At 62.2% G+C, this 57,671-nt stretch carries 44 protein-coding genes (2 of these 44 cut by a window edge); 19 read left to right on the plus strand and 25 right to left on the minus strand.

Annotation, left to right across the window (positions count from 1 at the left end):
• The 4 genes from Q0063_RS00245 to Q0063_RS00260 form a co-directional block, all read right to left on the minus strand.
• A protein-coding gene (locus tag Q0063_RS00245; RefSeq protein ID WP_297869951.1) for an ABC transporter permease crosses the window boundary here: on the minus strand, positions 1-596 show its 5' portion. 337 nt of this gene lie to the left of the window's left edge; only the first 596 of its 933 coding nucleotides appear in the window; the start codon lies at positions 594-596; its stop codon lies off the left edge, out of view.
• 1 nt (position 597) lies between these two features.
• Positions 598-1,647, minus strand: a complete 1,050-nt coding sequence (locus Q0063_RS00250) for an ABC transporter permease (RefSeq protein WP_297869952.1) — start codon at positions 1,645-1,647, stop codon at positions 598-600.
• 13 nt (positions 1,648-1,660) lie between these two features.
• Positions 1,661-3,169, minus strand: coding sequence for an ABC transporter ATP-binding protein (locus Q0063_RS00255; protein ID WP_297869953.1), 1,509 nt, complete (start codon positions 3,167-3,169; stop codon positions 1,661-1,663).
• A gap of 484 nt (positions 3,170-3,653) precedes the next feature.
• The gene (locus tag Q0063_RS00260; protein ID WP_297869954.1) at positions 3,654-3,824 is read right to left on the minus strand and encodes a DUF4177 domain-containing protein; all 171 of its coding nucleotides are present in this window, start codon (positions 3,822-3,824) and stop codon (positions 3,654-3,656) included.
• 366 nt (positions 3,825-4,190) lie between these two features.
• On the opposite strand from Q0063_RS00260, the gene Q0063_RS00265 reads away from it, so the two are divergent.
• Positions 4,191-5,552 carry a hypothetical protein gene (locus Q0063_RS00265; RefSeq protein ID WP_297869955.1) on the plus strand — a complete coding sequence of 454 codons (1,362 nt, stop codon included), beginning with the start codon at positions 4,191-4,193 and terminating at the stop codon, positions 5,550-5,552.
• 220 nt (positions 5,553-5,772) lie between these two features.
• Here the strand turns inward: Q0063_RS00265 and Q0063_RS00270 are convergent, their stop codons facing one another.
• The 8 genes from Q0063_RS00270 to moaA form a co-directional block, all read right to left on the minus strand.
• A complete protein-coding gene (locus Q0063_RS00270; protein ID WP_297869956.1) occupies positions 5,773-6,267 on the minus strand; it encodes a molybdenum cofactor biosynthesis protein B in 495 nt (164 codons plus the stop codon).
• Between the two features lie 22 nt (positions 6,268-6,289).
• Positions 6,290-7,330 (minus strand): sulfate/molybdate ABC transporter ATP-binding protein, encoded by a 1,041-nt coding sequence (locus Q0063_RS00275; protein WP_297869957.1) that lies wholly within the window; start codon positions 7,328-7,330, stop codon positions 6,290-6,292.
• Positions 7,321-7,989 (minus strand): molybdate ABC transporter permease subunit, encoded by a 669-nt coding sequence (gene modB, locus Q0063_RS00280; protein WP_297869958.1) that lies wholly within the window; start codon positions 7,987-7,989, stop codon positions 7,321-7,323. The genes Q0063_RS00275 and modB overlap by 10 nt, the downstream gene beginning before the upstream one ends.
• 217 nt (positions 7,990-8,206) lie before the next feature.
• Complete coding sequence (gene modA / locus Q0063_RS00285; protein ID WP_297869959.1) at positions 8,207-9,025, minus strand: molybdate ABC transporter substrate-binding protein; 819 nt, start codon at positions 9,023-9,025, stop codon at positions 8,207-8,209.
• A gap of 55 nt (positions 9,026-9,080) precedes the next feature.
• Positions 9,081-10,100 carry a molybdopterin-binding protein gene (locus Q0063_RS00290; protein WP_297869960.1) on the minus strand — a complete coding sequence of 340 codons (1,020 nt, stop codon included), beginning with the start codon at positions 10,098-10,100 and terminating at the stop codon, positions 9,081-9,083.
• On the minus strand, positions 10,097-10,540 hold the full coding sequence (locus Q0063_RS00295; RefSeq protein ID WP_297869961.1) for an MOSC domain-containing protein: 444 nt from the start codon (positions 10,538-10,540) through the stop codon (positions 10,097-10,099). Before Q0063_RS00295 ends, Q0063_RS00290 begins: the two co-directional genes overlap by 4 nt.
• 2 nt (positions 10,541-10,542) lie before the next feature.
• Positions 10,543-11,013 (minus strand): cyclic pyranopterin monophosphate synthase MoaC, encoded by a 471-nt coding sequence (moaC, locus tag Q0063_RS00300; RefSeq protein WP_297869962.1) that lies wholly within the window; start codon positions 11,011-11,013, stop codon positions 10,543-10,545.
• 5 nt (positions 11,014-11,018) lie between these two features.
• Positions 11,019-11,951, minus strand: coding sequence for a GTP 3',8-cyclase MoaA (gene moaA / locus Q0063_RS00305; RefSeq protein ID WP_297869963.1), 933 nt, complete (start codon positions 11,949-11,951; stop codon positions 11,019-11,021).
• Between the two features lie 125 nt (positions 11,952-12,076).
• Between moaA and Q0063_RS00310 the strand changes: the two genes are divergently transcribed.
• Complete coding sequence (locus tag Q0063_RS00310) at positions 12,077-12,784, plus strand: Crp/Fnr family transcriptional regulator (protein WP_297869964.1); 708 nt, start codon at positions 12,077-12,079, stop codon at positions 12,782-12,784.
• A 258-nt stretch (positions 12,785-13,042) separates the two neighbouring features.
• Here Q0063_RS00310 and Q0063_RS00315 read toward each other — a convergent pair whose 3' ends face one another.
• Both Q0063_RS00315 and Q0063_RS00320 read right to left on the minus strand, forming a co-directional pair.
• On the minus strand, positions 13,043-14,353 hold the full coding sequence (locus Q0063_RS00315; RefSeq protein WP_297869965.1) for an alpha-amylase family glycosyl hydrolase: 1,311 nt from the start codon (positions 14,351-14,353) through the stop codon (positions 13,043-13,045).
• Positions 14,354-14,543: 190 nt separating this feature from the next.
• Complete coding sequence (locus Q0063_RS00320; RefSeq protein ID WP_297869966.1) at positions 14,544-15,365, minus strand: amidohydrolase family protein; 822 nt, start codon at positions 15,363-15,365, stop codon at positions 14,544-14,546.
• Between the two features lie 480 nt (positions 15,366-15,845).
• Between Q0063_RS00320 and Q0063_RS00325 the strand changes: the two genes are divergently transcribed.
• Positions 15,846-18,077 (plus strand): PAS domain-containing hybrid sensor histidine kinase/response regulator, encoded by a 2,232-nt coding sequence (locus tag Q0063_RS00325; protein WP_297869967.1) that lies wholly within the window; start codon positions 15,846-15,848, stop codon positions 18,075-18,077.
• Positions 18,078-18,277: 200 nt separating this feature from the next.
• Here the strand turns inward: Q0063_RS00325 and Q0063_RS00330 are convergent, their stop codons facing one another.
• Together Q0063_RS00330 and Q0063_RS00335 are read right to left on the minus strand one after the other, a co-directional pair.
• Entirely contained in the window at positions 18,278-19,453 is a 1,176-nt protein-coding gene (locus tag Q0063_RS00330) for a M20 family metallopeptidase (RefSeq protein ID WP_297869968.1), read from the minus strand.
• A gap of 27 nt (positions 19,454-19,480) precedes the next feature.
• On the minus strand, positions 19,481-20,851 hold the full coding sequence (locus tag Q0063_RS00335) for a Na+/H+ antiporter NhaC family protein (RefSeq protein ID WP_297869969.1): 1,371 nt from the start codon (positions 20,849-20,851) through the stop codon (positions 19,481-19,483).
• An 880-nt stretch (positions 20,852-21,731) separates the two neighbouring features.
• Between Q0063_RS00335 and Q0063_RS00340 the strand changes: the two genes are divergently transcribed.
• Both Q0063_RS00340 and Q0063_RS00345 read left to right on the plus strand, forming a co-directional pair.
• Positions 21,732-22,820, plus strand: coding sequence for a 1-aminocyclopropane-1-carboxylate deaminase/D-cysteine desulfhydrase (locus Q0063_RS00340; protein ID WP_297869970.1), 1,089 nt, complete (start codon positions 21,732-21,734; stop codon positions 22,818-22,820).
• A 4-nt stretch (positions 22,821-22,824) separates the two neighbouring features.
• Positions 22,825-24,417 carry an amidohydrolase family protein gene (locus tag Q0063_RS00345; RefSeq protein ID WP_297869971.1) on the plus strand — a complete coding sequence of 531 codons (1,593 nt, stop codon included), beginning with the start codon at positions 22,825-22,827 and terminating at the stop codon, positions 24,415-24,417.
• A gap of 278 nt (positions 24,418-24,695) precedes the next feature.
• On the opposite strand, the gene Q0063_RS00350 is transcribed toward Q0063_RS00345, so the two are convergent.
• Both Q0063_RS00350 and Q0063_RS00355 read right to left on the minus strand, forming a co-directional pair.
• Entirely contained in the window at positions 24,696-25,853 is a 1,158-nt protein-coding gene (locus Q0063_RS00350; RefSeq protein WP_297869972.1) for a mannitol-1-phosphate 5-dehydrogenase, read from the minus strand.
• 212 nt (positions 25,854-26,065) lie between these two features.
• Positions 26,066-27,400: a glucose-6-phosphate isomerase gene (locus tag Q0063_RS00355; protein ID WP_297869973.1), complete on the minus strand. Its 1,335-nt coding sequence runs from the start codon at positions 27,398-27,400 to the stop codon at positions 26,066-26,068.
• A gap of 978 nt (positions 27,401-28,378) precedes the next feature.
• Between Q0063_RS00355 and glmS the strand changes: the two genes are divergently transcribed.
• Complete coding sequence (gene glmS, locus Q0063_RS00360; RefSeq protein WP_297869974.1) at positions 28,379-30,217, plus strand: glutamine--fructose-6-phosphate transaminase (isomerizing); 1,839 nt, start codon at positions 28,379-28,381, stop codon at positions 30,215-30,217.
• 952 nt (positions 30,218-31,169) lie between these two features.
• Here glmS and Q0063_RS00365 read toward each other — a convergent pair.
• The 4 genes from Q0063_RS00365 to Q0063_RS00380 form a co-directional block, all read right to left on the minus strand.
• Positions 31,170-34,823, minus strand: a complete 3,654-nt coding sequence (locus tag Q0063_RS00365) for an S-layer homology domain-containing protein (protein ID WP_297869975.1) — start codon at positions 34,821-34,823, stop codon at positions 31,170-31,172.
• Between the two features lie 301 nt (positions 34,824-35,124).
• Positions 35,125-36,435 carry a hypothetical protein gene (locus Q0063_RS00370; protein ID WP_297869976.1) on the minus strand — a complete coding sequence of 437 codons (1,311 nt, stop codon included), beginning with the start codon at positions 36,433-36,435 and terminating at the stop codon, positions 35,125-35,127.
• A gap of 114 nt (positions 36,436-36,549) precedes the next feature.
• Complete coding sequence (locus Q0063_RS00375) at positions 36,550-36,894, minus strand: hypothetical protein (protein ID WP_297869977.1); 345 nt, start codon at positions 36,892-36,894, stop codon at positions 36,550-36,552.
• A gap of 263 nt (positions 36,895-37,157) precedes the next feature.
• The gene (locus Q0063_RS00380) at positions 37,158-37,751 is read right to left on the minus strand and encodes a TetR family transcriptional regulator (protein WP_297869978.1); all 594 of its coding nucleotides are present in this window, start codon (positions 37,749-37,751) and stop codon (positions 37,158-37,160) included.
• A 581-nt stretch (positions 37,752-38,332) separates the two neighbouring features.
• Between Q0063_RS00380 and Q0063_RS00385 the strand changes: the two genes are divergently transcribed.
• The 7 genes from Q0063_RS00385 (at position 38,333) to Q0063_RS00415 (ending at position 46,646) form a co-directional block, all read left to right on the plus strand.
• Entirely contained in the window at positions 38,333-38,500 is a 168-nt protein-coding gene (locus Q0063_RS00385) for a hypothetical protein (RefSeq protein WP_297869979.1), read from the plus strand.
• 326 nt (positions 38,501-38,826) lie between these two features.
• Entirely contained in the window at positions 38,827-39,843 is a 1,017-nt protein-coding gene (locus Q0063_RS00390) for a glycosyltransferase (RefSeq protein WP_297869980.1), read from the plus strand.
• 25 nt (positions 39,844-39,868) lie between these two features.
• Positions 39,869-41,389: an O-antigen ligase gene (locus Q0063_RS00395; RefSeq protein ID WP_297869981.1), complete on the plus strand. Its 1,521-nt coding sequence runs from the start codon at positions 39,869-39,871 to the stop codon at positions 41,387-41,389.
• A gap of 289 nt (positions 41,390-41,678) precedes the next feature.
• The gene (locus Q0063_RS00400; RefSeq protein WP_297869982.1) at positions 41,679-43,121 is read left to right on the plus strand and encodes a deoxyguanosinetriphosphate triphosphohydrolase; all 1,443 of its coding nucleotides are present in this window, start codon (positions 41,679-41,681) and stop codon (positions 43,119-43,121) included.
• A gap of 223 nt (positions 43,122-43,344) precedes the next feature.
• Complete coding sequence (locus Q0063_RS00405) at positions 43,345-44,658, plus strand: ABC transporter substrate-binding protein (protein ID WP_297869983.1); 1,314 nt, start codon at positions 43,345-43,347, stop codon at positions 44,656-44,658.
• A 171-nt stretch (positions 44,659-44,829) separates the two neighbouring features.
• Positions 44,830-45,783 (plus strand): carbohydrate ABC transporter permease, encoded by a 954-nt coding sequence (locus Q0063_RS00410; protein WP_297869984.1) that lies wholly within the window; start codon positions 44,830-44,832, stop codon positions 45,781-45,783.
• Positions 45,780-46,646, plus strand: coding sequence for a carbohydrate ABC transporter permease (locus tag Q0063_RS00415; protein ID WP_297869985.1), 867 nt, complete (start codon positions 45,780-45,782; stop codon positions 46,644-46,646). Before Q0063_RS00410 ends, Q0063_RS00415 begins: the two co-directional genes overlap by 4 nt.
• Before the next feature lie 177 nt (positions 46,647-46,823).
• On the opposite strand, the gene metA is transcribed toward Q0063_RS00415, so the two are convergent.
• Together metA and Q0063_RS00425 are read right to left on the minus strand one after the other, a co-directional pair.
• Positions 46,824-47,771, minus strand: a complete 948-nt coding sequence (metA, locus tag Q0063_RS00420; RefSeq protein ID WP_297869986.1) for a homoserine O-succinyltransferase — start codon at positions 47,769-47,771, stop codon at positions 46,824-46,826.
• A gap of 2 nt (positions 47,772-47,773) precedes the next feature.
• Positions 47,774-49,060: an O-acetylhomoserine aminocarboxypropyltransferase/cysteine synthase family protein gene (locus Q0063_RS00425; protein ID WP_297869987.1), complete on the minus strand. Its 1,287-nt coding sequence runs from the start codon at positions 49,058-49,060 to the stop codon at positions 47,774-47,776.
• 660 nt (positions 49,061-49,720) lie between these two features.
• Between Q0063_RS00425 and Q0063_RS00430 the strand changes: the two genes are divergently transcribed.
• The 5 genes from Q0063_RS00430 (at position 49,721) to Q0063_RS00450 (ending at position 56,065) form a co-directional block, all read left to right on the plus strand.
• Entirely contained in the window at positions 49,721-50,104 is a 384-nt protein-coding gene (locus tag Q0063_RS00430) for a BlaI/MecI/CopY family transcriptional regulator (RefSeq protein WP_297869988.1), read from the plus strand.
• On the plus strand, positions 50,101-52,809 hold the full coding sequence (locus tag Q0063_RS00435; RefSeq protein ID WP_297869989.1) for a M56 family metallopeptidase: 2,709 nt from the start codon (positions 50,101-50,103) through the stop codon (positions 52,807-52,809). Before Q0063_RS00430 ends, Q0063_RS00435 begins: the two co-directional genes overlap by 4 nt.
• A 190-nt stretch (positions 52,810-52,999) precedes the next feature.
• The gene (locus Q0063_RS00440; protein WP_367180301.1) at positions 53,000-53,920 is read left to right on the plus strand and encodes a hypothetical protein; all 921 of its coding nucleotides are present in this window, start codon (positions 53,000-53,002) and stop codon (positions 53,918-53,920) included.
• Between the two features lie 110 nt (positions 53,921-54,030).
• Positions 54,031-55,110, plus strand: coding sequence for a CobW family GTP-binding protein (locus tag Q0063_RS00445; RefSeq protein ID WP_297869990.1), 1,080 nt, complete (start codon positions 54,031-54,033; stop codon positions 55,108-55,110).
• 25 nt (positions 55,111-55,135) lie between these two features.
• Positions 55,136-56,065 carry a GTP-binding protein gene (locus Q0063_RS00450; RefSeq protein WP_297869991.1) on the plus strand — a complete coding sequence of 310 codons (930 nt, stop codon included), beginning with the start codon at positions 55,136-55,138 and terminating at the stop codon, positions 56,063-56,065.
• A gap of 70 nt (positions 56,066-56,135) precedes the next feature.
• On the opposite strand, the gene Q0063_RS00455 is transcribed toward Q0063_RS00450, so the two are convergent.
• Entirely contained in the window at positions 56,136-57,032 is an 897-nt protein-coding gene (locus tag Q0063_RS00455) for a helix-turn-helix domain-containing protein (RefSeq protein WP_297869992.1), read from the minus strand.
• A 193-nt stretch (positions 57,033-57,225) separates the two neighbouring features.
• Between Q0063_RS00455 and Q0063_RS00460 the strand changes: the two genes are divergently transcribed.
• Positions 57,226-57,671: the 5' portion of an LTA synthase family protein gene (locus Q0063_RS00460; RefSeq protein WP_297869993.1), read on the plus strand. The gene runs 1,432 nt beyond the window's last position; 446 of the gene's 1,878 nt are visible here — the first part of the coding sequence; it begins with the start codon at positions 57,226-57,228; its stop codon lies beyond the right edge, outside the window.

A 57,671-nucleotide genomic window follows, 5' to 3' on the forward strand; every position in this document is an offset into this window, starting at 1 on the left:
CTGGCGGCGTACTTCACGCCCACCACGCTGATGCCCAGGGTGGCGGCGGCCTTGGGGTACTCGCCCACGGCCTTGAAATTCAGGCCGGACCTGGTCTTGTTGAAGTAGACGGCGGTGAAGATGACCAGACCGTAAGCCAGATACACCATGGGGGTCTGGTCCAGCAGCAGCCGCACCAGGAAGTTCTCGGAGGTGATGCCCAGCAGGCCGGAGAGGGTGGTCATGAGGCCCACCTGAACCAGCTCGCTGCCCGCGCCGAAGTACACCCGGTAGATGAACGCCGCCAGGGCCGGGGCAAAGATATTGATAGCCATGCCGTAGACAATCTGCTCGGCGCAGAGGTTGATGGTGGCATAGGCATAGATCATGTTCACAAGGATGCCCACCGCCGCGCCGGCGGCCACCCCCAGCAGGGGGCTGCCGGTAATCAGGCTGACCATGAAGCCCGTCAGGGAGCCGATGGCCGCCAGACCCTCCAGGCCGATGTGGACCAGGCCCGCCCGCTGGGAATACAGCTCCGCCAGGGACAGGAAAATCAGGGGCGTGGCCATGCGGACGCTGGCCAGAATCAGGTTGGAGATGAAAGAAGCATCCATGTTATGCCGCCTCCTTTTTTGAGAACATCCGGGCCACCGCCGCCTTGAACTGGGGCAGTTTCACCATAGCCAGACCCGCCACGGTGAACACGATTACCAGGGCCTGAATGATATCGGACACGCTGGTGGGCACGCCGGTGGCCGCCTGCATGGTGGTGGAGCCCACCCGCAGCACCGCGAAGAAAACAGCCACCAGAATCGTCGCCAGGGGATGGAGCTGGCCGATGAGGGCCATGGCCACGCCGTCGAAGCCGTAGCCCGCGGCAAAGCCGTTGATGAGCCGGTACTGAGTGCCCATCAGCTCCGCGCTGCCGCCCAGACCGGCGATGGCCCCGGAGACGATGAAGCTCATAAGGATGTATTTTTTCACGGCGAAGCCGTTGAACCGGGCCGCCGTCATGTTCAGGCCCACCGCCCGGAGCTGGAAGCCCCTGGAGGTGTGGAACAGGAAGTAATAAATCAGGAATCCCGCGGCCAGGGCGATGACAAAGGCCGTGGTCACCCGCAGGCCGAAGAGGCGGCTGAGCTTGGTGGCGTCGGGCACCGAGGCCGTCTGGGGCACGGTGCCGTCCCGGAGCCAGTTGGTGTATACCACGCCCATCAGAAGCGTCGCCACATAGTTGAGCATGATGGAGATAATCATTTCGTTCTGGCCCCGGTAAATTTTCAGGAGACCGGGAATGGCCGCCCACAGTCCTCCGGCCAGAGCGCCCAGCACCAGGCAGAGGAGAATGGCGGGCAGGCCCTCCACGCCGCTCTGGGTGGCGACAAAGCAGCAGACGATGGAACCGATGATGAACTGCCCTTCGCCGCCCAGGTTGAACACGCCGCAGCGGTAGGCGAAGCAGGCGCACAGGCCCGTAAAAATCAGGGGCGTGGACCGGGCCAGGGTGGTGCCGATGTTCCGGGCGCTGCCGAAGGCGCCGGCGAACAGGGACTGAAGGGCCACAAAGGGGTTGGCTCCCAGGGCCGCCATAATCACGCAGCCAATGACAAAGGCCAGCAGAATGGAGACCAGGGGCACCAGGATATTGACCAGCTTGTTTTTCATGCGTCTGCCCTCCTTACTTCCCGGCCATAGCCAGGCTGATTTCCTCGATGGGAGGATTTTTCCCGGGATAGACGCCCATAACCTGCCCCTCGAACATGACAATGATGCGGTCGGAAACCTCCAGAATCTCGTCGAAGTCCGCGGACACCAGCAGCACGCCGCAGCCCCGGTCCCGGGCCTCAATCATGGTATCGTGGATGAAGCGGGTGGCGCCGATGTCCAGACCCCGGGTGGGATGGACCGCCACCAGCAGGTCCGGATTGTTCTCCAGCTCCCGGGCCAGAATCACCTTCTGCTGATTGCCGCCGGAGAGGTTCCGGGCCTCCTGCTCAATGGAGGCGCAGCGGATATCATATTTTTCCTGCATCTTCAGCGCATAGTCCCGGATAGCCTTTTTCTTCAGGACAAAGCCTTTGCCGCTGGAGAACTCCGGGGCATCGGTGCTCTTGAGGACGATGTTGTCCTTCACCGTCATCTCCCCGATGAGGCCCATTTTGTTCCGGTCCTCCGGGATATGGGAGACATTTTCCAAAATAAAGCCGTTGGGTGTGAACTGGGCCACCCGGGACCCCTTCATGTCCACGGAACCGGCGTCGGGGGTCAGCACGCCGGTAACCACCTGGGCCAGCTGGCTCTGTCCGTTGCCGTCCACACCGGCGATGCCCACAATCTCCCCCCGGCCCACGGTGAGGGAAACGCCGTTGAGGCCGTTGTGCTTGGAGGTTTTCTGGAAGTCCACCCCCCTGAGCTCAATGACTGGGTCCCCGGCCCGCTCCACCTTCTCATACTGAGAGGGGGTCAGCTCCCGGCCGATCATCAGGTTGGCCAGAGCCTGGCCGTCGGTCTCCTCCCGCTTCAGGGTGGTAACCACCTCGCCGGCCCGGAGGATGGTGATGCGGTCGGAGATGTGCAGGACCTCCCGCATTTTATGGCTGATGAAGATGACGCTTTTGCCCTCCTCCGTCAGCTTGCGCATAATCTTGAACAGCCCTTCCACCTCGATATCCGTCAGGGCGGCAGAGGGCTCGTCCAGAATCAGGAGCTCCGCTCCCCGGTACAGCGCTTTCAGAATCTCCACCCGCTGCTGCGCGCCCACGGCGATCTCCGTAATGGGCTTGTCCAGCTCCACGTCCAGTCCGTACCGGGCGGAGAGCTCCAGAATCTCCTTTTTCCGGGCCTCCCGGTCAATGAAGACGCCCCTGGCGTTCCGGTCCCCCAGGATGATGTTCTCGAAGACCGTCATGGCCTCCACCAGCATAAAGTGCTGGTGCACCATGCCGATGCCCAGCTTCACCGCCTGGGCGGGGGAGTCGATGCGGACCTTCTGCCCGTTCAGGTAAATGCTGCCCTCCGTGGGCTGGTAGAGGCCGATCAAGACGTTCATCAGGGTGGATTTGCCCGCGCCGTTCTCCCCCAGCAGGGTGAGAACCTCGCCCTTTTTGACGGTGAGATTGATGTCTTTGTTGGCGTAGAAGTCTCCGAAGCGTTTGCTGACATGCTCCATTCTCAGGAATTCTTCCAAGATTCCGTCCCCTCCTTTGTTGGTTCGTCCCCGCCCCCCCGGAAGGGAGGAACTCCGCTCCGGCGGGCCCGCGGCCAGCGGCGCCGTTTCAGGCCGCCGCACCGAAACAGGCGGCTGTATTCTGTTCAGCCATGCCGGCTATAGCTATAGCATACGATATTTTCAGGCGTTTGTCCAGAAAATTGTCAGAACAGGAGGGGTCCATTCACGCTTTTTTCAGAAGGAGGGGGCAGGCTCCGTCCCGCCCTGTCTCCGGGAGCCGCCGCGCTCACGGGAGATGGGCCGGGACAGAGCCCGGCCCTTCTCCGTAAAATCTCTGAGGGGAACCCTCCCGCCGGAAAATCCCGCTCCTCCCGCCGGAAAATTCCGCCCCTCCCGCCGGGCCTGTTCCCCCGGCCCGAAAACCCGCTTCGTCAAGCCCCGCGCCAAAAAATCCAAAGCGGGCGGCCGCCTGCTGACGGACGGCTGCCCGATAAACTGAAATTTATTCGTCCACTTCTCTTATAAAAATCATAACACCGTTTCCCCAGGTGCAAAACTTCCAGCCCTCCATCCCCAATTCGTTCCATTGCTTTTCCGCATCAGATACTTTTTTTGAAAAATTCAGTCCGATTTTCTCTTTTACTTCAACCATCTTATATTCGTACTTTTTCAATGCTCACAACCTCTTTTCCTGTTTCAAATTCCGAATTTATCGCTTGGCCATAGCTAAAAGCATACCACTGGTTCAGATGACATTCAACCCTGATTCAACGGTTATCACAGATGGAAAAAAGCCTATCCAAGGTGGGCCGTGAAATTCCTGTTTATCGAATGGGTAACAGCGCATCGTTTCTGTCATATCAATACGCTTTTGCAGGAACCGCCGAAGCGATATCCCGGCAGCGCATTCCTTAAAAGGAACATGCGGCGGTTTGGCTTGCACAGGCGCGGCAAAAGCGGTATAATGAAAAAAGTGTCGAATGCTCACATCGGGGGAGATGAGATGATGAAAAAAAGCGTATCCGTTGACAGGAAGAATTTGGGTGAATACGCGCGGAGAATCAGCCGGATGGAGCTCCGGCGGAAAAAGCTGCTGTCCATGCGGACCTGCGCCGGGCTTACCAGCGGAGCCGCGTTCTTCGCCGCCGCCCTGTCCGCCGCCTACGGCATCGCCGGCTCAATTGAAATGCCTGTTTTCTCCCGGCTCCGCTTTCTGGGCGACGCCTGGAAAACCCTGTGCGCCGCCTTCCTGCCGGAGGGGTATTCTCCGCAAGAGGCCATCCTGTTCTCCATACTGGCCGCCGTCCTGATTGCCGCAGCGGTCCATCTCCTCACCGCGCTGGCCGTGGGACTGGCCTGCTCCGAAACATCCCCCGTCCCCATGGAGGGCAGCGAATCCCAGCAGGCCGCCGCGCTTTGCAAGCGCTGCGCCGCAGCAGGGACCAGGCTTCCGGACCGGAAAAGCTCCGTCTGCATCCTCATATCCCTCTTTTATGCCCTGATCCTTCTGCTGCCAACCCTGCTGGACCGGAACGAGATGGCGGGCGCTCTGGCGGAAAAGGGTCTTGTGGCGCTGATTGCTTCGGTGTCCTTCATGATCGCCTTGCTGGCGCTGATCTACGGCGTCCCCTATGCGGTCTTTTTGTGGGTAAGCGGTCTTTTTTACCGGGTCCGCCGGAAGATTGAGTGGGAAGACGCTCTTGACGCATATGCCAAGCAGTGCAAAACCCAGGAGGAGGAGCAGGCGCGCGCCGAGGCGGAGCGGAAGAGCAGGGAAGAGGCGGAGCAGAACCGCCGGGAAGGCGACGCGCTTTACCGCCGGGCCATCGCGAACCAGACGGTGGACGAGGAATTGATGTGGCAGGCCGCGGAGCTGGGAAGCCGCCCCGCCTGCCTGTACCTGGGCAGACAGATGATGGAGGCCTGGTCCACCGGCTCCTTTACCAAGGAGGAGAAGGCGGACATCGCGGAGGTTGCCAAAAACTATTTTCATACGGCCTCCCTGGAGGAGGATTTCAAGGAGTCCAGAGTCGAAGCACAGTTCGGCTATCTGATGTTTCAGGTTCTCACCGAGAGCGGCAGCGCCGCCAAGTGGCAGGGCGTGCTTTCCCAGCTGAGGGAGGTGCGGGACTCCGGCCTGCTTCCGGAGCGGTTTCACGAGACCTGCACCATGCTGGTTCGCACGGTGGTGGACATGATCGACGCCTCAGCCGCCCAGGCGCCGGCCCCCCGCCGGTCCGCGGAGCCCGTCGTGAAGCGCTGCTACTGCAAATTTTTCAACGCAGGGGCCTGCGGCTGGCGCTCCACCGACGGCTATACCTCCCACTGCAGCTACGTGACAAACCCGGGACAATGCTCCACCGCGCTGATGAACCACGGTCTGGGCTTTGAATTCGAATGACAGGCCCCCGGGGTTCGAAAAGCCGCGGTCCCCGCCGTTTGCCCATCCTCACCGGACCCGCGGGTCTCCGGTGAGGATTTTTCAATGTCTGCACCTGCCGCCCCGTCCCCCCTCCGGCGGGCAGGCGGAAAACTCCAGCAGAAACCCGCCCCACGGCAGACGGCAGATGCTCCGGGAAAGGCGCAGCTCTATGCGTACAGCCCTCCTCCCCCGCCGGTTCTCAGCCCGTCCCGGCGCAGTCGGCCCGGCCCCCCAGAAGCATGTCCAGACCGTGGAACAGCCCGGGCAGCACCGCTTCCAGGTTCTCCCGGGCGGCTTTGGGGCTCCCCGGCAGGTTGACAATCAGGGTCCGTCCCCGGATGCCCGCCGCCCCCCGGGACAGCATGGCCCTGGGCGTCACCGCCAGGGACGCCGCCCGCATGGCCTCCGGAATGCCGGGGGCCAGCCGCTCACAGACGGCCACGGTGGCCTCCGGCGTCACGTCTCTGGGGGAAAAGCCGGTGCCGCCGGCAGTGACCACCAGGGCTGCGCCGGTGACATCCGCCAGCTCTGTCAAGGCGGCCTGAATCGCCGCCTGCTCATCGGGTACCACCGCCGTCTCCACCACCCGGCACCCCGCCGCCTCCAGCAGCGCGGCCACCACGGGCCCCGTTCCGTCGGGACGCTCTCCCCGGGCGCTCCGGTCGCTGACCGTCAGCACCGCCGCCGTATACATACGCAGTTCCTCCTTTTTGTTCTCATTCCAGCAACAGCAAATCCGCCGGCGAAACCCGCACCCGGAGCAGTCCGGCAGGCGGCGGCGTCCCCTTGGGCAGCTCCATCCACAGCGGCGGACTGCCGGGGGCCGCCCCCTGGGGCCGCAGAGCCGCCTGGAGGGAATCCAGGTCCTCCGTCACCCGAAGCACCTGACAGAGGAAGACGTTGTCTATCTCCCCCTCCTCCGCCGGACGGACCCCCCGGAGACCCAGCGACGCCGCTTCCGCCCGCCAGGGGGCGGCGCAGCGGAGGGTCAGCCCCCAGTCCGGGACCTCCACCGTTCCCGGCATGCCGCCGGGACAGACCGGAACCAGGTTCTTGCAGCCGGAGAGCCGGGCGGCGGCAGCGGTGCCGGGGTTCCTCATCAGGATCTCCAGGTCCGTCACCGGGGCGGACCGCCCTCCGTCCAGCACGCAGACCTGCCGGCAGTTCCGGCGGGCCTCCCCCAGGTCATGGGTCACCCACACCACCGGGCCGGGGAACTGCTCCAGGGCCTCCCGCAGCTCCCCCTCCAGCTGCCAGCGCAGGAAGCTGTCCAGGGCGGAAAGGGGCTCGTCCAGCAGAATCGCCTGGGGCTCCGACGCCAGAATGCGGGCCAGGGCCGTCCGCTGCTGCTGTCCGCCGGAGAGCTGCCGGGGATACAGCTTCCGCTGCTCCTCCAGCCGCAGCCGGGCCAGCAGCTCCCCCAGCCGCAGCCGCCGCCGGCCCGGCTCCAGTCCCCTCAGGCACACGGCCAGATTTTCCTCCACCGTCATGTGGGGGAACAGGGCGTACTGCTGAAAGAGGAGACCCACCCGCCGCTTTTGGGGCGGCAGGTCGATTCCGGCCTCGCTGTCGAAGAGCACCCGGCCATCCAGCTCGATGCGCCCCCGGTCCGGCCGCTCCACTCCCGCCACGCATTTCAGCGTCAGGCTCTTTCCGCAGCCGGAGGCCCCCAGCAGAGCCAGAGAATCCCCGGCGGACACCTCCACCTCCAGCCGGAAGCTTCCCAGCCGCTTTTCTATCCGCGCCGTCAGCGCCATGGCCGCCCCTCCTTCCGCTCCAGCAGATTCACCGCCAGCAGCGCCCCGGCGGAAAGCGCCAGATTCACCAGCACCCAGCGGAGGGCCGGGCCGTCCTGTCCGGTGCGCCAGAGCTGATAGACGGTGGTGGAGATGGTGGCGGTGCGTCCCGGCGTGTAGCCCGCCAGCATGGACGTGGCCCCATACTCCCCCAGGCCCCTGGCGAAGGTCAGCACCGTCCCCGCCAGGATGCCCTGGCGGCACAGCGGCATCCGGACCCGCCAGAAGAGCCAGGCGTCGCTGAGCCCCAGGGTCCGCCCCGCCTGGGCCAGCGTCTCGTCGAAGGACTCGAAGGCCCCCCGGACGGTGCGGTACATCAGGGGGAACGTCACCGCCGCCGTGGCCAGCACGGCCCCGGGCCAGGTCATCGTCAGCCGGAGGCCGAAGGTGTCCAGCAGCCAGGCCCCCAGGGGCCGCCGGGGGCCCAGCGCCAGCAGCAGGAGATACCCCACCACCGTGGGGGGCAGCACCAGCGGCAGCGTCAGCACCGCGTCCAGCAGCCCCTTTGCCAGCCGGGGGAGCCGGGCGGTGTACCAGGCGGCAGCCAGGCCCAGAAAGAATGCCAGCACCGTGGAAATAGCGGCGATGCGGATGGAGTTGTACAGGGGGAACCAGTCCATAAGCGCCTCCGCACGTCAGGAATAATGAGGAATTAGGAATTAGGAGTTAGGAATTATAGCAATCGTCAAAATTCCCGGCAAACAGGCCGGCCAGGGGACCGCCCCCTACAGAGGTGTGTAGGGGCCGCCGACAGCAATTTTGAAGGCTGCTATAGTAGTTAGGAATTAGGAATTGTAACGAAAACAGGAACAATTCCTAACTCCTCATTTCTCATTCCTAATTGTCAAGGGGTGTGAAGCCTACAGACTCCAGCACGGCCCCGGCACCGGGCGTGCGGAGGAACTCCAGAAAGGCCCGGGCCTCCCCGGGAAATCTGCTGTTGCTCAGCACGGCGGCGGGGTAGATGACCCGACCGCACATCTCCGCCGTAGCGGTGTCCACCACCGTCAGTCCGGCGGAACGGGCGTCGGTGGCGTAGATGATCCCGCCGTCCACGAGGCCCTCAGCCACCTGGGTCGTGACCTCCCTGGCGTTGGAGCCGTATGTCAGGACCCCGGCGGCGTTCAGGGCGGCTTCGTCCAGACCCCAGAAGGCGAAAATCCTCTGCGTGTACTGCCCCACGGGCACGTCCCCGTTCCCCACGGCCAGCAGGATGTCCCCGGCCTCCAGGGCGGCCCTCAGCTCATCAAAGCTGTGAATCCCGGCGGGGTTCCCCTCCGGAACCGTCAGGACCACCTTGTTCTCCAGCAGGTCGAAGCGGGTTCCCCGGGCCACGAGGTCCAGGCCCTCGGTGTTCACGTCAGGGCCGGCGGCTCTGTCCAGCTGGTCCATCTGCTTCTGTCCGGCGGAGATGAAGACGTCGCACTCCGCCCCCTCTTCAATCTGGGTCTTGAGGGTGCCGGAGGAGTCGAACTGAAAGACCAGGCGGACCTTGGGACGCTCCTCCCGGTAAAGGGCCCCGCATTCCTCCAGCGTCTCCTGAAGAGAGGCGGCGGCGAAGACAATGAGCTCCACATCCTCGGCGCTTCCGCCGCCGGAATTCCCGCCGCAGGCGGTGAGAAACAGGAACAGAATCAGGGCCAGCGCTCTTTTCATCGTTACTCTCCTTCGATACAGCGGCCTGGAGGGACGGCGCAGAGGCCCTTCCCCGCTATTTTCCAAAGCCGCAGTTGGGATAGGTGCAGGTCTCACAGCCCAGGCACAGTCCCCCCTCGCCCATGGCGGCGATGTCCTCCCGTGTAACGGGGACGCCGGCGGCAATCCGGGGGAGCACCAGATCAAAGATGGTACGCCCGGCGTACATGACGCAGCCGGGCAGGCCCATCACAGGGGTCCCGTCTTCGTAATACCCCAGCAGGAACATGGCCCCCGGCAGCACCGGGGCCCCATAGGCGGTGATTTCCGCGCCGCTGCGCTTCACGGCCCCCGGCGTGTTGTCGTCCGGGTCCACGCTCATGCCGCCGGTGCAGAGAATCAGGTCCACGCCTGCCTCCCGGGCCTCCTGAATGGCGGCGGCGATGTCCTCCGCCCTGTCGCCGGGGGTCCGGCGGACCACGGTCCCGATGCCGAATTCCGCCAGCTTTTGTTCCACCGCCGGGGTGAAGGCGTCCTGAATGAGGCCCCCGGCCACCTCGCTGCCGGTGGCGATGACGGCGGCGGTTTTCAGCTTCCAGGGCAGCAGCTCCAGCAGGGGACGCTCCCCTGCGGCGGCCTCCGCCCGGCGAAGCGTCTCTTCCTCAATCACCAGGGGAATCACCCGCATCCCCGCCAGCTTGTCGCCCCTGCGGACTGCCGTGCCGCCATGCCGGGTGGCAATCATGACGTCCCCCAGGGCGTTGACGGCGTTCAGCCGCCGGCTGTCCACCCGGAAGAGGCCATCCGCGGCGGCGGTAAGCTCAATCTTCCCCTCCTTCACGCCGGAGCGGTTCATACGGGCGTTCCGGCAGAGGGCGCAGAGGCGTTCCGCCCCGTCGTTTTCGTGGACCATCCCCGGGACCATCTCCCAGACATAGAGGTGTTCCTTGCCCATGGACAGCAGCACGGGAATGTCCTCCTCCCGGACCACGTGGCCCTTGCGGAAGCGGGCGTCTTTATATGTTCCGGGGATAATCTGCGTCATATCGTGGCAGAGGACATGGCCAACGGCCTCCCGGGTGCGGATCAGCTTCATGTCTCCCCCTCCCCCAGAATCTCGATGGGGTCGCCCTTCCGGACGCGCCCCTCCCTGACCACCACAGCGAAAATGCCCTCGGTGGGCATGACGCACGTGCCTGTGACTTTTTTAATCTCGCAGTCGCTGTGGCACTGCTTGCCAATCTGGGTGACCTCCACCACTGTCTCCCCCAGCCGCAGCCGGGTCCCCACGGGCAGGCGCTTCAGGTCGACGCCCCGGGTGTTGATGTTCTCGGCAAAGGCCCCCGGCTGGAGGTCCGGCAGGAGGGCGCGCATTTTGTCCGCGCTCTCCTCCGCCAGCAGGCTGATCTGCCGGTGCCAGTCTCCGGCGTGGGCGTCCCCCTCGATGCCGTGGCGGAGCCGGAGGTGAATCTCCGGAACCGCCTTTTTCACAGTGCCCTTTTTCTCGCTGATGTTGACGGATACCACCTGTGCCACCCTCACCACTCCTTTTCGTAATCGCCGCTTTTTCCGCCGGTCTTCCGGCAGAGGCGGACGTCCGTAATCTCCATGTCCTTCTGCACCGCCTTGCACATGTCATAGACGGTCAGGGCGGCGGCGGACACCGCCGTCAGCGCCTCCATCTCCACACCGGTCTCCCCCCTGCATTTCACCTCCGCCCGGATATGGACGGCGCCCTCCTCCAGAGTGAACCGGAGGTCCACCGCCGTCAGGCGCAGGGGGTGACACATGGGAATCAGCTCGTGGGTCCGCTTCGCCGCCAGAATCCCCGCCACCTGGGCCACCGCCAGCACGTCCCCCTTGGGGGCCCCGCCGGTGCGGATGAGCTCCAGGGTCTCCGCCGCCATCCGGACCCGGCCCTCGGCCCGGGCGGTGCGGAAGGTGACGGCCTTTTCCGTCACATCCACCATCCGGGCCCGGCCCTGTTCGTTGACATGGGTCAGCTCCATCGCCTTCATCCTCCAATCTGATTCATCCGCCGGCCCGCCTCACTGCGGCCGGTCTCGTTCATATAGTGCCGTTCCGGCTTGGCGGCGATGCCCGCTTCAATGGCCAGCCGCAGGGCCTCCCCGGAGAGGCCCCGGAGGGAAATCTCCTGACGGGAGTGCAGGCAGGGCTTCAGCTTCCCGTCCGCCGTCACCCGGATGCGGTCGCAGGAGGCGCAGAACCGGTGGCTCATAGGCTCGATGAGCCCCACCGTTCCCCGCCCGCCGGGGGAGCGGTACCGCCGGGCCACGCCGGAGCCCTCCAGGGGACGAAGAAAGGGATGGGACTCCAGCACCGCATCCGCCGGGAGGAATTGGGCGTTCCGCCCCTCTCCGATGGGCATAAGCTCAATGAACCGGACCTCCACAGGATATCGGCAGGAAAAGTCCAGAAAATCCGGTATCTCGTCGTCGTTAAAGCCCTTCATCAGCACAACATTCAGCTTTGTTCCGGTAAATCCGGCCTCCTCCGCCGCCTCCAGACCCCGGAATACGTCCTCCAGACGGCCCACCCGGGTCATGTAGGCATAGCGCTCCGGCCGGAGGGTGTCCAGACTGATATTCAGGCGGCTGACTCCCGCCTCCCGGAGGGGCTTCGCCAGCCGGGCCAGGGCCGCGCCGTTGGTGGTCAGGCAGAGCTCCTCCACCTCCGGGATGGCGGCGATCCCCCGGCAGATATCCAGAATGTCCCGGCGGACCAGGGGCTCCCCGCCGGTGAGGCGGACCTTCCGGATGCCGCAGGCCGCCGCTGCCCGGGCAATCTCCACCAGCTCCTCCGCGGAGCAGAGGCAGTCCCCTCCGGGCACGTCCTCCGCAGGCATGCAGTACCGGCAGCGGAGAGAGCAGCGGTCTGTGACGGAAAGGCGGAGATAGGTAATATTCCGATTGTGGCAGTCCAGCATGGCGGCGCTCCTCTCCGGCTTTGATGTTCCTGCCCTGATTATAAGGGAGCGGCCCGAAAAAATAAGTTGTCCTGCCAACATAATTGTGATATACTCTGGGAAAACGGGAAAAGGAGGGCGGCACCATGGAGACGGAGCAAAATCTTTTGCCGCTGCTGCGGCGCTGTCCGCTGTTTGAGGGACTTTCGGAGGAGGCCCTGCGGGACCGGGTCCTGCCCCGGGGGGCTCTCCGGCGCTGTTCCAAAAACACAGCACTGATCACCCCCGGGGAGACGGTAGACTGGTTCGCCGTGGCGGCGGCGGGCCGGGTGCAGATCATGCAGCTGTTTGCCGACGGCACAGGCAGCCTTATGGACGCCCTGGGCCCCGGCCAGGTGCTGGGGGCGGAACTGCTGTGCACCCACAGCCGCCGGGCTCCCTATTACGCCATAGCCGCCGGAGAGGTTCAGATTCTCCGGTTTCCCGGCAGCTTGCTTCTGGAGGAGGACGGCGGCCTGACGGAGGGGGACCGGGCCGCCGTCTGGCGGGCGCTGCTGACTCTGCTGGCTCAGGAGAACATGCGCCGGCACTACCGCATCGCCATTCTCTCCCGGCGGGGCCTCCGGGACCGGGTGCTGACTTGGCTGACCATGCAGGCCCGGCGGCGGCAGTCCCGCACCTTCCGGGCCCCCTTTTCCCGGGAGGAGCTGGCGGCCTTCCTCTGCGTGAACCGCAGCGCCCTGTCCCACGAGCTGAGCCGGATGGAGGCGGAGGGGCTGATCCGCTTCCGGAAAAACGAGTTCACCCTCCTCTCCGCCGGAGAGAGTCAGAGCGCCTGGTGCGCCCTGGAGTAGGCGGAGGAAAAAGCCCCCGCCGGACCGGCGGGGGCTTTTCCGATATCTTTTCGAAATTTTTTCGACGCTTTCGAAACCTTTTCGAGACTTTTCCCGAGACCTTTTCGGGGGCCTTTTCAAAAACGATTCACATTTGTGTTCCCCTATGTACCCGCCCGGCAGTCAAGGCCTTGCGGGAAGGCGGCGGGAAACACGACGGCGGATGGGGCATTTCAGGTTTGACCGTCCGAGCGAACGTCTGTCTCCAGTTTTTCATGGTTACCGTTCGCACTTCCAGAAGGCCACGCTGTAGGGGGGCAGCTCGCTGCCGCCGCCAAAGTCGTGGGTCTCTCCGGTGATCAGGTCCACCGCCCGGCCGCAGCCGGCGTCAAAGTGGGCGGTATAGGGCGCGTCGGAGGCGTTGACAGCCACCAGCACCCGTTCCGCGTCCGTCCGGCGCTGGAAAACGGTCTGGTGGTTGGTGAGGACAATATCCTTGAAGTCCCCATAGCACAGGGCTTCACTCTCCCGGTGGGCCCGGACCATGGCGGCAATCCGGTCCGTCAGGTCCGTCCACTCCGGCCTGTCAAGGGCAGGGCGGAGGGCGTCGTCTCCCTGGGACTTCTCCCCCGGAATCCCCCACTCGCTGCCGTAGTACAGGCAGGGAATGCCCGGCATGCCGAAGAGGAGGCCGTAGAGCAGGGGCAGGTGCCGGGGATTGGTCAGAATGCTGGCGGCCCGGGTGACGTCGTGGTTGTCCGCGAAGCACAGGAGATGCTTCCCCTTGTACAGCGTCCACTGCTCCGGGCCGAACTGGCGCTTGAGGCTGTGTACAATCTCAAAGAGATTCATGGAATTCAGGCTGGAGTAGAGGCCCTTGTAGCACTCGTAGTTCGTGCAGGAGTGAAGGAGTCCGTCTCCCACCCAGCGGTTGTAGTCCCCGTGGAGGGTCTCCCCCACCAGGAAGAATTCCGGCTTCAGCCCCTCGGTGAACTGCCGCAGGCGGCGGAGAAACTCGGGGTTCAGGCAGTAGGCCACGTCCAGCCGCAGGCCGTCGATGCCGAACTCCTCCACCCAGAGCCTTACGCAGTCCAGCAGGTAATCCACCACGGCGGGATTGCGAAGATTCAGCTTCACCAGCTCGAAATGTCCCTCCCAGCCCTCGTACCAAAAGCCGTCGTTATAGTTGGAATTTCCGTCGAAATTGATGTGAAACCAGTCCTTATAGGGGGAGTCCCATCTTTTTTCCTGAACGTCCCGGAAGGCCCAGAAGCCCCGGCCCACGTGGTTGAACACCCCGTCCAGCACCACCTTGACGCCGTGGCTGTGGAAGGTCCTGACCACCCTGGCAAGGTCCTCGTTGGTCCCCAGGCGGCAGTCCAGTTTCCGGTAGTCCCGGGTGTCGTAGCCGTGGCGGTCGCTCTCAAAAACCGGGGTCAGATACAGGGCGCTGACGCCCAGGCGCTCCAGATGCTCCGCCCAGTCCATGAGCTTCAGAATCCGGCTGGTCAAAACGCCGTCGTTCTCCCGGGGCGCGCCGCAGAGGCCCAGGGGAACCATTTGATAAAATACCGCTTGCTCTGCCCACATAATATCTCTTCCTTTCTCGCTTCAGTCTGCACTCAGTATATCACAGTTTCTGCCGGCGGTCGAGGGTTTTTGCGGAGCATGCCCCCGTCCGCCGGAAAAGAGGCCACACAGGAAGGCTCCGGCGGCGGCGAAATGCCGCCGGATGAGACGCGCAGGCGGATACGACCCGTTCCCGGAGCGCCGGGCTCCGTCAGAGCCCCAGGCCGTAGACCCGGTTGGCGTTGCTGAAAAACACCGCATCCCGCCGGGCCTCCGGCAGCAGCCGGTCCGCAAATGCGATATACTCCGCCAGATTGACAATGGGCCAGTCGGTGCCGAAGAGAATCTGATCCCAGCGCCCCGCGGCCTTCAGCCAGGTCCGAAGCAGGTCCGCATACCCCGCCTGCTCCCGAAACCAGGCGTCCAGATCCGTCCGGCCCTCCAGCAGCCCGGAGAGGTCGGCGGAGACGTTGGGGTTCTTCGCCAGCACCGCCGCGGCGGACTCCCAGAAGGGACTGCCGAAATGGCACATGACAAACCGGGCGGAGGGGTGGTCCGCCGCGATCTCATCCAGCGCCAGGGGGTGGCAGTATTTCAGGTGGGCCTGGGGGAAGGAGGTCAGTCCCATATGGACCGCCACCGGCTTGTCATAGTGCCGGGCCAGCTCATAGACGGGCTGGTACAGCGGGGCGGACAGGGGAATCTTGTGATATCCGGGGTACAGCTTCACCCCGCAGCAGCTCTCCCGCCGCAGGTGGGCCTCCACCCGGTCGGCAATCTCGGAGACGGACAGCTCCATGCCCCCCAGCAGCCTGCTGTCCAGGCCCACGCAGTAGTGAAACAGGTCCGGCGGATAGTCGTGTTCCTCCAGCTCCAGCCCTCCGTTTCCCATAATCACGCCATGGAGGATGCCAAGCTCCTGATAGACCTGCCGCAGATGGGCCGTGCTGTTCTCATGGCCCACCTGCCGGGCTCTCTCCCCGGCGTCGGGGCCGGTGAACAGATGCAGATGGGCGTCGATGATGGTTTCCATAGAAGCGTTTCCTTTCCGCTTTTTTTGTTCCTCTGACTATAGCACAGCGCCGTCCCTTTGGCAACATCAGGACCCGTTTTGGAAGTGTCCGCTCACGGGAAAATGGCCTGGTCAGGGGACCAGTCCCCACTGGGTGTTCTGCTGATAGTGCAGGGGCCCAATCCCACAGGGTGTTCTACCAATAGAAGAAGTGTGGGGCCCGGTCCCCTGACCGGGCCATCCTTCGGAACCACGCCACTCCCGGAGCCGCGGGAGGAACCGGCGCAAAATGCCCGTTTGGCCGGACTTCTCTCAAAAATATGTTTGCCATACGGACATTCTTCTGATAGAATATATTGTATATTTTTACCGGAAGCCGCCCGGACACACCCGGCGCTCCCCCTTGCCGGCATGACCGGCGTCTGTTTTTGCGGGTGCCCTCTGTTCGTCCGGCGCGCTCCGGCTGTTGGAAATACAGATTTTTTTATAAGGAGTCAGTTTATGAATCACCAGGAGCGACCGCATCGTTTAATCGAGCACGTCCTGAATCTCCTGAATTTTCTGCGCCGGTCCAACATTGAAATCAACCGCTTCATGGACTCCGGCGGAGACTTCGCCGGGCTGGAGCCGCCGGATGTCCAGGGCGCGCAGATGGCCTATGAGATCATGCGGTTCATGGACGAGATGCCCGGCGGCGTCCTGATTTACTATGCCGGCGGCGGAGAGGACATCATCTATGCCAACCGGGAGCTTCTGCACATTTTCCAGTGCGGAAATCTTCAGGAATTCCGGGAGCTGACAGGCAACTCCTTCCGGGGAATGGTGCATCCGGAGGATCTGGAGGCTGTGGAGCGCAGCATCTGGGAACAGGTTTCCGCCAGTCAGTACGACCTGGACTATGTGGAGTACCGAATCATCCGCAGGGACGGAGAAATCCGCTGGATTGAGGACTATGGCCACTTCATCCACAGCGAGGCCGTGGGGGACCTGTTCTATGTCTTCCTCAGCGACGCCACAGAGAAGCTGGCCCGCCGCCAGACCGAGCTGGACCTGCTTCTCAGCCAGCGGGAGGCCAGGGAACAGCAGCTTCAGAGCGTCATTGAGGAATACGACAAGGAGCGGTCCTTAATCAACCAGGAATACCTGCGGCGCCTGAAGGTCATCGAGGGGCTCAGCATCAACTATGAATCCATCTTCTACGTGGACCTGGAAAAGGACCAGATTCTGCCCTACCGACTGAGCAGCCGGACGGAGCACGCTTTTGAAAAGCGCTTTCAGCCCCGCCGCTTCTCCCTGTACATGGACGACTATATTCAGACCTGGGTCTGCCCCGAGGACCGGGAGACCATGGCCGGGGAGCTGACCAGGCAGTCCATCCGGGAGCGGCTGGCGGGCAAGACCACCTATTATATCAACTACCGGGCCCTGAGCGGCGGAGAACTCCAGTATCTTCAGCTCCGGGTGGTGGACGCGGGGCACACCGGCCCGGCGGGGCAGGTGGTCATCGGCTGCCGCCGGGTGGACGAGGAAATTCAGCACGAGATGGAGCAGAAGCAGATGCTGGCGGAGGCCCTCAGCGACGCCAGCACGGCCATTGCCGCCAAAAACGCCTTCCTCTCCAACATCTCCCACGATATGCGCACCCCGCTGAACGCCATATTCGGCTTCTCCTCCCTGGTCCGGAAAAAGGCCGAAGACCCGGAGGCCGTCCAACACTACGCCGAGAAGCTGGAAACCGCCAGCCTCCAGCTGCTGGAGATGATCGACAAGGTTCTGGAGCTGTCCTGGAACGGCTCCGGCGACCCTCAGACGGCGGAGTCCATCTGCGACCTCCGGACGCTGATGGAGGACATCCACGCCGGATTCCTCCCCAAGGCCGCGGAAAAGGACCTGTCCTTCTCTCTGGACTGCGGATCCCTGACCCAAAGCACGGTCCTCTGCGACCAGGAAAAGCTGCGGCAGCTGCTGATGTACCTGGTCAACAACGCCATCACCTACACCAACACCGGAGGCAGCGTCTCCCTCACCGCCGCCCAGAGGAGCGCCGCCGGGGAACACGGCGCTCTGTACCATTTCATTGTGGAGGACAGCGGCATCGGCATCGAGCCGGAATTCCTCGACCATATTTTCGAGCCCTTCTCCCGGGCGCAGAACACCACCCACAGCGGCGTCCACGGCGTGGGCCTGGGGCTGACCATCGCCAAAAACATTGTGGATATGCTGGGCGGGAGCATTGACGTCCGGAGCACCCTGGGCCGGGGCACTGCCTTTACCGTGGCCCTCCGCCTCCCCTTCCGGGACGCCGGACCGGAGACGGCGCCGGTCTCCGCCGTGCCTCTGGCCGGGAAACGGGTGCTGGTGGCGGAGGACAATCCCATCAATCTGGAAATCGAAATGGAGCTGCTTCAGGACCTGGGGTTTGAGGTGGAGTCCGCCTGCAACGGCAAGGACGCCGTGGAGTTGCTGCGCCAGGCCCCGCCGGAGCACTACGACCTGGTGCTGATGGACATTCAGATGCCGGTGATGGACGGCTGGAAGGCCGCGGAGGCCATCCGGGCCCTGCCGGACCCCCTCCGGGCCCAGGTGCCTGTCATCGCCCTGTCCGCCAACGCCTTTGAGAGCGACATCCGCAAGTCCCTGTCCCACGGCATGGACGCCCACCTCACCAAGCCTCTGGATATCCCCCAGCTGCTGAAAACCGTTCAGCGGGTCCTGCGGGAGCGCCGGAGCTGACGGACCGGCTGCCAAACACAGGGCCGACGGGCGGCGCTGTTCCTCCTGTTCTGCGGGCCGTGCCTCATCACGGCCTCCGGCGGAGCATGGGGACACAGAACCTATCCATATACAAAGCCGGCTCCGCGAAAGCGGAGCCGGCTTTTCCGTGTTCCGTCATGCCCTCCGTCCCGCCGGGCTCTTTGGCGGCTTCGGACGCCTTACGCCTCCAGCAGCTTCAGGGCGTTATAGGCGAACAGCGCCGCCGTGCGGGGCAGGATGCTGTCATCCAGCCGGAAGGAGGGGTTATGCAGGGGAACGGCCTGAAACAGGGCGTCGTTCCGGCAGCCCGCGAAGAGGTACACCGAGGGCACCTCCCGGGAGATGTAGCAGAAATCCTCTCCCCCCATGTACTTGTCCGCCTCAGAGGCCACCGCCCCGCTCCCCAGGAGCTCCGCGGTGTTGGCCCGGACCCGGGCCGTCAGGGACGGCTCATTCTGAACCGGCCAGCAGGCAATCCGGTACATCAGTTCATACCTGCCGCCGTAGAGGGAGGTGACGGCTTTGGCGCAGTCCTCGATGAAGGCTTTGGCCTTCTCCGGAATCTCCGGCCGGAAGCTCCGGACCGTGCCGCTGAGCTCGCATTCGCCGGGAATCGTGCCCCAGTTGGTGCCGCTCTGGAAGGTACACACCGACAGCACCACCGGATCGGCAGGCACGCAGACCCGGCTGACAAAGGTCTGAAGCAGCTCATAGACCTGCACGCCCATGTTGATGGCGTCCACGGCGCTCTGGGGCTCGCTGCCGTGGGAGCCCTTGCCGAAGAGCTTCAGGCGGAAGAAATCCGGGTTGGAGGTCACGGCCCCCTCCTGAATCAGATAGGTCCCGGCGTCATAATCCGGCGTGACGTGGGCGGCCAGAGCCATGTCCACCCCCTGGAGCACGCCGGCCTGGACCACCCTCTCCGCGCCGCAGCTCCGCTCCTCGCTGGGCTGGAACAGCAGCTTCACCGTGCCGTGAAGCCGGTCCCGCAGCCGGGAGAGAATCATCGCCGTCCCCAGCAGCCAGGTCACATGGGCGTCATGGCCGCAGGCGTGCATCTTCCCGGCGCACCGGGAGGCGCAGGCCAGGCCGGTGGCCTCCTCAATGGGCAGGGCGTCCATATCCGCGCGAATCAGCAGGGTCTTTCCCGGTTGGGCCCCCCGAATGAGACCCACCACGCCGGTGCCGGCAACGCCGGTCTCCGTCTCTATGTCCAGGGACCTCAGAATTTCCTCCACCTTCCCGGCGGTGCGGAACTCCTCAAAGCCCAATTCCGGGTTCCGGTGCAGGTCCTCCCAGATTTCCCGGAGCCGGGGGGCGGCGGACTCCGCCATCTGCAAAATCTGTTCTTTCATGACTCTTCTGTCTCTCCTTTTCGCCGCTCAGCGCCTGGCCGATTTGGCCTCATTCTGCTGCCGGATGTACTCTTTTTCCTCGGGGGTCCGCATCAGGCCGAACTGAATGGTAATCACAGCGGCCAGCAGCAGGAAGTAGCAGTAGAAATTATACTGGACCACCGCCAGCGGATTCAGCGCCGCGTAGAAGCCGGACAGGGTCAGCATACCGCCGGCGTGGGGGGCCAGTCCGTGGACGCCGCAGGCAAAAATGTCCAGCAGGCTGGCGTTCCGCTTGGGGGCGATGTGGTGCTCGTTGGCAATGTCCTTGGCCAGAGGCGCCGCAATCATGATGGCAATGGTATTGTTAATCAGGGCAAAGTCCAGCAGGCCGGACATGAAGCCGATGCAGTACTCCGCGCCCTTCCGGGTGCGGACACGGCGGTGCAGCACGTCCACCAGCCAGTCGATGCCTCCGTAGACCGTGATGATGCCGATGAGGCCCCGGAGCATAATGGCCACAATGGCGGTGGACATCATGCCGGACATGCCGGAGCCGATGGCCTGGGCAAAGCCCGCCAGGGTCAGGCTCCCGGTGAAAATGCCCACCAGGCCCGCCAGGAATGTGCCGCTGATCAGGACGATGAACACGTCCATGCCGCAGATGGCCGCCGCCAGAACATAGACATAGGGGATAATCTTTACCAGACTGTAGGACAGGTCGCCGCTGATGGGCTGGGCGCCGCTGCTCATCAGAGAGAAGGCAATCACCGTCACCAGGGCCGCAGGCACGGCAATCAGCAGGTTCATGCGGAATTTATCCTTCATCTCGCAGCCCGCGCCGGTGGTGGCGGCAATGGTGGTGTCGGAGATGATGGAGAGATTGTCTCCAAAGAGAGCGCCGCTGTAGACGGCGGCAAAGTACAGCGGAATGCTGGACCCGGTGCCCTCGGCCACCGCCAGGGCAATGGGGGCGATGGCCACCAGCGCGCCGGAGGAGGTGCCGATGGCCGTAGCCACCAGGGCGGTGATGATGAAGATGCCCGGCAGAATGAACCGGACGGGCACCAGGGACAGGCCCAGGTTCACCACGCTGTCCACCCCGCCCATGGCCTTGGCCACGCCGGAGAACGCGCCGGCCACCAGGAAAATCATGCACATCATAATGGTGCCCTCGTCGCCGGCGGCCCGGCAGAACTTGGAGACCTTTTCCGTCAGGGGCATGTACCGGTTCATCAGAAACGCGGCCACAATGCCCACCAGAATGGCGGCATGGCGGGGAAACTGGTTCCAGGGCTGCTCTACGGTTCCGGTGATGGTGTAGTAGATTCCGCAGCCCAGATACAGGCCCAGGAATACAAACATGGGGATAAACGCGGCGAATCCATACTTTTTTACAGTCTGCGTATCGTTTGTCATCGGTTCTCTCTTCCTTTCTCTTCACGGTGCGGCTGCCGGTTCCTCTCAGCCGGGGTCTTCGGCGGACGTCAAGCTGCCGGACTTGTACAGGCTCCGTGCGCCGCCAAATATTAAAGCAAACCGTGTGCCATTTCTCCCCAATGGGTCCCGTTTTTCTCCCTATCAGGCGGGGAAAGCCTTGCGCCGTCTGAATCGGTATGCTGTACCGCCCGGAAAAGGGCAGCATTTTCAGGAGTCCGCCGGCTCCGGCAGTAACCGGATAATACAGGATTTAATAGGAGAACACAAAAGAATTCTCCTGTTGAATCGCCTTTCCGGAGAACGCCGGCCGTTGACAAGACCGTCTTTTGGTCTCTATAATAAAACAGACTTGTACAGGAAGCCTCGTATCCGACGCTATTTCCGCAGACCCCGGAACCTCCTGCCACAGCTTATAGTCAGCACAAGGAGTTTTTGCCTTACCCGTCAGCGGCTCCGCCGCTGTTTGAAAATCGGTATCTGCCGATTTTCAACTGTGCTGATTAGAGTCTGTTTTAAAACCGTCAAAACGCCGTCTTGGGGTATCTTATTCCGCCAGGACTGCGTTGATTGGACTTGAAATCCGTCAGGATTCCCGCGTCCAATCGCCTTGTCTGGCGAAATAATCTGCCCCCATCCGGCATTCCGCTGGTTTTAAAACAGCCTCTAGGCCTTGTTTGAGAATTGGCGGAATGCCCAATGGCGAGAGATTTTTCCGCCAATCAAGGCAAATTTTCGCAGGCGGGCTGACGCCCGGCAAGGAAATTTAACGCAGAGTGGCGGAAAAAGATCCGCTGTTTGGGCGTTTCGACATTTTTCAAACAAGGCCTATATCAATCTTTTACAGAAAGGGCGAATCAACATGAACATTGTAGATTTGAAGCACGCTCAGGCGGGTTATGTCAACACGCCCCTGGAGTACATGCCCGCCCTGACCCGGGAGCTGGGAGGCGGCCCTCTCTACATCAAGCGGGACGACCTCACCGGCCTGGCCCTGGGGGGCAACAAGGCACGAAAGCTGAACTACATCGTCCAGTATGCTCTGGACAATGGCTACACCGCCCTGATGACCTTCGGAGGCGTCCAGACCAACCATGGCCGCCTCACCGCCGCCGCCGCCATCCGCTTCGGGCTGAAGCCCATTCTGGTGCTGAAGGGAGCCAGGCCGGAGCGCCTGTCCGGCAATCTGCTGCTGGACCGTCTCATGGGCAGCGACATCTACTTTGTGGACAGCAGCGCCCTGGACGCCCTGCCGGAGGAGGAGCGGGAGGCTGCCAAAAGCCGCCACCTGGAGGAATGCGCCGCCCGAATCATCGCTGAATATGAGGCCCGGGGGGACAGGGTTCTCTCCATCCCCGTAGGGGGCCAGACCGTCATCGGCTCCGCCGGCTATGTGCAGGCCATTCCGGAGATCATGCGCCAGATGGAGGAGCAGAGCATTCAGGCCAGATATCTGGTGGTGGGCTACGGCTCCACCGGCACCTTCGCCGGCCTCTGGGCCGGGGCAAAGTACTATCACGCCCCCTTCGAGGTCATCGGCATCCCCATTGAGCCGGACTACCGCCCCAGGGAGGAGACCGCCGCCTTCATCAACGAGCTCAGCGCCTTTTTCGACATGGGCTTCACCTGCTCCGCCGGAGACCTCCGTCTGGAGTGCGGCCCGGCGGAAACCCCTTACGGCGGCGTGGGCTACAACGAGCCCGACCCCGTCACCCAGCGGCACATCGAGCTGCTGGCCCGGACCGAGGCCATTTTTGCCGACCCCTGCTACACCGGCAAGGTGCTCCACGGCTTCACGGACCTGGCCCGCCGGGGGATGCTCCCGGGGGGCGCCATTCTGATGCACACCGGCGGCGCGCCGGGGCTCTGGTCTCAGGAGCACCTGGACCCCATGCAGGAGCTGTTCTGGTCCGACGAAACGGCGGACCGGGTCCATGTGATGAAGGCATAGGACCATGGACCGGATTCTGATTCAGAGGGGCACGGTTTACACAGGCCGTCTGGAGGCCCCTTTTACAGGGGACGTCCTGATATCCGGGGACCGCATCGAGGCGGTGTCGCCCCGCATTGACCCGGAGGGGCTGGACGCTCTGGTGGTGAACGCCGCGGGGAAGGCCGTGACGCCGGGATTCATCGACCTCCACCGCCACGCGGATCTGGCGGTCTTCTCCCCGGACTTCGGCTCCGTGGAGCTGGCCCAGGGCATCACCACCGTGGGCATGGGGGTCTGCGGCTTCTCCTTCGCTCCCTATACGGAGCGTTCTAATGGGCTCTATGATTACGTTTTGTCTACTCATGGCCCCTCCTTCGACGGGGCCCGCTACCCCGTCATGGCCGACTATCTGGAGGCCCTGCGGCATATCGCCCCCGCCGTCAACACCGCCACCCTCCAGGGGCTGGGGGCCATCCGCCTGGCGGTGAAGGGTTATGACCCCTCCCCCTTTACTCCGGCGGAGCTGGAGCAGGCCCGGGACTATGTGCGCCAGGCCATTGACTGCGGTCTCCGGGGCTTTTCCACAGGGCTGGTCTATCTGCCGGAGGTCTGCACCACCACCCGGGAGCTGACGGAGCAGCTGGCCCCCTGCCGGGGACGGGGGCTGCTGTACATGCCCCACATGCGGGACGAGGCCGCCCGTCTGGCGGAGGCTGTGGAGGAGAGCATCCAGGTGGCCCGCTCGGCGGAAATGGCCCTGGGCATCAGTCACTTCAAGGCCCTGGGCCCCGCCAGCTGGGGCGGCGTTCTGAGCCGGGCGATTGAGAGGATTGAGGCAGCCCGGGAGGAGGGCATGGACGTCACCGTGGACCTCTACCCCTATCACGGCACCGCCACCACCCTGGCCTCCATCCTGCCCGCCTCCTTTCTGACGGAGGAATTTTCCTCCATCCTGGCCCGCATCACCGAGCCGGACACGGTGGACCGGCTCCGGCACTGCTACCGGAACCCCGGGCCCAGGGATGAGCTCATCGACCTGGACTTTCGATGGACCCACGCCATGATCAGCGGCGTCCGCCGCCCGGAAAACCGGAGATACCTGGGAAAAACCATCCGGGACTGCACCCTGCTGTCAGGCTGTGAAGACGAGTATGCCTTCATCGCGGAGCTGCTGGCCTCGGAGGAAGGCAGCGTCAGCATGATCGGTCTGAACATCTCGCCGGAGGACGTCGTCCGCATTATGAAGCTCCCCTATTCCATGGTCATCTCCGATTCCCTGTATAACCTCACCGACACGCCTCATCCCCGTATTTACGCCTCCTTCCCCCACGTGCTCCGGCACTATGTACAGGAAACCCGTGTCCTGACTATGGAGGAGGCCGTTCACAAGATGACCCTGCTTCCGGCGGAGCGGATGGGCTTCCGGGACCGGGGCGTTCTCCGTCCCGGCGGCTTTGCCGACCTGCTGGTGTTCGACCCGGCGCGGATTGGGGACAACGCCGGCTTCGGCCACGGCAAACGCCTCTCCACCGGCATGGAACGGGTCTATGTCAACGGACGGCTGGCCTGGAGGGACGAACGCCTCCTCTGCCGGGCGGGCCGCTGTCTGAGCTGAATTCCCTTGAGCGCCGCCGCGCACAGGATACGCCGGGGCTCCGTCTGACTCGAAAGCCCTCTGCCGGTTCTCAAAAGCGTTGTCCGAATCAGAAAACGGGAGGAGCCCTGACGGGTCTCTTTCACCTTGTCGAAAACCGAATTGTCTTCATTCTTCGGAAAGGATGAGAGCTCGAGAGAAACCCATCAGGGGTTTCTCTCGTTTTCAATAAACACCATTTCAGCGGAGCTGAAATGGAAGCCGGCCGCCCATAGGCGGCCGGCTTGCCGTCCGGCGCTTCAGCGCCGGGCGATGCCCAAAGCCCGGTACACGTCCAGAATCCGGGTGAACAGGGGGTCTTCGGCCTTCAGCCCGGAGTAGTGGGCCAGGGCCGCGCCGGCGCCGTCCTCCTGAATCCTCCCCATGAGCTCCGCGCTCTGGGGGTCCCCGGCGCAGTCGAACCGCAGGGCGGCGGCAGCGCCGAAGATCAGGTGGTTTACCGGCAGACCATAGGAAGCGGTGGTGGTCAGCGGCTTGATGAGCCGGTCGCCGGGCTCCAGCTTCCGGATGGGCTCCCGGCCCACCCGCAGCACCTCGTCCTCCAGGAAGGGGTTCTGATAGCGGCCGAAAATCTTGTCCACATAGGCAAAATGGGCCTCGCGGTCAAAGCCGAATTCCCGGATCAGGCCCTCGCCGCTCTCCTTGATGGCGGCATAGACCGTGTCGCCAATGAAGGGGTCCGCGATGCTCTCCTTGATGGTCCCATAGCCCTTGAGATAGCCCAGGTAGGCGCAGATGGCATGTCCGCTGTTGAGGGTGAAGAGCTTCCGTTCCAGATAGGCCATGAGATTGTCGGCATAGGTCATGCCGGGAATCTCCATCTGCTCCCCCTTCCAGGAGGCCCGCTCCACGTCCCACTCGCAGTAACGCTCCACCGCGGCGTCCAGAATGTTCTCAAAGCTGGGCTTGGGGCAGATGCGGTCCACGGCGCAGTCGGCAAAGCCGATATTGGCCTCCAGAAAAGCGGTCTCATCCTCATTCAGGTGCTTCAGAACCTCGTTTTTCAGACGGGTGGTGGTCCGCAGGCCGTTTTCACAGCAGACCACATTCATGGGGGCGGTATTCCCGGCGGCCTTTCTGGCCTGGATGCCGGCGGCAATGGACCCAGCGATAACCGGCAGCACATTGGGACCTACGGCGGTGGTAATCAGGTCGCACTGCGCCACCTTTTGGGCAAACTCCGGAGAGGTGGAAATCACGCCGTCCACGTTCTCAATGGCAATCTCGCCGGGCTCCCGGTCCAGAATGTGGACCGTGTAGGCATGGTCCCGGTTCAGAGCCTCGATGATGGGCTCCACCACGTCGGCAAAGGTGACGTGCCAGCCCGCCTGAGCCAGCAGGGCCCCGATAAATCCCCGGCCGATATTGCCGGCGCCGATTTGAATTGCCTGTCTCATAAGCTCCTCCTTAAAGAATGGATTGCGAATGGATTGCTTCCGCGATTGGAGAGAGGCGCGGCGAAGCCTGAAGGGGGAAAATCCCCCTCAGGGCCGCGCCTCCCCGTTTGCGAAAAGGGGCAGGGCACCCGCAGCCCCCGGCCTCCTCACGGAGGAAGCCGCCAGCCCCGGGGCTGGCGGAAGGGGGTTTCCCTCCTTCCGCAGCATTCCGGTTATTTCGCCAGTTTGGCCTCCAGGGCGGCCTTCTGCTCCTCATAGCCGGGCTTGCCCAGCAGAGCGAACATATTTTTCTTATAGGCCTCCACGCCGGGCTGATCGAAGGGATTCACTCCCAGCAGGTAGCCGGACAGGCCGCAGGAATACTCGAAGAAATAAATCAGCTCGCCCAGGGCCCCGGCGGTCTTGCCTCCGGTCTCCACGATGACGTTGGGCACACCGCCCTCGGTGTGGGCCAGCAGGGTGCCCTCCATGGCCTTGTCCCGGATATAGTCCATGGACTTTCCCGCCAGGAAGTTCAGACCGTCGCCGTTGACCTCGTCGGAGGGGACGCAGAGCTGATGGGCGGAAGCGCCCAGGCGCACCACGGTCTCGAAGATGTTCCGGGTGCCGGCCTGCATATACTGGCCCATGGAGTGCAGGTCGGCGGTGAATTCCACGCTGGCGGGGAAAATGCCCTTGCCGTCCTTGCCCTCGCTCTCACCGAAGAGCTGCTTCCACCACTCCAGCATGAAGCGGAAGGCGGGATCATAGCAGGCCAGCACCTCAATGGGTTTGCCCGCCTCGTAGAGGGAGTAGCGGAGAGCAGCATATTTCCAGGCGGGACTCTCATAGGAGGCCGTGCGGCAGGTCTCCATCATCCGGGCGGCGCCGGCCATCAGCTCCTCGATGGAGATGCCGGCCACGGCAATGGGCAGCAGACCCACGGCGGTGAGGACGGAATAGCGGCCTCCCACGCCGTCGGGCACCACGAAGCTCTCCCAGCCCTCGGCGTCGGCCAGGGATTTCAGCGCGCCCCGGGCCTTGTCGGTGGTGGCATAGATGCGGCCCTTGGCGGCCTCTTTGCCGTATTTCTTTTCCAGAGCCTCCCGGAAGAAGCGGAAGGCCACGGCGGGCTCGGTGGTGGTGCCGGACTTGGAGATGACATTGACAGAGAAATCATCATCCCCAATCATGTCGAACACCTCCTGCATGGCGTCGGAGGACAGGCCGTTGCCCATGAAGTAGATGTTGGGGGTATCCTTTTTCTTCAGGTTATAGTTGGGAGAGCCCAGATACTCAATCACGCCCCGGGCGCCCAGATAGGACCCGCCGATTCCGATGACCACCAGCGCCCTGGAGTCGGCCTGAATCTTGGCTGCGGCGGCCTGGATGCGGGCAAACTCCTCTTTGTCGTAGTTCTCAGGGAGCCGGACCCAGTCGGTGAACTCATGGCCAAGGCCGGTGCCCTTCTGGAGCTTCTCCTGAGCCTCGGCCAGTCTGGAGGACAGGGCCTCTTCATAGGACGCGGGCAGGAAGGCGTCCATCTGGAAGGATTTAACGTTTACCATATCACATGTTCCTTTCCACTCTATACTGCGGTCTTTGTGGTTCTCACCAAAAACCGATTCTAAACAAGTATATCATCTTGTCAGGTTGACGGCAAGGCATCCCGGGGGAAAACTTTTCAAAAAATCAAAGTTTTTTTGAATTTTTTTGCCGGCTAGTTCCTGCGAAGGCCCCTCACTGTCCCCCGGCATTGGGGGCGGTTCCTCCCGCAACTCCGGGAGCGGTGTGATTCCGAGGGATGGCCCGGTCAGGGGACCGGGCCCCACACCTCTTCTTTAGTCACCGCAGTTGAAAAGAAGCATTTGCTTCTTTTCAACAAGTGCGGCGATGATTCGCCGCACAGGCCGCAAAACGGCCTTGCGGTGGACTTCATAGTCAGCACATCGGGTTTTTACCTTACCCGTCAGCGGCTCCGCCGCTGTTTGAAAATCGGTATCTGCCGATTTTCAACTGTGCTGACTATATCGGCAGAACACCCTGTGGGGCCTGGTCCCCTGACCAGGCCATTTCCCCGCCAGAGCCCCTCCCCTGCATGGCATTCCCGCTATAAAACGCGGGAACGGACACCCCCTGCATGGCGTTGACTTTTTTCTCTGTCCTCAGTATAATAAACCATCAGCTTTTCATAGGCTGTAAAGCGCAGAGAGAAAGGAGGTTCATGGAACTCAGGATTCCATGCAGAAGCGCCAGATCTCGGCGTCACGATTCCGGTCCGTTCCGGTCCCTTCCCTAAAGGGCGGGGCCCGGAAAAGCAGGATACGGAGCCTGCGCCGACGAAGACGAGGAGAAGGGAGCGTCAGGGCTGTCAAGCCCTGCAATCGAAGCATTCGGCGGATGCCCTTCCGCGCCGGCGGGCGCGATACGCGGCCTTAAATATGCGGGCGACCGCAAAACAGAGGGGCCGCGGCCGCCAGAAGAAGACAGATCACTGCGCGTTTGTCCTCTTGATCGAATATCGAATTAGGAGGAACTCATTTCATATGTGCGGAATCATCGGATTCGTGGGCCGGGAACAGGCGGCCCCTATCCTGCTGGAGGGCCTGCGGCAGATGGAATACCGGGGCTATGACTCTGCCGGTGTGGCGGTGCGGTCCCGGGAAAAGGGCCTGCAGGTCCGCAAGTCCAAGGGCCGGCTCCAGGTCCTGGCGGACCTGACCCGCGGCGGCGCAGAGCTGGAGGGCTGTCTGGGCATTGGACACACCCGCTGGGCCACCCACGGCGAGCCCAACGACGTCAACGCCCACCCCCATGTCAGCTCCGACGGGCGGATTGCCCTGGTCCACAACGGCATCATCGAAAACTATCTGGAAATCAAGGAGCAGCTTCTGAACCACGGCGTTGTCTTTACCTCCGACACGGATACGGAGGTGGTGGCCCAGCTGCTGGAATTCCATTACAAGGAGTGCGGCAGCATGCTGGAGGCCGTGGGCCGGGTGCTGCGGCGCATCGAGGGCAGCTATGCCTTCGGCATCATCTGCGCCGACTATCCCAACGCCCTCATCGCCGCCCGGAAGGACAGTCCCCTGATCCTGGGCTTCGGTGAAAACGGAAACTTCATCGCCTCGGACGTGACGGCCATCCTCCGCCACACCCGGGACGTGGTCTACATGAGCGACGGGGAAATCGCCGTCCTGACGGCGGACAGCGCGGATGTGTTCAACCACGAGATGGACCCCGTGGTGAAGGAGCACAGTCATGTGGACTGGGACGCGGCGGCGGCGGAAAAGGGCGGCTATCCTCACTTCATGTTCAAGGAGATTCTGGAACAGCCCGACGCCATACAGAAGACCATCGCCCCCCGCATCCGGGAGGGCCGGGTGGTGCCGGACGGCTTCTGCCTCACGGCGGAAGAAGCAAAAAATATCTCTCACATCTACATGATTGCCTGCGGCTCCGCCTATCATGCGGGCATCGTGGGCAAATACGTCTGGGAACGTCTGCTGCGCCGCCCGGTGGAGGTGGCTCTGGCCTCTGAATTCCGGTACAGTCAGCCTCTGGTGGACAGCCGCACCCTGGTCATCGCCATCAGCCAGTCCGGCGAGACTCTGGACACCATGGCCGCCCTGAGAGAGGCCAAGCGGCTGGGGGGCCGGACTCTGGCGGTGTGCAACGTGGTGGGCAGCTCCATCGCCCGGGAGGCGGACCATGTGCTCTACACCTGGGCCGGGCCGGAAATCGCCGTGGCCACCAGCAAGGGTTATTCCACTCAGCTGGCGGCCCTGGACCTGATTGGCCTGTATCTGGCGGACCTGCTGGGCACCATCTCCCCCGCCGAATACGGGGACATTCTGACGGAGCTCCAGCGCCTGCCGGACAAAATGCGGCAGTATCTCACGGACTACGCCGGCACCCAGTATTTTGCCTCACGCTATTTCAATCATGACTCCATTTTCTTCATCGGCCGGAACCTGGACTACGCCATGGGGCTGGAGGGCTCCCTCAAGCTCAAGGAAATCAGCTACATCCATTCGGAGGCCTACGCCTCCGGCGAGCTCAAGCACGGAACCATCTCCCTGATTGAGCCCGGCACGCTGGTGGTGGCCCTGGGCACCCACGCCGCCCTCTTTGACAAGGCCATGAGCAATGTGGTGGAGGTCAAGGCCCGTGGGGCCGAGGTGCTGGCGGTGACCACCGAGCCCCATCGGGAGCGGATGGCCAAAACCGCCGATGCGGTTCTCTCTGTGCCGGAGACTCATCCCCTGCTTCAGCCGTCCCTGGGCATCGTGCCCCTCCAGCTGTTCGCCTATTACGTGGCCCTGCAAAGAGGCTGTGACATCGACAAGCCCAGGAACCTGGCAAAGTCGGTGACGGTGGAATAATTTTGCTGACAAAACCGCCGCTGTCCACACGGGACAGCGGCGGTTTTTCTTGCGGCGCCTGTCGAAAGCTGTTATACTGTAGGGCGCGGCCTCTGTGCCGCGCCGGTTTCTTTGACGGCAAAAAAGGAAGCGGCGCGGAAGCCCTTGACAAAGCGGCTCAAATCGGTATAATGAAAACAGAAGGGCGCTGCTGTACGGCGGTCGTCCCATGCCAGCTAAACTAAGCTAGCCGTTCGGGAGCCATCCGGACGGCTAGCACGCTTTTGTGGTAAGTATCAGCGCCGCTCCGATGAAAAACACCAGAAACCGCACTACGGTGATGAACCGCTTCTTCCACATCCGCACCACCTCCCCCCGATTGGTATTTGCCTGGGAGAAAATGGGCCAACCGCCACTATACAGCAACGCTGATTTGATTCTATCACGCTGTGTCGCTTTTTGTCAATTCCGCCGCTTCCTTTGGTGTCGAAAAAAGGAACCGGCGCGGAAGCCCTTGACAAAACGGCTCAAATCGGTATAATGAAAACAGAAGGGCGCTGTCACAAGACGGTCAGCCCTCCACGCTAGTCAAACATCAAAGTTGACCGTTCGGGGGACAGCCGGACGGTCAACACGCTTTTGTGGTAAGGACGTACAGCGCAATGGCTGTACACACCAGGAACCGAAAAACCTGGCAAATCCTCTTTTTCCACATCCGCACCACCTCCCCCTCGCCGTCGCGTGCTCCATATCACTTGCCCCGGCCTATGGGCCGGGGCTCGCTCATTCCGCCGCTCCGGCTCTCCCTCCGCAAACGCTACGCTGGTTTGCGGAGGGGAAAGCAAAAAGAGCCGCCCGCCTTTCGGCGGGCGGAAGCAAAAAGAGGGGGGGATTCCTCCCCCGGTGAAACAGGACCCGCCCCAATGGGGCGGGTCCTTTGCCGGATACACGAATCAAATGGAGTCAGGGGAAATCAGCTAACCGGATCCGCGTGCTCCGCAATCGCGGTGATGGAGAACGCGCCGGTGATGCCCTCAGCGGTCAGGTCGCCAGCAGTCAGAACGATGTTCCAAACGGCGGCAACTGCTTCCTCAGCAGGAGTCACAACGATCTTGTAGTAGGTGGGCTGCTCGACCTTCGCCCAAGTGGCTTCCTCAATCAGACCGCTGGCAGTCTCATCAGCCGCAAGGAGTTCCTCCTCAGTTTTTCCTTCAGCAAGCTTCTTAACGTTGGTAGCCTGGTCGAATTCGTCCTTAGTCTCGAAGGTCACTTTCTTCCAAGCGCCGCTACCATTATTGAGTGTAGCGTCCCACTGATAGAAATCGGGATTCTCCACAGCCGCAACATAGGTAGCCTCGGCAAAGTTGGTGGAGTCGGTGAAGTCGAAGTCCTCAGCGGTGGCGTCCTTGCCGTCAGCCAGCTTGTAGAGCTTACCGCCCTCAGCAGCGGTCTTGGCCGCATTGAATGCGGCCTCGTCGTTGAAGGGACCGACAGCGGTGTAGGTGTTGACCGCATCAACAGCGGCGCTGCCCTCGGTGACCTTCACCAGACGGCCATTGGCCTTGGTGCACGCAAACACCACGGGATCGCCGGCGGCACGGGCGGCAGCCTCAGGTGTCACAGTGACGTCGATCTGCTTGGTATCGAAGTCATAGACACCCTCATGTCCAGCGGCCTCAGTCAGAGCAATCTTGACAGCGGGATCAGAGGGGGTATCCTTGTGAACAGGGGGATACTCGACGTTGCCGATTGTCAGGTTCTTACCGTCCAGATCGTCCTTCACAGAAGGATCCAGAGGCTGGCCGGGCGCGGGAACGGGAATGGTCTCGTCAACAATGGGAACATCGGGAACGGTGGTGACACTGTTCGCCATCTCGGTGATGATGACCAGGGAGACGTTGCGGAAAGCGTCCTTGGTAGAATCATCGTTGTAGATGAACTGGATGACGGGATACTTGGGGCCTCCGTCCGCCGGGGCGCGCTCAACGAAGTCCTTCAGATCGCCCACGGAGTTGATGCCGTTGCGGGTCAGGTCCAGCCACTCGGCGTCAGCCATGCGGACCACGTGGGTCTCGTCACCGATACCCAGGCTGGCGGACAGGTTGAAGGCGATGTTGGTCTGATTGACAGCATAGTCGGTCAGCTTGACCAGGTGCTTGTCGGCGTTGACAACGGAATACACCTTCGCCTCGTTGACAGAAGTGGTCTTCTTCACGGAGGTGTGCTCACGCAGGGTGTAGAAGGGCTCGAAGCCTTCGCGGGTGGCGGCGCTGTAGCTGGCGAAATCGCCCACGTCCAGTTCCTTGTCGGAATAGATGAATTCCTTATCCTTCAGGCCGTCGGGAGTCATCATGGCCACAGTGTAGCCATAGATCTTCTTGCCGGTGGAATCGACCTCATAGGAGCCGTCCCAGTCGCGGATGTACAGCAGGTTGGTGCTGATAGCCTGGTTGGACTCGCGCTTGATGACAACAGCCTCGACCTCGCCGTCGTCATTCAGGCAGAGCTGAGCGGGGTTGTAGTTAGCGGAGTTCCACTTGTAGGTCAGGTCGGCGTTGGACGCGTTCTGGACGCCGCTGAGAACCTCAATGGAGTCCACTTCGCTGCCGTCGTCGTTGAAGGACACATAGATGAACTTCACGCCCTTGGCAGTGTAAGGCTTCTCGACAGGATTCGCGCCAACCTGATAGGCGATGCGGTTGTTGCTGGCCTTGATCTCATAGGGTGCATTGGTGGCGCTATCAGTACCGGTGTACACGTCAGTGACGCCCCGGGTAACGTCCTCGACTGTTTCAAGCCCGCTGACCAGCTTCCAGTCGGCGGAGCCGGTGACACCCTTGTTGGTGTACTTCACCAGGTCGCCGGGCTTCATGCTGCTGGTATATTCAGTATTGGTGCCCAGGTTCAGCTCCAGCAGGTTGCCCTTGATGTCCCAGCCCTCGACAATGGTGACATTGCGGCGGTCGATGGTGCTGGTGAAGTAGCCCTTAATCACGAAGTAGTCGGAGGTATCGCCCACGTTCTTGGCACGCAGAGCGTTGCCGGCCTTGTCCAGATACAGCTTGACGTCCTCGCGGGTAACCTTGATGTCGTCAGCATTGATCTCAACCAGGTCCTTGTTCCACAGAGACACCTTGTAAGCGGTGCCGCCCACGGTGACCTCAACGGCCTGGCGGGTAGCGTTGCTGTTGCCGTAGGTCTTGACGCGGGTCAGCTTGCCTTCCACGGTCTCGGGGGTGTAGGCGTCGTAGACCTCGAACTCCGTGCCGTTGTCGGTGGTGACGGGAACCACGGCCACAAGATCGCCGGCCTTCAGGCCCTTCAGGAACTCGTAGTTGGCGTTGTCGCTCTCAACATCCTCGACATCCTCGAAGATAGGCGCCTGGTTATAGCCGGACTCGGCCTTGGCGGTCTTGTTGTCGGGCTTGATAACGTCCAGAGTCACGGAGTCGGCGCCCACGCGCTTGACCTCCATCAGCTGAGTCTTGACCACCACGACGTCGGTGATGTAGTCGGCGGTATCCTCGGAGACATAGACCTCCACCACGGTGCCGTTGTCGGTGTAGTCGGCGATGTCGCCGACCTTCTCGCCGCCGAAGGGAGTGCTGGTCTCGCCGTTGACATGCAGCTCCGTGCTGCCGTCCACCTTATAGCCGTTCAGCCCCAGAGCGCGGACCTTGGTGGCGTCGCTGACGCCAGTGACATCGTGCTCCATCTGCTCGGTATAGGTGAAGTCAGCCTCGACGGGATAGGTGCCGATGGTGACCTTCTTGTAGCTCCACTCGTTGGAGGGACGGCCGAAATCGTCCTCGGTGCTGCGCTCCTGCTTCATGCGCAGGTCAACGAAGTGCTCTTCACCGAACTCAACGGTGTACCAGTTGTCCTTATCATAGTTGGAATTGCCGCTGGCCTTCTTGTTATTGATGTGGCTGGCAAATTCCTGGTTGCTGACCTTGTAGTTGCGCTCGGGATTCACGACCACGGACTGAGTGCCGTTGACAATGTTCATGCCGCCGGTGTACTCAACCAGGGTGCCCTTCAGGGTGTTCAGAGCCAGCTGGCAGGCCTGCTCACGGTTGACAGACTCGTTGCCCTTGAAGCTCAGGCGGTCGAACAGGCCGCACTCGTTGCCGATGCGGGCCACGTTCATGGTCCAGCCGGCGCCGGTGAAGCCGCCTTCGTGCTCACCCTTGTAGCCCAGAGCGCCCAGCAGCATCTTGGCGAAGGCGTAGCCGCTCAGGGTTCCCTCGGGCTTGAAGGAGCCGTCCTGATAGCCGTTGATGTAGCCGGAATTCTTGCAGTAGCTGATGACGCCTGCAAAGGTGTGATTCACGGGAACATCGGTGTAGGGTGCGGAGGCGGCAACCAGATTGCTGGCGGCCTCAGAGCCGATCATCAGGGAGACGATGATCTTGGCGGCGGCGCCGCGGGTCAGCTCCTTCTTGGGCTGGAAGCTGCCGTCGGTGTAGCCGGTGATGATGCCGATACGGTTCAGAACCGCGACGGCTTCCTCGTACTGAATCTCGTCCTTGTCGGTGAGATCCTTGTACTCGGTGGCGCCCGCGCTGACGGTGACCAGGGACATGGTCATGACCAGTGCAAGCACCAGGGACAGGAATTTCTTCATGAAACATTCCTCCTTTTAAATTTGCGGAAGAGTCCGGAACATTCCCCGTTCAGGGCCCACGGTATCGGGGGCTAGCCAACCCCGTTGATGGCCCCGGCTCGGGGAACGCCCCAGCGCTTCACGCACCTGCAATGTACCCCGAAAACCCTGTGCTGTCCAGCGTTTCGGGTCCCTTTTAACCCAAGTGAAAACCGCCGTATCATCCGCCGCGCCCATTTGCCGGAGGGAAATAACGGAGCCCAGTTTTTTCCATTTTCTTCCCCGGACCCGGACAACAAAAAGGAGGGCCCGGCGGCCCTCCTTATTCCGCTTTCCGCTCTCCGGCGAGACCGGGGAGAACATACCGCTGGCCCCTCTGGACCAGCTGGCCGGCCTCCACCATGTGCCGCAGCACCAGACCGCACTGCTTGGGCTGGATATGGAGCAGGGCGGCCACGTCCTGACGGTAGGCAAAGCCCTCCCGCTCCAGATAGGCCCGGACGGTCTCCAGGTGCCGCTCCGGGGGCACCACGGTGCCGGGCAGGTAGTATTTCCCGCCCACCCGAACCAGGCGCTTCCGCTCCGTCAGGCGGCGGAGGCGGTGATAGGCGGCGGTTTTGGACAGGCCCAGCAGCCGGGACACCTCCCCCCGGGAGACAGCCCCGGCGTTCAGGGCCTGCTGGAGAATCAGCGCGTCGCCGGAGTCCCGGCCCTCGTTCCGCCGCAGGTCCCGCAGAGCCGTCCGCTCCATGCCGCCCCGAATCAGGGCCGCCCGGGTCATCCGGGACAGCCGGGGCAGGTCAATGGGCCGCCGGGAGCGCTCCGTCAGGAGGACGTGGGGGTCATCCGACGGGGCGCGGCTCCGGCGCTCCTCCTCCAGGAGGCGGCGGACGGTGCTGCTCAGGACCACCTCCCGGTCCGGCAGACGGACCCGGTCCCCCTCCCAGTCAATCTGATCCCAGGTGAGGGCAGTCATCTCCCGGGCCTGAAGGCCCAGCTGCCAGGCCAGCCACAGAGCCAGGCCCGCCGGGGTTCCCCGCTCCGCCTGGAGGACCTTCCACAGCTTGAATTCATCAATCTGGTCCGCCGCCGAGACCTTTTTCCCTCGGTTCTTCCGCCGCCTCTCAGCGTCGTCTGCCGCCGGAACGCCGCCAGAAAACCGAATCTGGAGACTGGCCACCTCCATGCCGCTGAGCCGGGCCGCCTCCGGCCAATCCAGGGTTTCCAGCTGGCGGAGAATCCAGTCATAGCGCAGGTCCAGCAGCCGCACCCCCGCCAGACCGCCCCGGTCCAGGGCCTGCCGGGCCAGCCGGGAGATGGATTCCGGCCGCAGGGGCGTCCGGCTCCGGGCGGAAAGGACCACATAGGGGGACGCCTCGCTGTGGGCCTCCTGAAGCCGCCAGAGCATCGTCCGCAGCTCCGGGTCCAGGGGGACCGCCCTGTCCGGCAGCTCCAGCCGCCCGTCCAGAAAGGATACCTGGCTCCAGGTCAGGTTCGCGATCTCCTCCCGGGTCAGGCCCTCCAGCCAGGCCAGCCGGAGCACCACGGCCTCCGGGCCGGTCTGTTCCCGCTCCAGCAGACGGCGCAGGGCGGCCTCCTCCAGCCTCTGTGTCTTTTTCCGTTCCTGTCCCATGACGCCGTCCCCCCTTTCCTCCGCGCTTTTGGTTATGAATGCATAGCAAATCAGGCGAACTCTTTAGAAAAGTTCACCTGCTTCCCATTCGGGCAGCTTTTTAGTTCCTGTTTTTTATGTAGCCGCCGCGGTCCGTTCCGGCTTTTCAGCGGGAGCGGCGGCCTGGATGCCGGTGAGGTCCCAGCAGCCGTGCCGGGTCACCAGCCCGCCGGAGAGACGGCCCTGACAGACGGTAAAAATAGCGTCGTAGTCCTCCCTGCCTGTCCGGGTGCGCAGCGCGCCTGAGATCAGGTACTTGGGATTGGTCCCCTTCTCCAGCACACTGCCGGTGAAGCGGCTGTGTCTTCCCAGCAGGCACAGCTCCCCGGAAACCACATGATCCTCTTCCTGGAGCAGCAGGGTTCCGGCGCGGGGCCCCAATTGGCTTTGCAGCACGATGGCATAGCTGATTTTCTTCACAACATCACTCCTGTTCCGAATTATAATGAGACAATTTTCTTGCCTGAAGAGACAATTTTATAAAAAACGTCTAATTTCAGACACTTTTCATGAAATTGTCAAAATCGCGTGTCCGTTTGACCCCCCTCTCCCGGCCCGGCGCAGAAAAACGGACCGCCGTCCATGAAATATGGACGGCGGTCCGTCAGCCAAAAAAAGCCAAAAAAGCCAAAAAAGGGCGGGAAAATCCCGTCCTTTTTCGAATTGCCTATGCAGTTCCCCGGTCAGCCCAGCATGTCCCCTCCGCAGCCTCTGGCCCGGAGCGTCTGCCAGACCGCTCCGGCGGCGTGCTGCTCTGCGGCGCTCCGCAGCACCTCCAGCACCGCCCTGGGTTCCACCTCCAAATCACCCCGTATCCAGCCCTCCAGCAAAGACAGCAAAATGGTCTCCCAGCACCGGATTCGGGCCGGTTCCCCCTCCGGGTCCGGCGGCGTGCCGCAGCGCTCTCTGTAATAGGCCTGGGTCCGCTCCAGCATGTCCGCCAGGGGAAGGGCCTCCCGCAGCCCCGCCCTGCCCCGGCTGTCCAGCAGGGCGGTGTAAAAGGGGCGTTCCTCCTCCATGCGGGCCAGCAGGTCCGCCACGGCCTCCTCCCAGGTCAGGCATTCCCCCTGACGCTCCAGCAGCAGCGTCCGCTCCCTCCGGACGGACCAGGCAAACAGATCATAAATGTCTTTAAAATGGTAGTAGAACGACTGCCGCCGGAGACCGCTGAGCTCCGTCAGCTCCCGGACCCGCAGCTGATCCAGGGGCTTGCGGGCCAGCAGAATCCGCATGGCCTCGTCCAGTCCCCGTCTGGTGCGATTCTCTTGTTCCGGCATGGCAGTGCTCCTCCTGTCTCTTTCTGGTTCTCTCACCTTTTTCAGAATCTGTTCCCGTGGAATTAAGAGGTCCAATGGCGCGGGGAAGGGAAAAACGGCCCCGCTCAGGACGGCGGCGCGGCTCCCTGCCCCCCGCTCCCCCGCGCTTGTGTCGGGAATGTTCAGTCGTTATAAGCATACCGCAGTCCCGTCCCTCCGTCAAGATTCCCCGTTTTTCGCGGGTATGTGATTTTTGTGTCCCTCATTCTCCGTGAAAATCCGTGCCATGTCATCTTCAGCCATCAAACCGGGCGGCTCCGCCGTCCGCCCGGGCAGACGGCAAACCCCTCCGTTCGCCGGGCCATCCTCGGCAATCCGCAGATTTTCGGCTCCGCCGGTCCGGTCAACTCAATGAGGATGTTTCAAAATACAGAAAAAACGGGCCATTCTCTGATTCTTCGCCGCCAGCCGAGCCGTGTTTTCCAATTTTTTCAATTTCCAGGAGCTCTCGACAAATTCAGACAGGAATTTCACTGGATATTGTGTATCATCCTCTTAGTCCCCTGCTACATTTTGTGTTTCACTGGAAAGGATGATATGACATGACCGCTATTTCCAAGGAGTATCTGCTGCTGTTCAACACCGTGATTGATGCGGAACAAACTCTGGCCCAACTTCACGAAACTCTGATCGAGGCCCAGCGGCAGGCGGAAGAGCTGTTTTTAGAAGGACCCCCTGAAGAAACGCCAACCGCTCCAAGGAACAGGTGACATATACATCCGGCGGGCCTTTCCGGCCCGCCGGATGTATATGTCCTGATGGGAATTCCGGCCGGGCTTTACTCCGTCCGCCGGGGGCGGGCCCTGACCTGGCCCCTCTGCCGGAAGCCCGGCGCCTTCTTCCAAATAAAATGCGTCAGCGGACCTTCCCCGGCAGAGAAAAGACGTTGACCTCCAGGAAAAAATGGGGTACAATGGCAGTTATGATGGCAGGCTCCCTCCCGGGCACGGAAGCTCTCCCCGATGGAAACGCCCCCGGGGCCATACGCCGCCCCCTTTCTTCCCCAGGAGCCGAAAACATACAGGGAGGTTCGTTTATGCCCAGTATTTCCGTGATTGTCCCCGTCTATCAGGCCGAAAAGTTCCTGGAGGCCTCTGTGGGCAGCGTGCTGGCCCAGACCTTTTCCGACTGGGAACTGCTGCTGGTGGACGACGGCTGCTCCGACGGCTCCCCCGCCCTCTGCGACCGGTTCGCCGCCGCCGACTCCCGGGTTCGGGTCTTCCACCGCAAAAAGAACGCCGGCGTCAGCGAGGCCCGGAATCTGGGGCTCAACGAAGCCCGGGGGGACTATATCGCCTTTCTGGACGCGGACGACGCCTTCGTCCCCCAGGCACTGGAAACCCTCTGGTCTCTCCGGGAGCAGACCGGGGCGGACACCGTGGGCTGCGCCCATGTGAACCTGACCCCTGACGGAGGCGAGCAGACGGAACTGCTGCTGCCCGCCGGAACCTATGACGAGGCGGCCATCCGGGAGCGGATTGTCTATCCCCTGCTGGGGGACCGGCTCCGGGTCCCGGTGTTCAACGGCTTCATCTGGCGTTATCTCTTCTCCGCCAAAATCCTCCGAGCCGCCAAAATCACCTTTGAGGGGGCCTATCTGGAGGACGAACTCTTCTTGATGGAGTACTTCTGCAATGCCAGAAAGCTGGCGGTGACGGAGGACCCCCTCTACCGCTATCTTTTGAACCTCAGCTCCGCCACCCACCGTTACATGAAGGATTTTCTGAAGGTCTTCGGACGCTTCATGGAGCGGAAGGAGGCCCTGGTCAAGCGCTACGGCCTGGAGTCCGCCCGGCCCCTGTGGCGGGAGGAATCCAACTGGGCGGGACTGCTGATTGCCATTGGCAACGAGTACGCCCGGGACCGTCAGGTGCCCGTCCGCCAGCGGCAGAAGGCCGTTCAGGAGCTCTGCCGCCGGCCCGACATGGCCCAGGCCATTGCCAAAATCGCCCCTGCGGGCCTGAATCCCAACAAACAGATGGTGGCCAATCTGGTTCGGGGGAAGCACTTCTTCACCCTGACCCAGCTCTACCGCCTGAAAAACCGAATCTGAACACTGAAAGAAACGAGGTTCCCCTATGACCCTGCTTCGTGAAAGCGCCCTCTGCCGCCTCTGGCTCCTTCTCCTGGCCTCCTTTCAGGACAGCGCCCTCTGCCGTCTTCTCTCCACCGCCGGCGGCTGGTGCGGCCGGCAGATTGACGAAAGCCGCGTCCTCCGTCCCCTGTGCCGGGAGGGCACAGCGGCCCGGGTCTGGCCGGACAGCCTGCTCTGCCGCCTGCTGAGCTTTCTGGCGGACCTGCCCGCCCGCCTGCTCCGCTGGGTTTACCGGCTGCTGCAGGCCAGTTTTGAGGACAGTTTTTTTGCCCGTCTGGCCTTCACCCTGGGGGACGAGACCGCCGCCGCCCAATCCTGGCTGATCCTGCTGCTGTGGGTGATTCCCTTCAGCCGCTGGAACAACGCCTATACCCTCATGGCCTTCGGGTTTCTCCTGCTGCTGTTCCACGCCGGCGCCATGCACCGGACGGACTTCCGGCTGAATGTGAAGGCTCTGGGCTTTTATCCCCTGGTCCTCTTCGGCTCCATATTCCTGGCGGTGGTTTTCTCCCGGAGCCGGAGCCTCTCCACCCGCTTCCTGGTCTATCACATGTCCGCCGCCCTCTGCGTGCTGGTCACCGTCAGCGCCGTCCGGCACATGGAGGATTTAAAGCGCCTGGCCGCCGGAGCGGCGGGCTGCGTGCTGGTCTCCTCGCTGTACGGCGTGGCCCAGCGCCTCCAGGGCATTGAGGTCAACGCCTCCTATGTGGACCTGGATCTGGCTCTCAACGAGACCATGCCAGGGCGGGTGATGTCCTTCTTCGACAATCCCAACACCTTTGCCGAGGTGCTTTTGCTGCTGCTGCCCCTGGTGCTGGCCCTGGCGCTGTGCTCCAAGAGCCTGCCGGCCCGTCTCGCAGCCCTGGGCGTCTTCGTCCTGGGGACGGGGGCCCTGCTGATGACCTATTCCCGGGCCAGCTGGGTGGGCTTCGCCGTGGCCATGGTTGTAATGCTCTTTCTGTGGAAGCCCAGGCTGCTGCCCCTGTTTTTCCTGCTGTGCTGTCTGGCAGTTCCCTTCCTGCCCGTTTCCATCTGGAACCGCATCCTCACCATCGGCAATCCCGCGGACTCCTCCACCGCCAGCCGCTTCCCCCTGTACGAGGCGGCCCTGCGTGTCATTGCGAAGGTCCCCGTCTCCGGCGCGGGCCTGGGCACCGCCGCGGTTCAGCGCTATATCCGCCTCCACAACCTCTACAGGGGCAATTCCCCCTTCGTCCATGCCCACAACTTCTACCTTCAGGTCTGGATTGAGGCGGGCCTGCTGGGCATCGCCAGCTTCCTGGCCTCCATGCTGTGGAACATCAAGCGGGCGGCCCACGCCGCGCGCCACTGCGGCGATTCCGCCGCCCGGACCCTCACCTGCGCCGCCGCCGCCGCGCTCTGCGGCAGCATGGTCTGCGGCCTGGCGGACTACCTGTGGAACTATCCCCGGGTCATGTGTATCTTCTGGTTTGTCTTCGCCGTGGCGCTCTGCGGCGTCAGACTCTGCGGCGAAACGCGGTAATATGGTTTTTCTTTCCCTCAGCGCTCACGCGCCGGCCGGCCCGCAGCTGCCAGCCGGCGCTTTTTTCCGTTTTGAGGACAGGGGCGGCCCTGTTCGTCCTATTCGCTTCTTTTACAGGCTTTGAAGCCTATGTGTTCGTAAAAACTCCTTGCCCGCAGATTTCCGCCGAAGCCTTCCGCCGGCAGGCCGTTTCTTAAAAGAAGCAGGCGGGTTCCTCTCTTGTCCTTTTCTCCAAAATATGCTATACTATCTGAAAATCCGGCACAAGCCGCAGGGAGGAGAACCGCATATGGAATGGAACACACTGTTATCAACAGAGAAAACGGGCCCTGAAGAGGCGGAACCCACTCAATTCGCCCAATATCCCATCAACGAATTTGAAAAGGACTATCACAAAATTGTGTCCAGCGCTGCCTTCCGCCGGCTTCAGGACAAGACGCAGGTCTTCCCCCTGGACAAGAGCGACTTTGTCCGCACCCGTCTCACCCACTCCATCGAGGTCTCCACGGTGGCCCGGCAGCTGGGCATCATGATTTCCAAAAACAACACCCCCTACAAGCCCGCGGACATCGACGGGGACGCCGCCGAGGGCATCGCCTCCGTTCTGCTCTGCGCCGGTCTGCTCCACGATCTGGGCAACCCGCCCTTCGGGCACTTTGGCGAGGTGGTCATTGGAGACTGGTTCAAGGAGCATCTGGACCTGATTGACTATAAGGGCCGGCCTCTGCGGTCCTGGCTGACCCCTCAGATGGCCTCCGACCTGGAGCACTTCGAGGGCAACGCCCAGGCCCTGCGCATCCTGCTGAAGGCCGGGCACCGCTCCGAGATCAATCTCTCCAAGGCCATCATCAGCACCCTGGTGAAATATCCCACGGACTCCCTTTCCTTCCGCGGCGGCGACCCGGATATCCGGAAGCACAAGCTGGGCTTCTACGCCGCCGAGCAGGAGGCCTTCCGCAGCGTCTCGGAGACGGTGGGCACAGTCACTGCCTCCGGGGACTTCTGCCGCCATCCTCTGACCTATGTGCTGGAGGCCGCCGATGATATCGCCTATGCCACCGCGGACCTGGAGGACGCCTTTAAAAAGGGCCTGTTCACCCTGGACGCCTTTACGGAGTTCTTTAAGAGCTTCTACACTGAGGAGGACCTGGCGATTCACAACAGCCCGGCCTACTATTCCAACGAACTCATTCTGCTGCTCCAGTCCCTCCGGGGGAGTGAGCACAGCGCGAGAGGCGACAGCAGCGCCTTCAAGCAGTGGCTGAACCGGGTCCGCCGCTGGCTGATGTACGTAACCGTTTATCGCTTCTCCTTCAAATACCGGTCCATTATGGCCGGAACCTATGGGGACGACCTGTTTGCGGAGACCTTTCACAGCCTGACCATTCGGATTTTGAAAAAGGCCATGGCGGAATTCGCCTACGACGCCCCCGGCATCCTGAAGCTGGAGCTGTCCGCCCAGACCATCCTCTCCTTCCTGCTGGGCAGGTTCGTGGGCGCGGCGCTGTACTACGGTTCTCAGGATGAGGATTACCTCCCTTCCAAGGCCGACCGGAAATACCTCATGATTTTCTCCGACAACTACAAGCAGGACTATGAAAACGCCAAAACCGGAGACGAGGCCCGGGATCTCTACCTCCGCCTCCTGATGGTCACCGACTATATCAGCGGCATGACGGACTCCTACGCCCGCACCCTGTACCGGGAGCTCAGCGGCATCGAGGCCGTCTGAAAACCGGCCGGCATTTTCTTCCGAACATCACAGCAAATCGTACGAATTTTCATGATTCGTACGATTTTCATATAAACCGGACTTTTTGCTCTATTGCTAAACAGAATGACTAACTATAATGGAATTTACCGGGAGGCCTTTGTGAATTATTCCAATGGGCTGTCCGGCAGAGGTGCAGCCTGGCGCTACACCCGCATTTTTTAAGAAGAGGAGATAGAAAACGATGAAAAGACTTCTTGCAGCTCTGCTTGCCGTCATGATGGTGCTCTCCCTGGCCGCCTGCGGCGGCGGAAACAGCGGCGGGCAGACCAGCGAGCCCCCCGCCTCCTCCGGCGGCGATCCGGCCCCTGCCGAAGGCAGCGGAGAGAAAATTGACATCAGCGTCATCGCCGCTCAGTACGGCCAGAAAACCAGCGACTGGTGGGCCAACTTCCAGAAGGAATTCAACGAAGCCAATCAAAACATCAACCTGAATGTGGAGGTTGTCTCCTGGAATGACATCTACACCGTGGTCAATACGCGGATCTCCAACGGCGCCGCCCCGGACATCCTGAATATCGACGTGTTCGCCGACTATCAGGCCGAAGGGCTGCTGCTGCCCGCCGAGGACTACGTCTCTGCCGAGACCTATGCCAAGTTCTATCCCGCCTTCCTGGATCAGTCCGTGGTGGACGGCACCGTGTGGGCCGTGCCCGATCTGGCTTCCGCCCGCGCTCTGTATTACAACGTGGACATTCTGGAAGCTGCCGAGGTGGAGGTTCCCACCACCTGGGCCGAGCTGGAGGCCGCCTGCCAGAAGCTCCAGGCCTATGATTCCAGCATTTATCCCTGGGGCATCGACATGACCACCGACGAAGGCCAGGCCGCCTTTGCCTATTACATCTGGAACAACGGCGGCGACTTTACCGACGCCGACGGCAACTGGACTCTGAACAGCCCCGAAAATGTGGAGGCCATTGAGTTTGCCATTGGCCTGGTTAACTCCAAGCTGACCAACTCCGACCCCGCCAACGAGACCCGCTACACCCTTCAGGACCTCTTCGGCGCCGGCCAGCTGGCCATGATGATTGGCCCCAACTCCATTCCCACCTATATCGCCGTTGACAAAGAACCCGAAGACGTCATCAACTACGGCACCGCTCCCATCCCCACCAACGAAGGCAAGCCCTCCGTTTCCGCCGGCGTTATGGACCGGTTCATGTGCTTCGACAACGGCCACTCTGACGAGAAGATCGAGGCCATCAAAACCTTCTTCGACTTCTTCTATGAGGATCAGCGTTACTCCGACTGGGTCCTGATGGAGGACTTCCTGCCCGCCACCTCCACCGGCGGCGAGATCGTGGCCGCCGCCGACGAGCGGATGGCCGCCTGGGTCGACATTGTGGGCTCCTGCAAGTTCTATCCCACCGCCAAGGCCGAGTGGGCCAACGTGAAGCAGGGCGTCATCAATGTGGAGCAGCAGGCTCTGATGGGCGGCAATGTTCAGGAGCTGCTGGATGAGCTCCAGGCCGAGATTGAGGCCGAGGCTGCCGGCTGACGCCTCCAATCGCTTCACCGTTCACCGACATGCCACCGCGGGGCCGGGCCGACACGGCCCGGCCCCGCCGGCTTTCTTCCGGCCATTTTCAAAGCGCGGCCCCTTCCTCTCCGCCGGGCTTTGAAAGCGGTCGGAAGGTCCACCATTCTCACAATTTAGGGAGGTGTCCCCGTGATCACAAAGACCCAACACGTCCCCCTGAAGGCATCGCCTCAGCCTCCGCTGAAACGGTCTTCCGGCGGGAAAAAGCTCTTTCGTAAAATCGAGCCCTATATCTGGATTGCTCCCAGCATCATCCTCATGGCGGTCTTCATTCTGATTCCCATCTGTTCCGTGTTCCAGATGTCCCTGAACAAGGTCAGCAAAACGGGCAAAATTCAGGGGTTCAACAACTTCGCCAACTTCACCAAGGTGCTGAACAGCTCCGCCTTCGGCATCGTCCTGAAAAACACCATTGTATGGACCATCGCCGTGGTGGTGATTTCCACTGTTCTGGGCTTCATGCTGGCCCTGATCCTGAACAACCAGTTCCGGGGACGGAAGATTGCCCGGGCCATTGTGGTCTTCCCCTGGGCCACCACGCTGGTCATCCAGGCCAGCGCCTGGAACTTCATCATCAACAAGGACTACGGCACGCTGAACACCCTGCTGCTGAAGCTGGGCCTGATTCAGCAGTCCGTCAACTGGACGCCTACACCGGGAACCTATTTCGCCTGGGAAATCGCCTGCGGCATTTTTGTCACCATCCCCTTTGTCACCTTCTGCGTCCTCTCCGGACTCCAGAGCATCGACACCTCCTACTACGAGGCCGCCACCGTGGACGGGGCCACCTATTTCCAGAAGCTCTTCAAAATCACCCTGCCCCTGGTAAAGTCCTCCCTGACGGTGTCCACGGTGCTGAACATCATCTATGTATTCAACTCCTTCCCCATCATCTGGACCATGACCAAGGGCGACCCGGCCAACCACACCGACACCCTGGTCACCTACCTCTACAAGCTGGCCTTCTACAACAACAAGCAGGGCGAGGCCGCCGCCGTGTCGGTCATCGGCTTCATCATTCTGCTGATCTGCGCCAGCACCTACATGATCTACACCCTTCGGAAAGGAGATGACGACCTGTGAGCCAGCCCGCCAACTCTGTAAAAAAGCCGCTCTCCGCCAAGAAAGTCATTCTCCGGGTGCTGCTGTACCTCGTCGTTCTGGACGTCTGCATCATCACCCTGTACCCCTATTTCGCCATGCTCTGCACCGCCCTGAAGGGCCGGGCGGAGATTTTCACCGCCGACGGCACCATCCTGCCGGCGACGGCCCTGTGGTCCAACTTCATTGACATCTGGAGCCGGGCCACTATGGGCCGGTACATGCTGAACTCCTTCCTGATTGCCGGCGGGTCCACCGTCATCGCCATGCTCTGCGGCATCCCCGCCGCCTACGCTCTGGCCCGGATGCGCTTCCGGGGACAGACCGCCTTTTTGGGCTTTGTCATTGTCTCCCAGATGTTTGCCCCGGTGGTGCTGCTCATCGGTATTTACAAGGTCATGCTGTCCATGCACCTGACAGACAGCATCTGGGGCCTGATCTTCATCAACGCGGCCTTCAACCAGGCCTTCACCGTCTGGCTCCTCCGGGGCACCTTTATGGGCATCTCCGCCGAGATGGAGCAGGCCGCCACCATCGACGGCTGCACCCGGGTCCAGTCCATGCTGCGGGTGCTGCTGCCTGTGGCCGCCCCCGGCATCGTCACCACGCTGATCTTCATCTTCATCAACGCCTGGAACGAGTACACCGTGGCCCTGTGCCTGATTTCCACCGACACTCGCAAACCATTAACGGTAGGCATCAACATCTTCAACGGATACAACATCATCGAGTGGCAGTACCTGTTTGCCGCCTCTATCTTCGCCATTATCCCGGTAGTCATCCTCTTTATGTGCATCGAGAAGAACCTGGTCAGCGGCCTCGCCTCCGGCGGCGTGAAGGGCTGACCCGCATTCCGGCAGTTCCAAAAAACAGACGGCCTCCGGGCCGTCTGTTTTTTGTCCGGGACGCCTCGGGTGTACGACTGATATGGGGCGTCTCATTCACATTTTTTCAGAGTCCGGCGAAAAGGCGGCAAAACGGACGGCCACAGGCCGTCCGTTTTTCCATTTTCCGGGAAACCGTCAATGCCACAGCTCGTCGGTCCGGACGCCCCGGCGGATGCCGCCGATGTCATAGGGCGTGGTCTGATACACGAAGTAGTTCAGCCAGTTGCCGTAGAGCAGGTTGGCGCAGGAGCGCCAGCGGACCATAGGCTCCCGGCCGGGATCGTCCTGGGGGAAGTAGTGCCGGGGAATCTGGATATCCACCCCCGCCTCCAAATCCCGGAGATACTCCTTTTTCAGCGTATCCTGGCTGTATTCCGCGTGACCCATCAAAAACACCTGCCGCCCCTGGGCGGTCTTGACGGCGTAGACCCCCGCCTCCGGCGAGCTGGCCAGAATCTTCAGGTCCCGCACCGCCTCAATGTCCCCCCGGAGCACGGTGGTATTCCGGGAGTGAGGCACCCAGAACTGATCGTCAAAGCCCCGGAAAAGCATGAAGTTGGGGGACTCCACCCTGTGCCGGAACACACCGAAGAGCTTTTGGGGCAGGAGGCGCTTGGGGATGCCGTAGTGATAGTACAGCCCCGCCTGCGCGCCCCAGCAGATGTGAAGGGTGGAGTGGACATTGCTCTTGCTCCACTCCATAATCTCGCAGAGCTCCGGCCAGTAGTCCACTTCCTCAAAGGGCAGGTGTTCCACCGGCGCGCCGGTGATGACCAGTCCGTCAAAGGTCTGGTTTTTCACCTCTTGAAAGGTCTTGTAAAAGGCCAGCATGTGCCGTTGGGAGGTATTCCGGGAGACGTGACCGGCGGGGGCAATCAGCTCCAGTTCAATCTGAAGCGGCGTATTCCCCAGAACCCGCGCCAGCTGGGTTTCCGTCTCCACCTTGGTGGGCATCAGGTTCAGAAGGAGAATCCGCAGGGGCCGGATGTCCTGGGTGACGGCCCGGGTCTCCGTCATGACGAAAATGTTCTCCTGCCGCAGAATTTGGGTAGCGGGAAGCTGGTTTGGAATCTTGATGGGCATGGTCAGTCCACCGCTTCCAGGGCCTGCCGGATATCCTCAATCAGGTCCTCCCCGCTCTCCAGGCCGCAGGACATGCGGACCAGTCCGGCGGGAACGCCGGCGGCGGCCAGCTGTTCGTCCGTCATCTGCCTGTGGGTGGTGCCGGCGGGGTTCAGGCAGCAGGTCCGGGCGTCCGCCACATGGGTTTCGATGGCCGCCAGCCGCAGGCGGCTCATGAAGACGCCGGCCGCCTCCCGGCCTCCCTTCAGCTCAAAGGACACCACGCCGCAGGAGCCATTGGGCAGGTACTTCTCCGCCAGGGCGTGGTATTTGTCCCCGGGCAGGCCGCAGTAGTTCACATGGGTCACCTTGGGGTGGGCCGCCAGGAACTCCGCCACGGCCTGGCCGTTCTCACAGTGGCGCTTCATCCGGACATGAAGGCTCTCCAGACCCAGGTTCAGGTAAAAGGCGCTCTGAGGCGAGGGCGTGGAGCCGAAGTCCCGCATGAGCTGGGCGGTGCACTTGGTGATGAAGGCCCCTTCCTTCCCGAACTTTTCGGCGTAGGTGATGCCGTGATAGCTCTCGTCCGGGGTGCACAGGCCGGGGAAGCGGTCCGCGTGGGCCATCCAGTCGAACTTCCCGGCGTCCACGATGGCTCCGCCCACGGCCACGCCGTGTCCGTCCATATACTTGGTGGTGGAATGGGTCACGATGTCCGCGCCCCAGTCGAAGGGACGGCAGTTGATGGGTGTGGCAAAGGTGTTGTCCACCACCAGCGGCACGCCGTGGGCATGGGCGGCGGCGGCGAATTTCTCGATGTCCAGCACCGTCAGGGCAGGGTTGGCAATGGTCTCACCGAAGACGGCTTTGGTGTTGGGCCGGAATGCGGCGTCCAGCTCCTCCGCCGTGCAGTCCGGGGAGACAAAGGTGACCTCCACGCCCATTTTCGCCATGGTGACAGAGATAAGATTGAAGGTGCCGCCATAGATGGAGGAGGAGGAAACAACGTGGTCGCCGCAGGAGGCGATATTAAACAGGGCGAAGAAGTTGGCCGCCTGACCGGAGGAGGTCAGCATGGCGGCGGTTCCGCCCTCCAGCGCGGCGATTTTCGCCGCCACGTGGTCGCAGGTGGGATTCTGGAGACGGGAGTAGAAATAACCGTCGGCCTCCAGGTCAAACAGCTTCCCCATGTCCTCGCTGGTGGCATACTTGAAGGTGGTGGACTGGATAATGGGAATCTGTCTGGGTTCGCCGCTGCCGGGGGTGTAGCCCCCCTGGACACAGATGGTTTCGGGACGATAGCTGCTCATAGTTGTGTGCTCCTTTCAGGTTTGGGACGAAAAGAAAAAAGCCTCCGTCCCAAAGGAATTCCTTTGAGACGAAAGCCAATGCTTCCGCGGTACCACTCAAATTGCGCCGGCCTCACGGCCCGACGCCCCTCACAGGGTCCAACAACCCCTTTGCCTTAACGCGGCGCACGTGACGCCCTACCTGTCGAACGTCCAGCTCAGGAGCCATAAGACCTGGGGACCATTCCTGCCGCCTCGCACCACCCGGCAGCTCTCTGAAGGTCCGTATCCCCGTCCCTCTCCATCATCGCTTTTAGGGTATTATAAGAAATGCCGGCCCATTTGTCAACTGTGATTTTTTGGCAGGGGTGTCCATCTGCGCATTTAACAGCGGGGATGCCATGTAGGGGAGGGGCTCTGTCCCCTTCCGTTTTTCCTCCATGCCTTCGGCGGACGGGACAGGCGCCTGCATAAAATCTCCGAAAAGGACACTCCCTTTTTGGCAAATGTGTCCGGCCGCGCCCTTCGATGGAAGCGGATTCCGCAGCAGGACCGGCGTGAGGCCTGTCCTGTTTCCGCTCCGAAAAACGCCTGAGCCGGTTGACAGATGTAAGCCTTTCTGCTATACTATGGACTACAGGAGTAAACCAACCGAGGAGACCGGACGAAAGGAGTACGGACATGGAGGAACAGAGGGTATCTCTCTCCGCCGGGGAATGGCGGGTGATGGAGGTTTTATGGACGGGGCCGCAGACGCTGATGGAGCTGGTGCGGGCGCTGGGGGAGGACCCCGGCTGGGCCAAGAGCACCGTCACCACCATGGTGCGGCGGATGGAGCAGAAAGGGCTGATCGCCTACACCACGGAGGGCCGGACCAAGGTCTTCCGGGCGACGCTGGCCCGTGAGGACGCGGCGGCGGCGGAAACGGACTCCCTGCTGAAGCGGGCCTATCACGGCAGCGTGGGACTGCTGGTCAGCGCTCTGGTGGAGCGAAACGACCTGAGCAAATCGGACATCGACGGTTTATACGCCATTCTGCGCCGGGCGGAGGAGGAAGAGCAATGAAAACGATTTTACTGTCGTCCTCGATTCTGATTTTGCTGCTGGCGGCTCTGGGACCCGTTCTGCGGGGAAAGATCAGCCCACGGGTCCAGTATGCCCTGTGGCTGCTGGTGGCTCTGCGGCTGCTGGTGCCGGTGAATCCGGTGCGCAGCGCCCTCAGCGCCTCGGCCCTGCTGGACCGGGCGGAGGAACCCCAGCTGCTGGAGCGCATCGCCCAAACGCCGGTGCCCACCCGCTCCTATGAAAACGCCTATCGTCAGGTGGAAGAGGAATACCGCCGGCGGGGCGCGGACCTCTCCGCTCTCACCGCCGCCGAACAGGCCAATCTGGAGGCCCAGGCCCGGACCCTGACGGAGGAAATACCCCTGTCGGACCTGGCGGCCCGGTGGGCAATCCCCCTTTGGCTGGGGGGCGCGGCCCTTATGGCCCTGTGGTTCCTGGCCGTAAATCTCCGGTTCCGGCGGAGGCTCAAGAAAAACGCCAAGCCTGTGGACTCGGGTATGATAGGCGTCCGGTGCCCCCTGCCGGTCTATGTGTCGAGGGAGCTGGCCTCCCCCTGTCTTTCCGGCCTGTTCCGGCCCGCCGTCTATGTCACCCCCGCCGCCCTGGAGAGCCCGGACCGGCTGCGGCACATCCTGGCCCACGAAGGGACCCATTACCGTCATGGGGACCACTGGTGGGCGGTGCTGCGGTGCCTGTGCCTGTGCCTCTACTGGTTCGACCCCCTGGTATGGTGGGCGGCGGCCCTCAGCCGGAGAGACTGCGAGCTGGCCTGTGACGAGGGGGCCATCCGGCGGCTGGGCGAGGGGGAGCGCCTGGCCTACGGCAAAACCCTGGTGGACATGATTGCCGCCGGGCGGACGCCTCTGCTGCAAACCGCCACCACCATGAGCGGCAGCAAGCGCCGCATCCGCCAGCGGGTGACGCTGATTGCCCGAAAACCCCGGACCGTGGCCGCCGCCGCGGCGGCCCTGGCGCTGATTCTGGCTCTGGCGGTGGGCTGTGCCTTCACCGCGCCGCCGGAGGAGGAACCGACGAATCCGGAAGCACCGGAGGAGTCCGGCCTCAGTGAGCAGCTGTTCACGCTGCCGGAGGAGCTGGCGAAAAACGTGGAGATCATCCCTGACGACGGCAGGCCCTCTCTGGCCAAATACGCCCTGAAGCTGTCCGAAGAAGAAAAGCAATGGGGCGGCTGGCTGCTGACAGTCTACGAGCTGGACCAGGGGGGCTTTGAGGAGTGCTTCGTGGACAACTTGGACGGCAGCGGCTGGTACTGCGGAGCCAAAATAGGCGATTTGTACTATGCCACCCTGTTCCCCACCGACGTGAACTTCCCCGTGGAACGGCAGGAGGACTATCACGAGGCCCAGAGCGCCCTGATGAACTGGGTGTGGGAGACCATCCAAGACCAGGAGGGCGCAGAGGACTTCGACTGCGAGGCCTATCTGAACCAGCCCTATTTCCACAGCGGCTGCAACTATATGGACGTGACCTACTGGCCCTACAAGCCGGTGAACGGGTCCACCGGCGTGGCCTGGACCCTGCGGATGGTCCAGCCGGTGACCCAGGGCGAGGGCGGCATCTGGGGCGTGGAGCGGATTTTCTACGGGGATGGAGAGAGCCACCCCGTCCGGCCCAACGTGGACAGCCTGGATCCCGGCGAATACCTGGAGGACCGCTCTGCGGACAACTACTACCGGCGGCTCCAGACAGCGGTAGACAACGGCTATGAACCCTGGGCCCTGGACCCCATCCAGGTACTGCTGCGCTTCGTCCGGGAGACCTTCGCCCATGAGAACGTGACGGCGGACTGCTTCTCCCTGGGGGGCGTCACCGAGGTAACCCTGGGCTCCGGGCCGGAGGAAACGCCCGGCGAGCCGGTGCCGGCATACTGGCAGGGCCTGGACGAGACCGCCCTCGCCCTGGGGCGGCTGGCGGAGCGCATCACGGAAACGCCCTACCCGGTGTTCACCTACGCGCCCATGAACGGGGAGCCGGTCCGCTGCACCGCCGACCTGGACCGCTGGAACGGACACAACCGGGTCATGGGCTTCCCCCTCTCCTTCCTCTTCCTGCCGGCGGAGGAGCCCGCCGCCCTGCCCAGGACCGCGTCCCTGACTCTGGAGTCGGCGGATGGGACCGCCGCCATCCAGATGTGGCGGGGCAGAGACCTGCTGCGGATTTATGAAAACGGTGAAACAGTCTGGTACGAGGCCCCTCCCACCGACCCGGAGGGCGCCTTTCAGGAAAATCTCTTTGACTACTGGCGGATGTGGTTCGACGAAGCGGAGGCGGAGGCCCTGACGGCGGACATCGTCATCCCGGACCGGGGCCAGAGCCGCGGCGAGATTGCCCAGGAATGGGTGGATGCCAACGAGGGGACCATGCTGCGGGTCTCCCCCGGCAGCAAGTATGCCTGCACCTATGTGAAAAACACCGCCCGGGAGGACCCCATGGACTGGCTGGAGCCGGAGGACCTGGACAGCTTCTTCCCCGCCAATACCAGGGGCCTGGAGCGCTTCGCCTTCCAGTATCAGACGGTCTTTGTCCCGGAGAACGACCGGGCCCTGCACTGGCTCATGGCAGGGAACACCGGAGAATACGAGGGGGACGGCGCGCCGGAGGGGGCCTTCTCCTATGGCCGCTGTGGCTATATGTACCGGACGGAGGAGGGCTGGCGCTGCGACGGCACAGGCACCGGCTGGTAGACACAAACTTTTGATATAGGTCCGCTCAACGGCTCCGCTTGCCAGCGGAGCCGTTTTGTGATAAAATGGCGTATTATGGTTGGAAGCAAATTCAGAATTCCGCTCAAAATAATCCGGGCAGGCGCTTTGGGAGCGGTCCCGCCCGGAGAGAGAACAGAATCCGAACAGCCGTGAACAGGAGGTACTCATTTTGACCAATCTCAGCAAAAAAGACCGGAAACAGGCCAAACAGCGGGAAAAGAAAAACTTTCGCCAGGCCATGGAAAAGGAGCTGCGGGAACACAGGAGTTCCTTCGTTGTGTTCTACACGCTGCGCCTTCTGGTCATCGTCATCTTCGTCCGTCAGATTGTAATAGGCGGCTATGAAAGCGCCTTCTACTGCGCCCTGGCCTATCTGCTGCTCTATGTCCCCAGCTGGATTCAGGTGAAATTTCACATCGAGCTCCCCCCCGCCCTGGAAATCACCGTCCTCTGCTTCATCTACGCGGCGGAGGTCCTGGGGGAGGTTAACGCCTTCTATGTGGTGGTGCCCCACTGGGACACCATGCTCCACACCCTCAACGGCTTCCTGGCCGCCGCCGTGGGCTTCGCCATGGTGGTGCTGCTCAACGACGACGAGCGGCTGACCTTCGACCTCTCTCCCTTTTTCCTGGCTTTAATGGCTTTCTGTTTCTCCATGACCGTGGGGGTGCTGTGGGAGTTCTTCGAGTTTGGTATGGACTGGTTTTTCCACACCGACATGCAGCGGGACACGGTGATCCAGGCCATTCACTCCGCCACTCTGGACGCCACCCGGTCCAACAGGGTGGTCAGCGTCACCGGCATTCAGGACGTGCTTGTCAACGGCGAGTCCCTGGGGCTGGGGGGCTATCTGGACATCGGTCTCATTGACACCATGAAGGACCTGTTCGTCAACTTCATCGGGGCTGTGGTCTTCTCCGTCACCGGCTTTTTCTACGCCAAGAGCAAAGGACTGCGCCGGACGGCGGCCCAGGGCTTCGTTCCCAGCAGGAAAACGGCGGACACGGACTATCTCCGGCAGGCCCGGGAGGAAAACGAGGCCACCGGCCATCCGGAGACCCACCAGATGGAGGACCGGGAGGAGCCATGAGCCCGCCCCGTTTTCCGCTCCATGTGTAAAATTTTTGTAAGCATTGTTGCATTTTTCAAATTCAGTGGTATGATATGGGCAAATAAACTGATGACAAAGGACTTGATACCATGACTAAAATTGACATTATCTCCGGCTTCCTGGGGGCGGGCAAGACCACCCTCATCAAAAAGCTGCTGGCGGAAGCCTACCAGGGAGAGCAGCTGGTTCTGATTGAAAACGAGTTCGGCGAAATCAGCATCGACAGCGGCTTTCTGAAGGACTCCGGCGTCCAGATTTCCGAGATGTCCTCCGGCTGCATCTGCTGTTCTCTGGTAGGGGACTTCAATCAGGCCCTCAAGGACGTAAAAGCCCGGTTCCAGCCGGACCGCATTCTCATTGAGCCCTCCGGCGTGGGCAAGCTGTCCGACGTGATTGTGGCGGTGGAGAACACCGCGGCGGAAACCGGGGACATGAAGCTCAACAGCTTCGTCACCGTGGCCGACGCCGGCAAGGTCAAGGTCTACATGAAAAACTTCGGTGAATTCTATAACAATCAGATTGAATCCGCCGGAACCATTGTCCTCTCCCGGACCCAGAAGCTGAGTCAGGAAAAGCTGGAGGCGGCGGCCGCTCTGCTGCGGGAGAAGAATCCTGGCGCCGCCATCCTGACGACCCCCTGGGACCAGCTGGACGGCAAGACCATTCTCTCCGCCATTGAACAGGTCTCCCTGGCGGACGAGCTGCTGGAGAGCATGCGGGCGGAGCACGCTGCCGGAGAGGCGGAGCATGAGCACCACCACGACCATGGGGAGTGCGGGGAGCACGGGCACCACCACGACCATGGGGAGTGCGGGGAGCATGAGCACCACCACGACCATGGCCACGAGTGCGATGACCCCGGCTGCTCCTGCCACCACCATCACCACCACCATGCCGACGAGGTCTTTGCCTCCTGGGGCCGGGAGACTCCCAAGACCTTCACCCGGGCGGATATCGAGAAGATTCTCGCCGCCCTGGACTCCGGGGAATACGGCAGCATTCTCCGCGCCAAGGGCATCGTCAATGGCCAGGACGGCGCGTGGATTGAGTTTGACTATGTGCCTGAGGAACACGAAATCCGGGCAGGACATCCCGACTATACCGGCCGCCTCTGCGTCATCGGCGCTGAGCTGAAGGAAGACAAGCTGGCAGACCTATTCGGCCTGTAAGTCTGTAAAGGAAGTTTGCTTTATAATGGATATTCCTGTTTATCTGGTTGCCGGATTTCTGGATTCCGGCAAGACCAATTTTATCAACGGCGTCCTGGAGGACGGTTTTGCCCGGGAGGACAAAACGCTGCTTCTCCGCTGCGAGGAGGGCGAGGAGGAATATAACCCCAGGGCGCTGGACAATGTCACTGTGGTGGACATTGAGGACGAGGCGGACCTGACCTGTTCCCGGATGAAGGAGCTGGAAAAGAAATACCGCCCCAGGCAGGTGCTGATTGAGTACAACGGCATGTGGCAGATGGAACGGCTCTACCGGGAGGTCCTGCCTGCCAACTGGGTGCTCTACCAGATTATGACCTTTGTGGAGGCCGGGACCTTTGAGCTGTATGTGAAGAACATGGGCCAGCTGATGATGGAGAAAATCACCAACGCGGACCTGCTGGTGTTCAACCGGGCCACGCCGGAGCTCCGGGAATCTCTGCGGAAGCGGAATCTGCGGATGGTGAACCGCCGGGCGGACATCTATTTTGAAAATGTAGACGGCAGCAGCGAGGACTATCTCACCGGGGACGAGTGCCCCTTCGACCTGACTCAGGACGTTGTGGACATCCCCGACGAGGATTTCGGCGTGTGGTACGTGGACGTTATGGACCACCCGGAGCGCTGGGCGGGGAAGCTGGTTCACATGAAGCTCATCATGTGCCACTCAAAAAAGTACCCCGGCATCCACTGCCCCGGCCGCTTCGCCATGGTCTGCTGCGAGAACGACATCCAGTTCCTGGGCCTGATCGCCAAGGGCATCGGCCTGAAGGACTACAGCAACCGGGACTGGATCGAGGTCACTGTCCGCATGGCGGTGGAGAACCACGACGCCTATCAGGGCAAGGGCCCGGTGATGCACGTCATGAGCATTGGTCCCTGCGGGAAGCCCGCCCAGGAGGTTGTCAATTTCTAATACGCTTTGTACTAAAACCAGAAAAAACGCCCCTTCGTTGTAAGACGGAGGGGCGTTTTGTCCGACTGGGTCAATCTCTGTAGATATAGTTTCCGTAATCATCGTAAAGGCTGGGACGGGGCGATATGGGATTTCCGCTGTCCTCAAGGGTCATCAGATAGAGGTCCAGCACATAACTGGGCGTCTCCTGGCAGGCGGGTGACACAATCCCGGTGTAGATGGTGCCGCCGTTAAGCCACTCGTACTGCCACGCCTCTTCCGGCAGCTCCACGCCGGAAGCCGCCACCACGGCGTTTTCCGCGTCTCCAAAATTCCAGACCATCAGACCGTCTATCCCCGGCTCCACCCGGACCCGGCCCCCTATGGGACGGTAGCGGTCCGGAAAGAGCGCGTCCCGCCGCCAGACGGTCATGCACCATTCTCCTCTTCTGTCGGCACAGAGGAGTGCCAGACAGTCCCCCAGCTCTGTCCGCTCCCGCACCGTCAGAGTCTCAGCGTCAAATCTGGGGCTTCGGTCCTCAAAATACTCCGCCGACATCCGGGCCAGGGCCTCCTCGTCCTCGAAGTGAGCCGAGGAGGCATAGTGGGCGTCCCGCTCCGCCTGCTCCCGCTGGGTCCGGAGGGACACGCCGGCGCCCCAGACGGCCAGAGCCGTCACTGCCGCCATGGCCAGCCAAGCCAGCCGCTTCCAAGTGTGCTCCCGCTTCATGCTCTCCATAATCTGTCCTCCCGCCGCTTTCGGCAATTCCTCCCGCGTTAGTTCCTTCCCGCTCAGCAGCTCGCTGACCGACAGGCCAAGAGCTTCGGCAAGGGGCTCCAGGCTGTCCAGCCCCGGCATGCCCCGCCCGGTCTCCCAGCGGCTCACCGCCTTGTCCGTCACATGGAGCCGCTCCGCCAGCTCCGCCTGACTGAGGGCCAGGTCCCGCCGCCGGGCGGCGATCAGCTCGCCGGTTGCTTTTGCGTCCATAGAGACCACCTCCTGTTCCGCTCCCCGGGAAGGAAACCCCGCCGCAGAGGGAGCCGTTTGTTTTCCGGTGGCATCAGTATCCCACAAAACCGGGGAAATGTCACCCTATGAATCATAGAGCCGCCGGTTTTTCTTGATTTTTCAGAGAAACGTCCTATAATAGAGGATATCGCCTATGAAAGGATCTGCCGATTTGAAAGAACGCTATGTCAAGCTTAAGAAGCTCACTCTGCGCCAGACGTTTCTGGCGGCAGTGCTGCTGGCGGGAGCCGTCACGCTGCTGGTGCTCTGGTGCCAGCCCAACGCCTTCCGGGGAATGCTCTCCGGCCTGCTCCGCCAGCCCCTGCTGATTGTCCTCAACGCCCTGCCCATTGGACTGCTGATTCTGGCGGGGACCTGCCTGTTCCGAAACGTATTTTACAGCGCCGCCCTGGTAAACCTGCTGGCGGGGACCCTGTCCATCGCCAACCGGGTCAAAATCGAGGTCCGGGACGAACCGGTGTTCCCCCGGGACTTCGCCCTGCTGAAGGAGGTGGGCAGCGCCCTGGGAACTTATGACATCTCCTATCCCATGGTACAGATCACCGCCCTTCTTCTGGCCACCCTGATTCTGCTTCTGCTGGGCCGTCTGATTGGCTG

Source organism: uncultured Oscillibacter sp., from assembly GCF_947654275.1.
Lineage (GTDB): Bacteria > Bacillota > Clostridia > Oscillospirales > Oscillospiraceae > Oscillibacter.

What these genes read in the sequence shown, in the direction of transcription:
- Q0063_RS00425 (WP_297869987.1), bottom strand. Translation starts at nt 49,060, where the DNA reads ATGAGCAGCTATCGTCCCGAAACCATCTGTGTCCAGGGGGGCTACACC.
- Q0063_RS00445 (WP_297869990.1), top strand. Translation starts at nt 54,031, where the DNA reads ATGACTAAAATTGACATTATCTCCGGCTTCCTGGGGGCGGGCAAGACC.
- Q0063_RS00380 (WP_297869978.1), bottom strand. Translation starts at nt 37,751, where the DNA reads ATGCCGGAACAAGAGAATCGCACCAGACGGGGACTGGACGAGGCCATG.
- Q0063_RS00310 (WP_297869964.1), top strand. Translation starts at nt 12,077, where the DNA reads ATGGAGACGGAGCAAAATCTTTTGCCGCTGCTGCGGCGCTGTCCGCTG.
- Q0063_RS00370 (WP_297869976.1), bottom strand. Translation starts at nt 36,435, where the DNA reads ATGGGACAGGAACGGAAAAAGACACAGAGGCTGGAGGAGGCCGCCCTG.
- Q0063_RS00435 (WP_297869989.1), top strand. Translation starts at nt 50,101, where the DNA reads ATGAAAACGATTTTACTGTCGTCCTCGATTCTGATTTTGCTGCTGGCG.
- Q0063_RS00325 (WP_297869967.1), top strand. Translation starts at nt 15,846, where the DNA reads ATGAATCACCAGGAGCGACCGCATCGTTTAATCGAGCACGTCCTGAAT.
- Q0063_RS00405 (WP_297869983.1), top strand. Translation starts at nt 43,345, where the DNA reads ATGAAAAGACTTCTTGCAGCTCTGCTTGCCGTCATGATGGTGCTCTCC.
- Q0063_RS00355 (WP_297869973.1), bottom strand. Translation starts at nt 27,400, where the DNA reads ATGGTAAACGTTAAATCCTTCCAGATGGACGCCTTCCTGCCCGCGTCC.
- Q0063_RS00450 (WP_297869991.1), top strand. Translation starts at nt 55,136, where the DNA reads ATGGATATTCCTGTTTATCTGGTTGCCGGATTTCTGGATTCCGGCAAG.
- Q0063_RS00250 (WP_297869952.1), bottom strand. Translation starts at nt 1,647, where the DNA reads ATGAAAAACAAGCTGGTCAATATCCTGGTGCCCCTGGTCTCCATTCTG.
- Q0063_RS00390 (WP_297869980.1), top strand. Translation starts at nt 38,827, where the DNA reads ATGCCCAGTATTTCCGTGATTGTCCCCGTCTATCAGGCCGAAAAGTTC.
- moaA (WP_297869963.1), bottom strand. Translation starts at nt 11,951, where the DNA reads ATGCTGGACTGCCACAATCGGAATATTACCTATCTCCGCCTTTCCGTC.
- Q0063_RS00330 (WP_297869968.1), bottom strand. Translation starts at nt 19,453, where the DNA reads ATGAAAGAACAGATTTTGCAGATGGCGGAGTCCGCCGCCCCCCGGCTC.
- Q0063_RS00270 (WP_297869956.1), bottom strand. Translation starts at nt 6,267, where the DNA reads ATGTATACGGCGGCGGTGCTGACGGTCAGCGACCGGAGCGCCCGGGGA.
- Q0063_RS00335 (WP_297869969.1), bottom strand. Translation starts at nt 20,851, where the DNA reads ATGACAAACGATACGCAGACTGTAAAAAAGTATGGATTCGCCGCGTTT.
- Q0063_RS00345 (WP_297869971.1), top strand. Translation starts at nt 22,825, where the DNA reads ATGGACCGGATTCTGATTCAGAGGGGCACGGTTTACACAGGCCGTCTG.
- Q0063_RS00275 (WP_297869957.1), bottom strand. Translation starts at nt 7,330, where the DNA reads ATGGCGCTGACGGCGCGGATAGAAAAGCGGCTGGGAAGCTTCCGGCTG.
- Q0063_RS00365 (WP_297869975.1), bottom strand. Translation starts at nt 34,823, where the DNA reads ATGAAGAAATTCCTGTCCCTGGTGCTTGCACTGGTCATGACCATGTCC.
- Q0063_RS00395 (WP_297869981.1), top strand. Translation starts at nt 39,869, where the DNA reads ATGACCCTGCTTCGTGAAAGCGCCCTCTGCCGCCTCTGGCTCCTTCTC.
- Q0063_RS00455 (WP_297869992.1), bottom strand. Translation starts at nt 57,032, where the DNA reads ATGGACGCAAAAGCAACCGGCGAGCTGATCGCCGCCCGGCGGCGGGAC.
- glmS (WP_297869974.1), top strand. Translation starts at nt 28,379, where the DNA reads ATGTGCGGAATCATCGGATTCGTGGGCCGGGAACAGGCGGCCCCTATC.
- modA (WP_297869959.1), bottom strand. Translation starts at nt 9,025, where the DNA reads ATGAAAAGAGCGCTGGCCCTGATTCTGTTCCTGTTTCTCACCGCCTGC.
- Q0063_RS00430 (WP_297869988.1), top strand. Translation starts at nt 49,721, where the DNA reads ATGGAGGAACAGAGGGTATCTCTCTCCGCCGGGGAATGGCGGGTGATG.
- Q0063_RS00290 (WP_297869960.1), bottom strand. Translation starts at nt 10,100, where the DNA reads ATGAAGCTGATCCGCACCCGGGAGGCCGTTGGCCATGTCCTCTGCCAC.
- Q0063_RS00350 (WP_297869972.1), bottom strand. Translation starts at nt 25,853, where the DNA reads ATGAGACAGGCAATTCAAATCGGCGCCGGCAATATCGGCCGGGGATTT.
- Q0063_RS00340 (WP_297869970.1), top strand. Translation starts at nt 21,732, where the DNA reads ATGAACATTGTAGATTTGAAGCACGCTCAGGCGGGTTATGTCAACACG.
- Q0063_RS00385 (WP_297869979.1), top strand. Translation starts at nt 38,333, where the DNA reads ATGACCGCTATTTCCAAGGAGTATCTGCTGCTGTTCAACACCGTGATT.
- Q0063_RS00320 (WP_297869966.1), bottom strand. Translation starts at nt 15,365, where the DNA reads ATGGAAACCATCATCGACGCCCATCTGCATCTGTTCACCGGCCCCGAC.
- Q0063_RS00400 (WP_297869982.1), top strand. Translation starts at nt 41,679, where the DNA reads ATGGAATGGAACACACTGTTATCAACAGAGAAAACGGGCCCTGAAGAG.
- Q0063_RS00315 (WP_297869965.1), bottom strand. Translation starts at nt 14,353, where the DNA reads ATGTGGGCAGAGCAAGCGGTATTTTATCAAATGGTTCCCCTGGGCCTC.
- moaC (WP_297869962.1), bottom strand. Translation starts at nt 11,013, where the DNA reads ATGGAGCTGACCCATGTCAACGAACAGGGCCGGGCCCGGATGGTGGAT.
- modB (WP_297869958.1), bottom strand. Translation starts at nt 7,989, where the DNA reads ATGGACTGGTTCCCCCTGTACAACTCCATCCGCATCGCCGCTATTTCC.
- metA (WP_297869986.1), bottom strand. Translation starts at nt 47,771, where the DNA reads ATGCCCATCAAGATTCCAAACCAGCTTCCCGCTACCCAAATTCTGCGG.